Source organism: Gaetbulibacter sp. NE, assembly GCF_025548475.1.
In the GTDB taxonomy this organism is placed as follows: domain Bacteria; phylum Bacteroidota; class Bacteroidia; order Flavobacteriales; family Flavobacteriaceae; genus Gaetbulibacter_B; species Gaetbulibacter_B jejuensis.
Genome location: NZ_JAOQHY010000006.1, coordinates 115344 through 173014 on the forward strand (window position 1 = coordinate 115344; position 57671 = coordinate 173014).

The 57671-nt window shown below is 33.0% G+C and carries 48 protein-coding genes (2 of these 48 cut by a window edge); 23 read left to right on the plus strand and 25 right to left on the minus strand.

The window, feature by feature from the left end; translation table 11 throughout:
- Window positions 1-272 carry the start of a RadC family protein gene (radC, locus tag OD803_RS09115; protein ID WP_129761455.1) on the minus strand. It extends 427 nt beyond the left edge of the window, so 272 of the gene's 699 nt are visible here — the first part of the coding sequence; the start codon lies at window positions 270-272; its stop codon lies off the left edge, out of view.
- 68 nt (window positions 273-340) lie between these two features.
- Here radC and OD803_RS09120 point away from each other — a divergent pair, with 68 nt between their 5' ends.
- From OD803_RS09120 to OD803_RS09130, 3 genes are all read left to right on the plus strand, one after another.
- The gene (locus OD803_RS09120; protein WP_131508119.1) at window positions 341-790 is read left to right on the plus strand and encodes a DUF1569 domain-containing protein; all 450 of its coding nucleotides are present in this window, start codon (window positions 341-343) and stop codon (window positions 788-790) included.
- Window positions 790-1377, plus strand: a complete 588-nt coding sequence (locus OD803_RS09125) for an FMN-binding negative transcriptional regulator (protein ID WP_262733186.1) — start codon at window positions 790-792, stop codon at window positions 1375-1377. Before OD803_RS09120 ends, OD803_RS09125 begins: the two co-directional genes overlap by 1 nt.
- A 364-nt stretch (window positions 1378-1741) precedes the next feature.
- Entirely contained in the window at window positions 1742-2542 is an 801-nt protein-coding gene (locus OD803_RS09130) for a toxin-antitoxin system YwqK family antitoxin (protein ID WP_262733187.1), read from the plus strand.
- A gap of 167 nt (window positions 2543-2709) precedes the next feature.
- Here OD803_RS09130 and OD803_RS09135 read toward each other — a convergent pair whose 3' ends face one another.
- The gene (locus OD803_RS09135; RefSeq protein ID WP_262733188.1) at window positions 2710-4065 is read right to left on the minus strand and encodes a UDP-N-acetylmuramate--L-alanine ligase; all 1356 of its coding nucleotides are present in this window, start codon (window positions 4063-4065) and stop codon (window positions 2710-2712) included.
- Window positions 4066-4200: 135 nt separating this feature from the next.
- On the minus strand, window positions 4201-4941 hold the full coding sequence (locus OD803_RS09140; protein ID WP_262733189.1) for a tetratricopeptide repeat protein: 741 nt from the start codon (window positions 4939-4941) through the stop codon (window positions 4201-4203).
- A 181-nt stretch (window positions 4942-5122) separates the two neighbouring features.
- On the opposite strand from OD803_RS09140, the gene OD803_RS09145 reads away from it, so the two are divergent.
- Window positions 5123-11242, plus strand: coding sequence for an alpha-2-macroglobulin family protein (locus OD803_RS09145; protein WP_262733190.1), 6120 nt, complete (start codon window positions 5123-5125; stop codon window positions 11240-11242).
- A gap of 34 nt (window positions 11243-11276) precedes the next feature.
- On the opposite strand, the gene OD803_RS09150 is transcribed toward OD803_RS09145, so the two are convergent.
- Genes OD803_RS09150 through OD803_RS09165 form a run of 4 tightly spaced genes read right to left on the minus strand, consistent with a single transcriptional unit; the run spans window position 11277 to window position 14732 of the window.
- Window positions 11277-11996 carry an SDR family oxidoreductase gene (locus OD803_RS09150; RefSeq protein WP_262733191.1) on the minus strand — a complete coding sequence of 240 codons (720 nt, stop codon included), beginning with the start codon at window positions 11994-11996 and terminating at the stop codon, window positions 11277-11279.
- A 7-nt stretch (window positions 11997-12003) separates the two neighbouring features.
- Window positions 12004-12522: a DUF4136 domain-containing protein gene (locus tag OD803_RS09155; protein ID WP_262733192.1), complete on the minus strand. Its 519-nt coding sequence runs from the start codon at window positions 12520-12522 to the stop codon at window positions 12004-12006.
- A 29-nt stretch (window positions 12523-12551) separates the two neighbouring features.
- Entirely contained in the window at window positions 12552-13565 is a 1014-nt protein-coding gene (gene obgE / locus OD803_RS09160) for a GTPase ObgE (protein WP_262733193.1), read from the minus strand.
- Window positions 13566-13622: 57 nt separating this feature from the next.
- On the minus strand, window positions 13623-14732 hold the full coding sequence (locus OD803_RS09165) for an adenylate kinase (RefSeq protein ID WP_262733194.1): 1110 nt from the start codon (window positions 14730-14732) through the stop codon (window positions 13623-13625).
- A 126-nt stretch (window positions 14733-14858) separates the two neighbouring features.
- Between OD803_RS09165 and OD803_RS09170 the strand changes: the two genes are divergently transcribed.
- The 3 genes from OD803_RS09170 to OD803_RS09180 all read left to right on the plus strand — a co-directional run bounded on the left by OD803_RS09170 (window position 14859) and on the right by OD803_RS09180 (window position 18741).
- On the plus strand, window positions 14859-16013 hold the full coding sequence (locus OD803_RS09170) for a 5-(carboxyamino)imidazole ribonucleotide synthase (RefSeq protein ID WP_262733195.1): 1155 nt from the start codon (window positions 14859-14861) through the stop codon (window positions 16011-16013).
- Window positions 16014-16016: 3 nt separating this feature from the next.
- Window positions 16017-16496, plus strand: a complete 480-nt coding sequence (purE, locus tag OD803_RS09175) for a 5-(carboxyamino)imidazole ribonucleotide mutase (RefSeq protein WP_129761468.1) — start codon at window positions 16017-16019, stop codon at window positions 16494-16496.
- Window positions 16497-16704: 208 nt separating this feature from the next.
- Entirely contained in the window at window positions 16705-18741 is a 2037-nt protein-coding gene (locus OD803_RS09180; RefSeq protein ID WP_262733196.1) for a M3 family metallopeptidase, read from the plus strand.
- Window positions 18742-18760: 19 nt separating this feature from the next.
- Here OD803_RS09180 and OD803_RS09185 read toward each other — a convergent pair whose 3' ends face one another.
- Complete coding sequence (locus tag OD803_RS09185; RefSeq protein ID WP_262733197.1) at window positions 18761-19396, minus strand: hypothetical protein; 636 nt, start codon at window positions 19394-19396, stop codon at window positions 18761-18763.
- Window positions 19397-19547: 151 nt separating this feature from the next.
- Between OD803_RS09185 and OD803_RS09190 the strand changes: the two genes are divergently transcribed.
- The 4 genes from OD803_RS09190 (at window position 19548) to OD803_RS09205 (ending at window position 22235) form a co-directional block, all read left to right on the plus strand.
- A complete protein-coding gene (locus tag OD803_RS09190; RefSeq protein WP_262733198.1) occupies window positions 19548-20051 on the plus strand; it encodes a GbsR/MarR family transcriptional regulator in 504 nt (167 codons plus the stop codon).
- Between the two features lie 404 nt (window positions 20052-20455).
- Window positions 20456-21358: a TIGR01777 family oxidoreductase gene (locus tag OD803_RS09195; RefSeq protein ID WP_262733199.1), complete on the plus strand. Its 903-nt coding sequence runs from the start codon at window positions 20456-20458 to the stop codon at window positions 21356-21358.
- 55 nt (window positions 21359-21413) lie between these two features.
- Window positions 21414-21965, plus strand: a complete 552-nt coding sequence (locus OD803_RS09200; RefSeq protein ID WP_262733200.1) for a sigma-70 family RNA polymerase sigma factor — start codon at window positions 21414-21416, stop codon at window positions 21963-21965.
- A gap of 9 nt (window positions 21966-21974) precedes the next feature.
- On the plus strand, window positions 21975-22235 hold the full coding sequence (locus OD803_RS09205; RefSeq protein WP_262733201.1) for a hypothetical protein: 261 nt from the start codon (window positions 21975-21977) through the stop codon (window positions 22233-22235).
- Here the strand turns inward: OD803_RS09205 and OD803_RS09210 are convergent.
- Window positions 22203-23045: a hypothetical protein gene (locus OD803_RS09210; protein ID WP_262733202.1), complete on the minus strand. Its 843-nt coding sequence runs from the start codon at window positions 23043-23045 to the stop codon at window positions 22203-22205. The genes OD803_RS09205 and OD803_RS09210 overlap by 33 nt on opposite strands.
- Window positions 23046-23164: 119 nt before the next feature.
- Between OD803_RS09210 and gcvP the strand changes: the two genes are divergently transcribed.
- From gcvP to OD803_RS09230, 4 genes are all read left to right on the plus strand, one after another.
- Entirely contained in the window at window positions 23165-26014 is a 2850-nt protein-coding gene (gene gcvP / locus OD803_RS09215; RefSeq protein ID WP_262733203.1) for an aminomethyl-transferring glycine dehydrogenase, read from the plus strand.
- Between the two features lie 101 nt (window positions 26015-26115).
- Window positions 26116-27174 carry a 3-oxoacyl-ACP synthase III family protein gene (locus OD803_RS09220; protein ID WP_262733204.1) on the plus strand — a complete coding sequence of 353 codons (1059 nt, stop codon included), beginning with the start codon at window positions 26116-26118 and terminating at the stop codon, window positions 27172-27174.
- A 110-nt stretch (window positions 27175-27284) separates the two neighbouring features.
- Window positions 27285-27806 carry a methyltransferase domain-containing protein gene (locus tag OD803_RS09225; protein ID WP_131508077.1) on the plus strand — a complete coding sequence of 174 codons (522 nt, stop codon included), beginning with the start codon at window positions 27285-27287 and terminating at the stop codon, window positions 27804-27806.
- 26 nt (window positions 27807-27832) lie between these two features.
- Complete coding sequence (locus tag OD803_RS09230) at window positions 27833-28684, plus strand: glycosyltransferase (RefSeq protein ID WP_262733205.1); 852 nt, start codon at window positions 27833-27835, stop codon at window positions 28682-28684.
- A gap of 42 nt (window positions 28685-28726) precedes the next feature.
- On the opposite strand, the gene OD803_RS09235 is transcribed toward OD803_RS09230, so the two are convergent.
- From OD803_RS09235 to OD803_RS09245, 3 genes are read right to left on the minus strand one after another with little or no spacing between them, the layout of a single operon-like run.
- Entirely contained in the window at window positions 28727-29536 is an 810-nt protein-coding gene (locus OD803_RS09235; RefSeq protein ID WP_262733206.1) for a DNA/RNA non-specific endonuclease, read from the minus strand.
- The gene (locus tag OD803_RS09240; RefSeq protein ID WP_262733207.1) at window positions 29533-30330 is read right to left on the minus strand and encodes a tetratricopeptide repeat protein; all 798 of its coding nucleotides are present in this window, start codon (window positions 30328-30330) and stop codon (window positions 29533-29535) included. Before OD803_RS09240 ends, OD803_RS09235 begins: the two co-directional genes overlap by 4 nt.
- Window positions 30327-30890: an RNA polymerase sigma factor gene (locus OD803_RS09245; RefSeq protein ID WP_262733208.1), complete on the minus strand. Its 564-nt coding sequence runs from the start codon at window positions 30888-30890 to the stop codon at window positions 30327-30329. Before OD803_RS09245 ends, OD803_RS09240 begins: the two co-directional genes overlap by 4 nt.
- Before the next feature lie 172 nt (window positions 30891-31062).
- Between OD803_RS09245 and OD803_RS09250 the strand changes: the two genes are divergently transcribed.
- Complete coding sequence (locus OD803_RS09250) at window positions 31063-34182, plus strand: CHAT domain-containing protein (protein ID WP_262733209.1); 3120 nt, start codon at window positions 31063-31065, stop codon at window positions 34180-34182.
- Window positions 34183-34241: 59 nt separating this feature from the next.
- A complete protein-coding gene (locus OD803_RS09255; protein ID WP_262733210.1) occupies window positions 34242-36791 on the plus strand; it encodes a T9SS type A sorting domain-containing protein in 2550 nt (849 codons plus the stop codon).
- 82 nt (window positions 36792-36873) lie between these two features.
- On the opposite strand, the gene pafA is transcribed toward OD803_RS09255, so the two are convergent.
- Window positions 36874-38538: an alkaline phosphatase PafA gene (pafA, locus tag OD803_RS09260; protein WP_262733211.1), complete on the minus strand. Its 1665-nt coding sequence runs from the start codon at window positions 38536-38538 to the stop codon at window positions 36874-36876.
- A 111-nt stretch (window positions 38539-38649) separates the two neighbouring features.
- Here pafA and OD803_RS09265 point away from each other — a divergent pair, with 111 nt between their 5' ends.
- Together OD803_RS09265 and OD803_RS09270 are read left to right on the plus strand one after the other, a co-directional pair.
- Window positions 38650-39387, plus strand: coding sequence for an MlaE family ABC transporter permease (locus OD803_RS09265; protein WP_129761479.1), 738 nt, complete (start codon window positions 38650-38652; stop codon window positions 39385-39387).
- Entirely contained in the window at window positions 39387-40154 is a 768-nt protein-coding gene (locus OD803_RS09270; protein WP_262733212.1) for an ABC transporter ATP-binding protein, read from the plus strand. Before OD803_RS09265 ends, OD803_RS09270 begins: the two co-directional genes overlap by 1 nt.
- A gap of 5 nt (window positions 40155-40159) precedes the next feature.
- Here OD803_RS09270 and OD803_RS09275 read toward each other — a convergent pair whose 3' ends face one another.
- Genes OD803_RS09275 through OD803_RS09285 form a run of 3 tightly spaced genes read right to left on the minus strand, consistent with a single transcriptional unit; the run spans window position 40160 to window position 43377 of the window.
- On the minus strand, window positions 40160-41638 hold the full coding sequence (locus OD803_RS09275; RefSeq protein ID WP_262733213.1) for a DUF389 domain-containing protein: 1479 nt from the start codon (window positions 41636-41638) through the stop codon (window positions 40160-40162).
- A 57-nt stretch (window positions 41639-41695) separates the two neighbouring features.
- Window positions 41696-42775: a mannose-1-phosphate guanylyltransferase gene (locus OD803_RS09280; RefSeq protein ID WP_262733214.1), complete on the minus strand. Its 1080-nt coding sequence runs from the start codon at window positions 42773-42775 to the stop codon at window positions 41696-41698.
- A 5-nt stretch (window positions 42776-42780) separates the two neighbouring features.
- The gene (locus OD803_RS09285; protein WP_262733215.1) at window positions 42781-43377 is read right to left on the minus strand and encodes a SprT-like domain-containing protein; all 597 of its coding nucleotides are present in this window, start codon (window positions 43375-43377) and stop codon (window positions 42781-42783) included.
- Window positions 43378-43490: 113 nt separating this feature from the next.
- Here OD803_RS09285 and OD803_RS09290 point away from each other — a divergent pair, with 113 nt between their 5' ends.
- Window positions 43491-44048, plus strand: coding sequence for a DUF4256 domain-containing protein (locus OD803_RS09290; RefSeq protein WP_262733216.1), 558 nt, complete (start codon window positions 43491-43493; stop codon window positions 44046-44048).
- A 37-nt stretch (window positions 44049-44085) separates the two neighbouring features.
- On the opposite strand, the gene OD803_RS09295 is transcribed toward OD803_RS09290, so the two are convergent.
- The gene (locus tag OD803_RS09295) at window positions 44086-44925 is read right to left on the minus strand and encodes a DUF4349 domain-containing protein (RefSeq protein WP_262733217.1); all 840 of its coding nucleotides are present in this window, start codon (window positions 44923-44925) and stop codon (window positions 44086-44088) included.
- Between the two features lie 132 nt (window positions 44926-45057).
- Between OD803_RS09295 and OD803_RS09300 the strand changes: the two genes are divergently transcribed.
- Together OD803_RS09300 and OD803_RS09305 are read left to right on the plus strand one after the other, a co-directional pair.
- Complete coding sequence (locus OD803_RS09300; RefSeq protein WP_262733218.1) at window positions 45058-45948, plus strand: hypothetical protein; 891 nt, start codon at window positions 45058-45060, stop codon at window positions 45946-45948.
- On the plus strand, window positions 45945-46433 hold the full coding sequence (locus OD803_RS09305; RefSeq protein WP_262733219.1) for a hypothetical protein: 489 nt from the start codon (window positions 45945-45947) through the stop codon (window positions 46431-46433). The genes OD803_RS09300 and OD803_RS09305 overlap by 4 nt, the downstream gene beginning before the upstream one ends.
- Here the strand turns inward: OD803_RS09305 and OD803_RS09310 are convergent.
- The 8 genes from OD803_RS09310 to porU all read right to left on the minus strand — a co-directional run bounded on the left by OD803_RS09310 (window position 46430) and on the right by porU (window position 57289).
- On the minus strand, window positions 46430-47065 hold the full coding sequence (locus OD803_RS09310) for an HAD family hydrolase (RefSeq protein WP_262733220.1): 636 nt from the start codon (window positions 47063-47065) through the stop codon (window positions 46430-46432). The two genes, OD803_RS09305 and OD803_RS09310, sit on opposite strands and share 4 nt — an antisense overlap.
- Window positions 47066-47067: 2 nt before the next feature.
- Window positions 47068-47757, minus strand: a complete 690-nt coding sequence (locus tag OD803_RS09315) for an SDR family NAD(P)-dependent oxidoreductase (protein ID WP_262733221.1) — start codon at window positions 47755-47757, stop codon at window positions 47068-47070.
- On the minus strand, window positions 47744-48700 hold the full coding sequence (locus OD803_RS09320) for a M28 family metallopeptidase (protein ID WP_129761488.1): 957 nt from the start codon (window positions 48698-48700) through the stop codon (window positions 47744-47746). Before OD803_RS09320 ends, OD803_RS09315 begins: the two co-directional genes overlap by 14 nt.
- Window positions 48701-48804: 104 nt before the next feature.
- Window positions 48805-50424: a pyruvate dehydrogenase complex dihydrolipoamide acetyltransferase gene (locus tag OD803_RS09325; RefSeq protein WP_262733222.1), complete on the minus strand. Its 1620-nt coding sequence runs from the start codon at window positions 50422-50424 to the stop codon at window positions 48805-48807.
- 6 nt (window positions 50425-50430) lie between these two features.
- The gene (gene pdhA, locus OD803_RS09330) at window positions 50431-51429 is read right to left on the minus strand and encodes a pyruvate dehydrogenase (acetyl-transferring) E1 component subunit alpha (protein WP_129761490.1); all 999 of its coding nucleotides are present in this window, start codon (window positions 51427-51429) and stop codon (window positions 50431-50433) included.
- A 122-nt stretch (window positions 51430-51551) separates the two neighbouring features.
- Window positions 51552-52034 carry a cytidine deaminase gene (gene cdd / locus OD803_RS09335; protein ID WP_262733223.1) on the minus strand — a complete coding sequence of 161 codons (483 nt, stop codon included), beginning with the start codon at window positions 52032-52034 and terminating at the stop codon, window positions 51552-51554.
- 96 nt (window positions 52035-52130) lie between these two features.
- On the minus strand, window positions 52131-53351 hold the full coding sequence (porV, locus tag OD803_RS09340; RefSeq protein WP_129761492.1) for a type IX secretion system outer membrane channel protein PorV: 1221 nt from the start codon (window positions 53349-53351) through the stop codon (window positions 52131-52133).
- 65 nt (window positions 53352-53416) lie between these two features.
- Entirely contained in the window at window positions 53417-57289 is a 3873-nt protein-coding gene (porU, locus tag OD803_RS09345) for a type IX secretion system sortase PorU (protein WP_262733224.1), read from the minus strand.
- Window positions 57290-57541: 252 nt separating this feature from the next.
- Here porU and gldJ point away from each other — a divergent pair, with 252 nt between their 5' ends.
- On the plus strand, window positions 57542-57671 hold the beginning of the coding sequence (gene gldJ, locus OD803_RS09350) for a gliding motility lipoprotein GldJ (protein ID WP_129761494.1). Its footprint extends 1541 nt past the window's final position; the window shows 130 of its 1671 coding nt (coding positions 1-130); it begins with the start codon at window positions 57542-57544; its stop codon lies off the right edge, out of view.

The following is a 57671-nucleotide window of genomic DNA, read 5'->3' on the forward strand; positions in this document are numbered from 1 at the left end:
GCAATAGTAATGGCTTTAGCTTCGCCAATACCTTTAAAATCCATCAACTGTTTGAGTGATAGTTTTCCAAGTTCGTTTAAGTTATTGCCAACGCTAGCCAAAATACGTTTAGACAACTCTACAGCACTTTCTTCTTTATTTCCTGAACCTATCAATATAGCTACCAATTCAGCATCGCTTAACGTTGCTTTACCTTTATCGCGAAGCTTTTCTCTAGGTTGGTCGTCTTGACTCCAATGCTTTATAGAAAATGAAGTGGGTTTCTCCTGCATAGCATAAAGATAAATATTGTAACTTTCAGAAGCAATTTTTTATCCATTCAACCTTTTAAAAACTTATTATGAAATCATTGTTTTCAGAAGACGCAGTTACAGAAATAAAATCTCGTTTAGAACAACTATCACCAACTCACAAACCACAATGGGGAAAAATGAATGTCTCTCAAATGTTAACACACTGCCAGTTTCCGTTACAGGTTGCTGTAGGCGAGTTAAAACTTGAAAGACCAAATGCCTTTAAACGTGCGTTGTTTTCAATGTTTAAATCCTCATTATACAACGATAAACCTTGGAAACAAGGATTACCAACAGCTAAAGAATTTGTGGTTACGACTGATACTGAATTTGCTCCTGAAAAATCGAAGTTACTCACTGAAATTGATAAGTTTCACGCTAAAAAAACGCAAACCCAATGGCCTGAACACCCTATGTTTGGTAAGTTTAATTCAGAACAATGGGGACAAATGCAGTATAAGCATCTTGACCATCATTTAAAACAATTTGGTGTGTAATGACCTATCCTCCAAAAATACATCAGGATGACAATAAAGCACACATGATTGCTGTGATGCAACAGTATCCTTTGGCGACGCTTATTTCGGTGAAAAACAATGAACCTTTGATAACGCATTTACCTTTGATTTACAAAGACGAATCCCTTATTGGCCATTTAGATATGTTTAATCCGCAAGCCAAACTACTTAAAAATAACCAAGCTGTAACGGTTATTTTTTCTGGACCTGAATGTTACATATCGCCAAGTATTTACAGTACTGAACAACTCCCAACCTGGAATTATGTAAAAGTACATCTTAAAGGAACGGTTGCCGAAATTGATAATCCTGAAGCCATAAAGCAAAGCATGATTGCAATGACCGAGTTTCTTGAACCTGATAACACGTATGTACTAGAACCTGACAACCCTAAAATGGATGCATACCTGCCTTATGTAAAGGGTTTTAAAATTACAATTACTGCTTGGGAAGGCAAGTTTAAACTCTCCCAAAACCGAAATAAAAAAGATTTTGAATTGGCTAAAGACGAACTGATTAAACGAAGTCAGAATAACATTAAAGCGTTTTTGGATTCAATTTTTTAGTTTGAATTAAATAATAGAAATTCGTTAAAATTGGATGCAATTTACTTAAAGAACAATATTTACTGAGCATTAAAAAAAATAGACTGCAAAATTGAAAATAAAACATTTTATTATAATCTTAATAACCTTCTCTTCCTGCAAGGATGATATTCATAACGAAAAATACCGAAATGAAAACTTCGTCTTCTATCAAGAAAATGGAAAAAAAGGGGAATGGCTAAAAATTGATCCTCAATTAAAAATAAAATTACCAAAATCACACTCAACCTACTTTTTTCCTAATGGAAACAGATACGCAGAATTAGAAGTCATTGACAGTTTTCCCAACAGAATATTAAAATTCTTCAACAAAAAAGATAAATTAATGAGAACATGTAAATATCGTTCTGATTCTATCGAAAGTGAATTTTATGAAAATGGATATTACACTCAATATCATTCTAATGTAGGATTAATTCAATCTGAAGGATTAATAGAGAATAATATGTCACAAGGAAAATGGAAATTTTATAGAAAAGATGGATCTCTCAAACAAATTGTACATTATGTCAATGATACTTTAATGGGAATGAGAAAAGATTATTGGAAGAATGGAAACCTTGAAAGTTCAGTAAACATTACAAATGGAATTCATAATGGAAAAGCTCTACATTATTATGAAAATGGAAATTTGAAAGAGCTGAACACTCTTAAAAACGGAGAATTTCATGGTCCAATGATTAAATATTATCAAAATGGTAATGTGGAATCAGCTCGAACTTATTGGAAAGGGAAACTTATAGACACTTGTAAAAGTTATTATGAAAGTGGTCAATTAAAACTTTTACAGTTTTTTGATTTAGATACTGTTACTATGTCTAAAAGCGGCATAGAAATTAACTATTATCCTAATGGAAATCTAAATGCTAAAGCTTCTTTTAATGGTAATAAATCAAATATTACAATTTATCACGAAAATGGAACTATTCAAGAAGTTTCCGAAAAGATTAATGGTAAACATCATGGTAATGTAACGGTTTATCATGAAAACGGATATAAAAAACTTGAAGGAATTGCAAAAAGTGGATATTATAATGGAAGTTTTAAATTCTATAACAAATATGGAAGACTAATAAAAACAGTAAATTATGATTTAGGTCAGCCTATTGACTCCATTATTCACTAAAAAATGTATATTTTCAACCTAAACAATTTATTTACTTCTAATTTTCCTCTCGGAAAACCTTTAACCTCATAAAACCTAAAAATCTTTGTTATTCTGTCCCGAAGCTTCGAGAGATTCAAAACCCAAAGAAACAAAGAAGATTCCGCATCTCAGTACGGAATGACAAACTACCCAATCAATCCTTTAATGGCATCAAAATCCAATCCTCCATAATTCCCAGAACTCATTAACAACAAGGCCTTGTCTTTAAAATCTTGAGAGAATAAGTAGTTTTTAAAATCGTCAGGGTTGGTGTAAATAATTAAGTCATCACGCTCAAACGCTTTGGCAATTTGCTCGTGTGTTACTGCATCTAGCTTTTTAATTTCCACAGCATGCGGGCTATAAAACACCACTGCAACATCAGCAGCATCTAAAGCACCTTTGTATTCTTTTAAAAATTCAGCATTTAAACTAGAATAGGTATGCAGTTCTAAACACGCAACTAGCGTTCTGTTTTTGTACTGCTCTTTAACCGCTTTTGCTGTGGCTTCTACCTTACTTGGCGAGTGCGCAAAATCTTTGTAAGCAACACTGGTTGCGCTTTCAGCTATTTTCTCCAAACGCTTGCTAGCTCCTTTAAAAGTTGCAATAGCTTCGTAAAAATCGTCTTCGTCAATTCCCATGTGTTGGCAAACCCATTTAGCTCCTGCAAGATTGTTTAAATTGTGCTTTCCAAATACTTCAATAGGTAAAGGACCTTCAGGAGTTTCTAATAGGGTTTCGCCATCTTCAACCGTATATTCTGGTGTGTAATATGGTAGCTTACGTATGGTATTTTCACTAGCTTCTACTACTCTAGCAACTTCGGTATCTTCAGCATTATATGTCACACTTCCACCGCGAACAATACTATCAACAAAAATGCTGAACTGCTCTACATAGTTTTCATAGGTTGGAAACACATTAATATGATCCCAAGCAATACCACTTAACAAGGCAATGTTAGGTTTGTACAAGTGAAACTTTGGTCGTCTGTCTATTGGTGAACTTAAATATTCATCACCTTCTAACACGATAAAATCGTTGTCATCTGTGAGTTTTACCATAACATCAAACCCTTCAAGTTGTGCACCAACCATATAATCGACATCACGATCGTGATAATGCATCACGTGCAAAATCATAGATGTAATGGTAGTTTTACCATGGCTTCCACCAATAACAACACGTGTTTTTTCTTTTGACTGTTCGTACAAAAACTCTGGATAGCTATAAATTTTTAAGCCTAATTCTTGAGCTTTAAGCAACTCCGGATTATCAGCTTTGGCATGCATACCTAAAACGACTGCATCTAAATCTGCTGTGATTTTTTCAGGAAACCAACCAAAAGCTTCTGGTAACAAACCTTTGTTTTCCAAACGAGTTTTTGAAGGATCAAAAATAGTATCGTCGCTTCCTGTTACTTGATAACCTTTGTTATGCAATGCAATGGCCAAATTGTGCATAGCTGCACCACCTATAGCTATAAAATGTACGTTCATAGTAAAAAATAATTCGAAATGTTACTTCGAGAAATTCCTGTTAACACAGGATTAAATTAAAAAGTAAATATACTAATTGATGCTGGAAGACCGAAGTTTGAAGTCACAAGTTTTTCTATATTTTTCAAGCTTGGGTTAAGGTCGCTTGCTTTCAAGTTTAGCTTTACGAGTTAACAAACTTTCATCTTTAAGACTCGCATAGGCTTCGTCAATAGTTTTTATTACCAACTCATAATTTTCTCGCTTTTCATACAAATCAATTAAATGCGTGTAGCACTTAATAGAACCTCCTACTCTCACTGCATTTTTATAATTGCTTTCAGCTGGTCCATATTCTTTTTCGTCTTCATGCACATGACCCATTGCCAAATATCCATCAACTGGAGAAATGGCAAAGAGTTCCTTGGCATACTTCATCGCTTTTTTTGAGCTTCCACCTATAATGCCAGGAACCTCTAGATAATAATGCACCAAAGCCCAACGAGTGTCAATGTGGTTAGCGTCTAAATTTGCTGCTGTTAAAAATGCGTCTTCAACATCTCCAATTAAGCCTAACGCTCTAAACTTACTAACCGATTTAGCTTTCATACCAAGAGCACCTCCATACTTGTAATGGTAATTAGCCACATTGGGTTTAGCTTCAACCAATTTTTCATAGTTCTCTATAGCGTTGTCCCAATCTTTTTGGTAACCATAAACATCACCCAAAACTTCAATAGCTTCAAGATTGTTTGGATTTTCTTTATGATATTTAAGCGCTAAGGTTTTTGCTTGTTCAAGTTGATTATTGTCTAAAAGCGTATGAATCTGCTCTACAGTTTTTGACTGTCCAATCAGTACCAATGGAAATAAAAGAAAAGCAAAAAATAATTTCATACGTCTTTAATTACTACTACAAATCTAAACTTTCAAATTCAAATGTTATTGTTTTTATAACCTAATTCTGTTTCTTAGTCTCTTAAAAAATGGCTACTTTAACTCAACCAATACGATACTTTACTAATTCATCGTTTTTTGGAATACATTTTGAAGTTAGTTTTGAAGAAAACGCATATTTATGAAACAACTTATAGCACTTTTAATGATAATTCTTTTTGCAAACCACACACATGCACAGTCCAATAATTATGACGATCTCTGGAAAAAGGTCAGTCAGTTTGAAACCGATGGTTTACCAAAATCGGCTTTAGAAGTTGTGGAGCAAATAAGAACACTTGCCAAAAAAGACAACAACGCACCACAAAATATTAAAACACTTATCTACAAAAGTAAATATGCTTTAACGCTAGAAGAAGATGCGCAGCTCAACATTATTAACGAGTTTAAAACTGAAATTGGCACTAGCGAAACACCTGTTAAAAATGTATTGGAAAATATGCTTGCCACAATGTATTGGCAATATTTTCAACAAAACAGATACCTTTTCTACAACCGTACGCATACTGAAACTAAAGTGGATAGTACCGATTTTAGGACTTGGGATTTACAAACCTTGTTTAACGACATTCATCTGCATTATCAAAATTCTTTAAAAAACGGACTCATACTTCAGCAAACACCTTTGGTAAACTATGATGATATTTTGCTTAAAGCAACTGAATCTAAACGTTACAGACCAACACTTTTTGATCTTTTAAATCACAATGCACTAGCGTTTTATAAAACCGACGAAAACAGCATTACCAAACCTGCTTATCAATTTGAAATTGACAATGCAAACTATTTAAGTGATGCCAAAACATTTGCTAACCTAAACATTACATCAAAAGATTCTACATCGTTACAATTGCATGCGCTCAAAATTTATCAAGACCTGATACAATTTCACGTAAAAGATAAAGAACCTTATGCATTGGTAGACGCAGATATTGACCGTTTACTGTTTGTATCTCAAAAAAGCATTTTAGATAATACCGAAAGTCTTCTTCTAGATACCTTAAAAGCTTCACAAGAGCTTTGGAACACACATGAAACCTCAGCTTTATATAGTTACCACATTGCTTGGACACTTTATCAACAAGGTAACAAGTATGTACCTAAGACAAATGCTGATGTGAGATGGAAAACTAAAGAAGCCTTAGAACTTTGTAACGCAGTAATACAAAAATTTCCTGAAAGTAGAGGTGCTGAAAAATGCGAAGTTCTTAAAGGCATGATTTTGCAAAGCAACCTTCAAATTACTACTGAACGCTTTTTACAAATTCAGCAATATGGCAAAGCTTTGGTAAAGTATAAAAATATTGACCAATTGCAGTTTAATGCTTATAAAGTAACAAGTTCAGAAGCTACAGCTTATAACAAATTATATGATGCTGAAGAGCGTCTGAACTACATCAACAAACTAAAAGTTACTGAGCAATGGCAAGTAGAATTGAAAAATGAAAATGATTACCAATTGCACACTACCGAAGTGATTTTACCAAAATTAAACAATGGTCAGTATATCATAATTGCAAGTGTTGATAATGAAGACAAGACATTTGCAACCCAAATCCTTCAGGTCACTGATATGGCAGTTGTTGAAAAATCAGACAAAACCCATCATATTTATCAAATTATTGAAAGAGAAAATGGACAACCAATTGCTGGTTTGGACGTAAAAATTTCTTATAAAAAAGACTATAATCGCAGTTACATTACCGAAGAATTAACCACAAACCAAAATGGTGAATTCAAACTAAAAAAGCATAAAAATGATTTCTTCTATGACCTCAGTATTTATGCTGAACGCAAAGGCGAAATCGCTTTTTTTAACGGATTCTATTTAAGAAATTATGGTTGGAGAGATGATATCATAACCACTTATCGAGCATTTTTATTTACTGATAGAAGCATTTACAGACCAGGACAAACCGTTTATTTTAAGAGTATAGCCATGAAAGCCAAAGATGGAAAATCTGAGGTTTTAACAAATGAAAAATTAAGCGTTGTACTGTATGACACCAACTATGAAGTTGTAAAGGAATTACACCTAAAAACCAATGAGTTTGGTTCTATTTCAGGAGAGTTTATACTACCTAGCAACGGACTTACAGGTAATTACACACTTGATTTAAAAGCTAGCAGCAACGATATTCATGCTTCAAGTTCAATTTCGGTTGAAGAATACAAACGTCCTAAGTTTGAAACAAAGTTTAATCCTGTTACCGAAACCTACAAAGTTAACGACTCCGTAACTGTAAAAGGAACAGCTTTAGCTTATGCAGGAAGCAACATTACTGATGCTAAAGTGGTATATCGCGTACACCGAAAAGTGCAATATCCTGATTGGTATTACTGGTATCGTCCTTGGTTTAATAGCGAACCTCAAGAAATAACACATGGTGAAAGCATAACCAACAGCAAAGGTGAATTTGAAATTACCTTTAAAGCACTTCCTGATGAAAGTGTTGATAAAAGCAGTTTGCCTGTTTTTAATTATGAAATTACTGCTGATGTTACCGACTTAAATGGTGAAACACGCAGTGCTACAACTATTGTTAACGTAGGTTACCATGCACTAATGGCTTCCATTTTGGTTGATGACACATTAGACAAAAACAAAAAAGACCACACTATTAGTATTGACACCAAAAACCTTAATGGTGAATTTGTTGCTGCTAAAGGAACGCTTAAAATGTATAAATTAAATGCTCCTGACAGAGTTTTAAGACAGCGTACATGGGATGCACCAGATTATCAAGTTATTTCTAAAGAAGAATTTACAAGCAAGTTTCCACATGAAGCTTATGGTAACGAACATAATCCAGATAATTGGGAAAAAGGAACACTTGTGTTGACCAAATCATTTGATACCGAAACCTCAAAAGAGGTTAAACTGGGCACCATTAAAAAATGGGAATCTGGTCAATACATTATTGTTTTAGAAAGTGAAGACAAGTTTGGTCAATTGGTAAAAGACCAAGCTAAAACTACATTGTTTAGTGATAAAGACAAAACCTTGGCAGACAATCAACTATTTAGTATTACAACAGACAAATCAACTTATAGTGCCAATCAAAATGTATTAGTCACTTTAGGTTCAGCTGCTGAAGATATTATTGTAACGCTTGAAGTTGAGAAAGACCAAGACATCATCAAGACATTTATTATTCCGTTAAACAACACTAAAAAAACTGTTACTATCCCTGTAACTAGTGATGATATTGGTGGGTTTGCTATTCATTATAGCTTTGCAGCTTACAACAGTTTTGTGAGTTCAACATTGCCTATTGCTGTACCATACCCTAAAACCGATTTAGAGATAGAAACTCTAACTTTTAGAGATAAACTACAACCTGGAGCTGATGAAACTTGGAGTTTTAAAATTAAAGGTCCTAAAGGTGAAAAAGTAAGTTCTGAGCTATTGGCAAGCATGTACGATGTCTCTTTAGACCAATTTAAACCTCACAACTGGACGTTTAACCCAATACAACAACCAACCTACTACTCCAACCACAACCGAAATGCGTCTCGTAGTTTTGGCGCGCAAGGTTTTAGAGTGTTTAACCCTTCACTAATTCATAAACGTTTTGAGCAGCAACAGTATGACCAACTCAATTGGTTTGGATTGTCTTTTGGAAGTAACTATCACATGTTACGAGGACGAGTTGCTGGTTTAGAGTTACGAGAAGAATCCATGAGAACTTTTTCTGCTGAAGAGATGGAATTGGATGAAATTGTTGCATCTCCATCAGCTGACACTGTTTATTTTGTAAGAGATGGAAAATTCAGTTCCTCAGAGGGCCTAGAAAATTCTGAAGCTTATTTTCTAATGAAAAAAGCCAAAATTGTTCCTAATAAAAAAGTCGAAATAGGTGGAACAAATATGATATTAAGTGAGATTACTAAATTTGACGATGTAGTAATTAGAAAAAACCTTCAAGAAACCTCATTTTTCTTTCCGCAGTTACAAACCGACGAAAACGGAAACGTGAGTTTTAATTTCACAACACCAGAAGCCTTAACCAAATGGAAATTGCAGCTTTTAGCACATACAAAAACGCTACAAAGTGCTGTAAGCAGTTTTGAAACCGTAACTCAAAAAGAGTTAATGGTGTTACCAAATGCACCTCGCTTTTTACGTCAAGGTGATGTTATTACCATTAGCACCAAAATTGCTAATCTTACTGAACAAGCGCTTTCAGGACAAGCTAAATTAGAGTTAACAGATGCTATTTCTGGGAAAGATATCACACAAACACTTGTCAGGTCGAGCGCAGTCGAGACCTTTTCAGTAGATGCAAAAGGTAACACCCAAGTGTCATGGACGCTAAACATTCCTGATAATGTGAGTGCTATTCAATATAAAATTATAGCAAAATCTGGTGATTTTAGTGATGGTGAACAAAGTGCATTACCTGTGCTAACTAACAGAATGTTAGTCACCGAAACATTACCGATGTGGATAAAAAGTAACGAAACCAGAACATTTACTCTAGACAAGCTTAAAAACAACGCATCTACAACCTTAAAACACCATAAGCTTACTTTAGAGATGACCTCTAATCCTGCTTGGTATGCTGTTCAAGCATTGCCTTACCTTATGGAATATCCGTATGATTGTAATGAGCAAACCTTTAGTCGTTACTACGCAAATGCGTTGGCAAGTCATATCGCAAATGGCAATCCTAGAATACAAGAGGTTTTCAATCAGTGGGCTTCTCAAGATGCATTAATCAGTAATCTTGAAAAAAATGAAGAATTAAAATCTATTCTTATTCAAGAAACGCCATGGTTACGCGATGCACAAAGTGAAACCGAACAAAAGAAACGTATCGCTTTGTTGTTTGACATGAATAAAATGAACAACGAATTACAATCTGCATTACGCAAATTACAACAAAGCCAAATGAGCAATGGTGCTTGGTCTTGGTTTAAAGGCGGACGTGAAAACCGTTACATTACGCAGCATATTATTACTGGTTTTGGACATTTAAAACATCTTAATGTCACGTCGAGCGCAGTCGAGACGTCAATGATTCATCAAGCCATTCAATATCTAGATGCTGAATTTGTAAAAGAATATAAAGACCTTAAAAAATACAACAGCAAAGTAGATTTAGACAAAGACCATTTGAGCTATACTCAATTGCATTATTTGTACATGCGAAGCTTTTTCCCTGAAATTAAAACATCAAAAGAAGTTAAAGACATTACCAAATATTACCACACACAAATACAAAAATATTGGTTGTCACGTTCGTTGTATGCTAAAGGATTAATGGCTTTAATTACACACAGAATGGAAGATAATAAAACAGCTTCTAAAATCTTAAAGTCATTAAAAGAAAACAGTATTACTTCAGAAGAATTAGGTATGTACTGGAAAGAAAACACAAGCTCTTGGTATTGGTATCAAGCACCTATTGAAACACAAGCGTTGCTGATTGAAGCGTTTTCAGAAATTGAAAATGACACTAAAACTGTAGACAACCTAAAAATATGGTTACTTAAAAACAAGCAAACCAATCAGTGGAAAACCACAAAAGCAACTACCGAAGCAGTTTACGCATTACTATTACAAGGCAGCGATTGGTTAAGCGTTACCGAAATGGTTGATGTTGTTTTAGGTAATGAGCCTGTTGAACCTTCAAAATTAGAAACTGTAAAAGTTGAAGCAGGAACTGGTTATTATAAAACATCTTGGAACACTAGCGAAATTAAACCTGAAATGGCAGAAGTAAAACTCACCAAAAAAGGTAATGGCATTGCTTGGGGAAGTTTATACTGGCAATATTTTGAAGATTTAAATAAGATTACTTCTGCTGAAACACCTTTAAAACTTCAGAAGAAATTATTTAAAAAGAATAACACTGATACTGGTGAAGAGCTTACAGAAATTACTTCAGAAACTCATTTAGAAGTTGGTGATTTGGTTCGTGTACGTATAGAATTACGTAGTGATCGTGCTATGGAATTTGTTCACATGAAAGATATGCGAGCAGCAGGATTAGAACCTGTTAATGTAATGTCGCAGTACAAATGGCAAGATGGATTAGGCTATTATGAAGCGACTAAAGATGCAAGTACAAATTTCTTCTTTGATTATTTACCAAAAGGAATTTATGTGTTTGAATACGACTTACGTGTAAACAATTCTGGAGATATGAGTAATGGCATCACAACCATTCAAAGCATGTATGCACCAGAGTTTAGTAGCCATAGTGAAGGCGTGAGAATTTCAGTTAATAATTAAATAAAAAAGGCTTCAAAAATTTGAAGCCTTTTTTTTATTTACTTGGTGGCGTTGTTGGCCTAACTTCTATTTTACTAGGTAAGGTTCTTGGATTCATTTTTAATAAATCAACAACCAATTCACCTATATCTTCACTTTGAATTTTCCAAGCATCAGAAGCATCAGGTTCATTACCATTAAAATGTGTAGATACTGATCCTGGCATAATGGTACTTACTTTAATACCATACTTACGCAAATCTAACATAACCGCTTGTGTAAAACCTGTAACACCAAACTTACTGGCATTATAAGCAGAACCATTCGCAAAGAAATTGGTTCCTGCTAGACTTGAAATAGAAATATAATAGCCTTGACTATTTTTTAAAGCATCAACACTTGCCTTAATAGTATAAAATGCTCCTGTAAGGTTAGTATCAATAGTATCTTGCCATTGCTGTAACGTAATATCTTCAATACTGGCAAAATGACCAACACCTGCATTAGCAATTACAACATCTAACTGTCCAAATTGGGAGACCACGTCTTTTACAGCGTCTTGTTGGCTTTTAAAATCAGTAACATCGGCTTTGAGTCCAATAGCTTTTGCGCCTGCTTTACTTGACGCGTTTAATTTACCTGCAATTTCATGTGACCTTGCACTACTTCTACTAGTTATGGCAACATGAACACCTTGATCTATTAAACATTTAGCAATGCCATAGCCAATACCTTTTGTGCCTCCTGTAATGAGTGCAACTTTATTTTGTAACATATATAAATTATTTTTTTGGTGGATAATTTTCTAAAACCTTTACCACAATAGCTTTAAACTTAGCTTCGCGTTTATCTGGTTTAGCATTTGGGTTAAAACTGTCTTCACTTACGGCTTGCCAAAACAAACCAACTCCGTTTTCATCAACAAAATCGATAATAATTTGACGGTTGAGATTTGACTGTCCAACAGGAATTCCAATTGAAACGCCTCCTCCTACATTACGTCCTCCTCCACCTAGACCAACACCAACTGAATTTCTATTGACATCCCTAAATTCATCACTTTTAATATCTATAAAGAAATCTGGTGTTTCAGATAAAGAAAAACCTTTGTTTTGAAGTTCTTCGTCTAAAGCTTTCATTAAACGGTTAGTGTCCAACTCATTTAATCCCGATTGGATGTTAGCGTAATAATTATAGGTTTTATAAGTTGTAAAGTCGGTTGTAGTTTCGTAGTCGTAATTCACTCTAATTGGAGCGCAAGACACCAAAAACAGTACAACTATTAATGATAAATATCTCATAACTTTTTTATTTAAAGTTACGAAATTAATTACTCATCAGCAGGTTTTGCGTTAAGCATTTGCCAAAGTTTATCTTTAAGCTCTTGAAGACCTTGTTGCGCTACTGAAGACATAAACATATAGTCTACTGGGAGTTCGTTATCTAATTCTTCTTTAAGCTCTGCTTTTAACTCGTCATCTAACATATCACTTTTAGAGATAGCTATAAAACGTTCTTTATCTAAAATTTCAGGATTGTAGCGCTTTAATTCATCTAGTAAAATATCATACTGTTTTTTAATATCATCAGCATCCGCAGGAATTAAAAACAACAATACTGAGTTACGCTCAATATGACGAAGGAAATAATGTCCAAGTCCTTTTCCTTCTGCAGCACCTTCGATAATTCCAGGAATGTCAGCAATTACAAATGATTGATGATCTCTATACTCTACAATACCTAGGTTAGGTTTTAAGGTAGTAAACTCGTAATCGGCAATTTTAGGTTTAGCAGCTGTAACCACTGAAAGTAGTGTAGATTTTCCAGCATTAGGGAAACCCACTAAACCAACATCAGCTAAAATTTTAAGCTCAAGAATAATGTCACGATCTTCTCCTGGAATTCCAGGTTGCGCATATCGTGGTGTTTGGTTAGTAGAACTTTTAAAATGCCAGTTTCCACGTCCTCCCATACCACCTCTGGCAATGATTTTTTCCTCGCCATTTTCGGTAATTTCAAAAAGGATTTCGTTAGTTTCTTTGTCTCTAATTACAGTCCCTAGTGGCACATCCATGTACACATCTGCTCCATCGGCTCCTGTGCTTCTACTCTTACCTCCATGCTCACCATGTTCAGCTCTAAAGTGCCTTTTAAATTTATAGGTATACAAAGTCCATAGGTTAGCATTACCACGAATAATAACGTGACCTCCTCGTCCACCATCACCACCATCTGGACCTCCTTTTTCTATATATTTTTCACGATGTAAATGCGCAGAACCTTTACCTCCATTTCCGGAAGCAACATGTAGTTTTACGTAATCGACGAAATTACCTTCAGTCATTGTATGAGTTTAAAAGTTGAAAGTTTAAAAGTTATAAATTTTTAAACCCAAATAAAGTTATAACGAATCTATAACAGCACTTAATCGCTCAGTAATATCTTCAATACTACCAACACCATCTACACCATAATATTTGTCTTGTGCAGAATAGTAATCTTTAAGTATAGCTGTTTTTTTGTAGTATTCTTTAATTCGGTTTCTAATAATGTTTTCATCAGCATCATCAGCTCTACCACTAGTTTTACCACGCTCTAATAAACGTTGCACTAAAACTTCATCATCAACTTCAAGAGCAATCATAGCATTAATTTGAGAGTCCTTTTGATCCATTAATTTATCTAATGCTTCAGCCTGCGCATTGGTACGTGGAAAACCATCAAAAATAAACCCTTTAGCATCAGCATTTTTTTCTACTTCAGCATTAAGCATATCAATAGTTACTTGGTCAGGAACCAACTCTCCTTTGTCCATGTATGATTTTGCTAACATGCCAAGAGCAGTTTCATTTTTAATATTGAATCTAAACACATCACCTGTAGAAATGTGTACTAAACTGTATTTTTCTTTTAAAAATTCGGCTTGTGTGCCTTTTCCTGCTCCTGGAGGTCCAAATAGGACAAAATTAGTCATGTGTTGTGTGGTTTTTAATTGATATATCGCTGGTAAATCTCTACCTAATCCATCATAGTCAAGTCCGTAACCAACTATGAATTTATTAGGAATTTCCATACCAACATAATGTAGTTTAAAATCTTTCTTATAGGCTTCTGGTTTATAAAACAAGGTCGCTATTTTAAGTTCTTTTACATTTTCGTTTTTGAAAATTCTATGAACTTCAGCCAGTGTTTTACCAGAGTCGATAATGTCTTCTAAAATCACAACAGTTCTGCCTGTTAAATCTTGTGTTAAACCTACTAGACGCTGAATATCGTCAGTAGATTTTAAACCTTCATAAGACGCTAGTTTTATAAAAGTAACTTCACAAGGTTTTGGGTATTTCTTTACAAAATCGCTTACAAACATAAACGACCCATTTAAGATCCCAACAAACACTGGCACTTCATCTTGCAAATCGTTTGCAATGGCAGTAACCATGTGCTCTACAGTCGCTTGAATTTCGTCTTCAGAAATAAACGGTTTAAAATGTAAATCGTGAAGCTTTATCACTTGTTTTCAATTTTAGAAATGCAAAGATAATCATTTGATTAACGTTTTGCGAATTCTCGTTTAGATTGTTAAGATTTTAGTTTTTTCAGAGGGTTTTGATTTGTACTTTTGTGGAAAATCAACACAATGAATTTTTTCTCTTCAGAATTTAAGCTAGGTATTCTTGGTGGTGGACAACTTGGTAAAATGATGCTTTACAATACCAGAAAATTTGACATCCACACTAAAGTACTGGATGCTAGCAACGAAGCACCTTGTAAAATTGCATGCGACGAGTTTCAACTTGGTGATTTAATGGATTTTGATGCGGTTTACAATTTTGGAAAACAGGTTGACGTTTTAACCTTTGAGATTGAAAACGTAAACACAAATGCACTTGAAGCTCTAGAAAAAGAAGGCGTAAAAGTATACCCTTCTTCAAAAACTTTGAGAACCATTCAAAATAAAGCAACACAAAAACTGTTTTATAAAGACCATAACATCCCTACAGCCGATTTTACTCGATTCGCTTACACTTCTGAAATTAAAGAAGCTATTCACAATGGAGGCTTACAACTCCCTTTTGTATGGAAAAGCGCTCAGTTTGGTTATGATGGTAATGGTGTAAAAGTTGTAAGGGCTATAGAGGATTTAGAAGGTTTGCCAAATGTTGAGTGTATTGCAGAAGACATGATTCCTTTTAAAAATGAACTGGCAGTTATTGTGGCTAGAAATGTTGATGGTAATATCAAAACTTATCCAGTAGTTGAAATGGAATTTCATACTGAAGCCAACCAAGTGGAATATGTTATTTGTCCTGCACGAATTGATGACACTGTTGCGCAAAAAGCTCGTGAAGTGGCTTTAAATGTTTCAAAAGCATTTAACCATGTTGGACTTTTAGCGGTTGAAATGTTTCAGACTAAAAACGATGAGATTTTGGTTAACGAAGTAGCACCAAGACCTCACAACTCGGGTCATCAAACTATTGAAGCGAGTTACACCTCACAGTTTGAACAACACTTACGTGCTATTCTTAATTTACCATTAGGACAAACAGATAGTAAAGTTGGTGGAATTATGGTAAATTTGGTAGGAGCCGAAGGTCATACAGGAGATGTTGTTTATGAAAACATTGCTGAAATAATGAAACTAGAAGGTGTTACACCTCATATATACGGAAAAAAACAAACACGTCCGTTTAGAAAAATGGGACATGTAACCATTGTAAATGAAGATATAAACGAAGCAAGACGTGTAGCTGAACAAGTAAAGAAAACCATTAAAGTTATAAGCAAATAAACTATGAGCAAAGTAGGAATCATTATGGGAAGTAAAAGCGATTTGCCTGTTATGCAAGACGCTATTGACATACTTAAAGGATTTGATATAGATATAGAAGTTGATATTGTTTCGGCTCATCGTACACCTGAAAAACTGTTCGATTACGGTAAAAACGCACATACAAGAGGCATCTCAGTAATTATTGCTGGAGCTGGTGGTGCAGCACACTTACCTGGTATGGTAGCTTCTTTATCTCCACTACCTGTTATTGGTGTTCCTGTAAAAAGCAGCAACTCTATTGATGGTTGGGATTCTGTTTTATCTATTCTGCAAATGCCTGGTGGTGTTCCTGTTGCAACTGTGGCTTTAAATGGTGCAAAAAATGCAGGAATTTTAGCTGCTCAAATTATTGGTAGCTCTGACCAATGTGTTCTAGATAAAATAATGGTTTACAAAGAAGGTCTGAAAGCCAAGGTAATAGAATCTGCTAAAGATTTATAACAAAAAAACCTCGACAGAAAGCCGAGGTTTTTAACGCTATTAATCAATTATTTCTTTAAAGAGCTCTCTTTAAAACTCTTATGAAAAATCTGCCGCAAAGATAAAATTATATTTTAAATAAAAACCTAAAAAAAAAGTTAATATTCAGTATTTCAATTTCTTAGTAGGAAAAATATCACACGGATTTTAACAATTAATAGCACTTAAAATGAATATTTTAAACAAACCCTTTGACACTCAATTTCATACTGCTCCGTTTTCAAAAATAAAGAACGAAGATTTTCTGCCTGCAATTAAAAAAGGCATTGAAGATGCAAAAGCAGAAATTGATGCCATAACCAATAATCCGGAAGCACCAACATTTCAAAATACTATTGAAGCTTTAGATTTTTCAGGTGAACAGTTAGATAGAATCTCAAGTATTTTCTTCAATTTAAATTCTGCTGAAACCAACGACGAAATCCAAAAGATTGCTCAAGAAGTTTCACCTTTATTATCTGAATTCAGTAACGATATTACTCTAAACGAAACGTTATTTAAACGTGTTAAAGCGGTGTACGATGCCAAAGACAGTTTAGATTTAACAACCGAACAGTTAACACTTCTTAATAAAAAATATAAAGGGTTCTCTAGAAATGGAGCCAATTTACCTGAAGACAAAAAACAACAGCTTCGCGATATTGATAAAGAATTAAGTAAACTAAAACTAAAATTTGGCGAAAACGTATTGGCTGAAACCAACAAATATGAGCTTCACATTACTAATGAAGCCGATTTAGACGGTTTACCAGAAAGCGCCAAAGAAGAAGCCAAACAAACTGCTGAACAAAAAGGTAAAGACGGTTGGATGATTACCTTACAATATCCAAGCTACATACCATTTATGACCTATGCTAAAAATCGTGAGTTGCGTAAAAAACTAGCTTTAGCTTTTGGAGCAAAAGGGTTTAACAATGATGCATTAGACAATCAAGACATTGTTTTAAAAATTGCCAAACTACGCCATCAACGTGCTAACTTATTAGGATATAAAACGCATGCGCATTTTGTTTTAGAAGAGCGTATGGCAAAAAATCCTGAAACTGTAAACACCTTTTTAAACGATTTATTAGAAAAGGCTAAACCAGCTGCCGAACGTGAATTTAAAACTTTAAGCGATTTTGCCAAAGAACTAGATGGTATTGAGCAATTACAAAAATGGGATGGTGGTTATTATTCTGAAAAATTAAAACAAAAGCTATTCGATTTAGATGACGAAAAGCTAAAACCATATTTCAAACTTGAAAATGTTATTAATGGTGTGTTTACCATTGCCGAAAAATTATACGGTTTACAGTTTGAAGAAATCAACACGATTGATAAATACCACGACGATGTGCTTACTTACAAAGTAACTGATAGCGACGGTAATTACATTTCGATTTTTTATGCTGACTTTTTCCCAAGAGCAGGAAAACGTAATGGTGCGTGGATGACTGTTTACAAACCACAGTATGTGAAAAATGGCGAAAATAGCAGACCTCACATTTCTATAGTTTGCAACTTTACCAAACCTACAAAAACCAAACCTTCACTTCTAACCTTTAATGAAGTTACTACGCTTTTTCACGAGTTTGGTCACGCTTTACATGGTATGTTAGCCAACACTACCTACCCAAGTATATCTGGCACAAGTGTGTTTTGGGACTTTGTAGAATTACCAAGTCAGGTATTAGAAAACTGGTGTTACGAGAAAGAAGCTTTAGAGCTGTTTGCAACACATTATGAAACTGGAGAAGTGATCCCAATGGATTTAATTGAAAAAATAAAAGCTTCAGCTACGTTTCATGAAGGTATGCAAACTTTACGTCAATTAAGTTTTGGGTTACTGGATATGAGTTGGCATGCTAACGAAGCACCAGAAACAATAAATTCAGTAAAAGCGCACGAACAAAAAGCATTTGAGAACACTAAACTTTATCCTGATGTTGCTGAAAATTGTATGAGCACCTCATTCTCACACATTTTCCAAGGTGGATATTCATCTGGTTATTACAGTTACAAATGGGCTGAAGTATTAGATGCTGATGCTTTTGAGTTTTTTAAGGAAGAAGGCATTTTTAGTAAAAATGTTGCACAGAAGTTTAAGGACAATGTGCTTTCACAAGGAGGTACTGAAGACCCTATGACGCTTTACAAACGATTTAGAGGGAAAGAACCTCAACCTGAAGCACTACTAAAACGTGCAGGTTTGATTGAGAAGTAAAAATTATGAAGAGCCAAAGTTAATCTTTGGCTCTTTTTTTATGTTTAAATGCTTGTTCTATATACTTTTTGTCTCTTTCTTCCTTTGACTTCTTAACCAAGTTCATTACTTCTTTTAAAGAATCGACAGATTCATCATAAGATGGGTTACCTCCTCTTATATCTTTCTGTAATAATTTAAAAATCTCAACAGCAGTATCAGTTAATTTTTCTAATATCTCAAACTTGTCTTTGGAATATACCTTGTATAATTCTCCGGTACTAGTATCTATATGCACCAATGAAGTATCTCTTTCTTCAATTAACCATTCAACTTCTTTCTTCACCGAGTCTAACAATAAGTTAACTTGTTGATAACAAATATCAAAATCACCTAAATACTTATTTAACACATAATAAAAATTATTATTCTCTTTATAATGTTTATACTTTTTCTTAAGCCCTTTACCTTTATAATTGGGTATAATATATAATTTACTTAAATCTATAACAATATTGGTTCTTATAGCACTCATCGCATTTAACAAAAAGTTATTCGCAACACTATAATTACTTATGAAAAATCTCAAATAAGAAACTCGTTTCACTATAATATCAATAATTACTCTTTGAGTTGACAAGTGTTCATTTAATGTTCTTTCTTGTTCTGAAATCATAACCTTTTAAAAATTAACATTTAAACTTAATGATTTTTTAGTTGTCATTTCTCAAATCACTTATAAAACAAAACTTTTTTTACTGCTTACATTTAAACAAATTAAATTTCAATAATTTTTGAAAGTTTAAAATATTTTATATATTTGCTCTATGGAATATCAAGAAGCAAAAGAAAAATTTATTAGCACTTGGGGAAGTTTAGGTTCGCTTTGGGGAATAAATAAAGCCATGGCGCAAATTCAAGCACTGCTTTTTATTTCCACAAGACCCTTGTCTATGGAAGACATCATGGAAGAACTTAAGATTTCTAGAGGCAACACTAGCATGAACTTAAGACAACTGATGGATTGGGGAATTGTAACCAAAGAAATTATTCCTGGAGAGCGTAAAGAATATTTCACTACCGAAAAAGACGTACAAGAATTAGCACGAATTGTCGCTAAAGAACGTAGCAGACGTGAAATTAAACCAGTCGTTAAAATACTAAAAGATGTATCATCTATAAAAGATGATGGCACTGAAAAAACTAAAGAACTTATAAAACAAACAAAAGCATTACATGAACTAACCGACACAATGGATACTATGATAAACAAAGTGGTAAACCAGCAACAAAATTGGTTAACAAAGTCGTTACTTAAACTCTTTAAATAAAAAAAATTTAAATCATACTTTCAAAAATTATTGAAAGTTTAAAATACTCAAAACATGAAAATATTATACTCAGTTAACAAAGCGGTTTTAATAATAACCATTCCACTATATCTAACTATATACTTAGGGCTTTACGCTCAAATAGTTCTTGGTGTAGTACAAGTACTTAGCTCATTTTTACTTCTCTTTTTTTGGAAGAGCATTTCAAAGAACAATAAAAACAAACTATACATGTATTGGATAATAATAATCTTATATGGATTAGGGTGGTTTATAGACTGGGAGAGTTTAAAAAGTCTTTTCTTTTTCATATTTACAGTTATAATAATCCCTGTAGGTATTGCTATTGCTTTTGTCATATTATTAAATAGAATAAAAAACGATTATTCACTAAATAAATTAAAATGAAAACAATAATAATAGCAGGTGGAAGTGGGTTTCTAGGTAAAGTGCTTGAAGATTACCTTGCCCAAAAAGGGTATTCTGTTAAAATACTGACTCGAAAACCAAAAAAAGAAAATGACATTTACTGGAATGCAAAAGATATTGGAAAATGGGTAGACGTTTTAGAACATGCTGATGCACTAATCAATCTTACAGGAAAATCAGTTGATTGTAGGTATACAGAAAAAAACAAGAAACTAATTTACGACTCTAGAATAGACTCAACTTATGTTTTAGGCTTAGCTATAAACTTATGCGAAAACCCTCCAAAAGTATGGATGAATTCATCTACAGCTACAATTTACAAGCATTCATTGCATAAAGAAATGACAGAAGAAAATGGAGAAATTGGTAATGATTTTTCAATGAACATTGCAAAGTCTTGGGAAAAGACATTCTTTTCAGTTATCAACCCAAAAACAAGAAAAATAGCATTGCGTACTTCAATTGTATTAGGAAAAAATGGAGGCGCTTTAGTTCCTCTAAAACGTTTAACAAAATTTGGTTTAGGAGGCAAACAAGGTAATGGAAACCAAAAAGTAAGTTGGATACATGAATTTGATTTTGCTAATGCAGTTGAATTTATATTAAACACTGAAACTTTACAAGGCAAATTCAACTTAAGCGTACCTCATCCTACAACAAACTCTGTTTTAATGAAATCTTTAAGGAAAATATTAAAAGTCCCTTTTGGATTATCTCACCCAAAACCCATATTAGAATTTGGAGCAAAATTAATTGGTACTGAAACCGAGCTTGTCTTAAAAAGCAGGAATGTTATTCCAAAACGGTTAATCGATAATGGTTTTAAGTTTAAACACCCAAAAATCGAGAATGCTTTACACGACTTATTGACTAACTAATTTACATTAATTAATATTATTTAGCTATTTTTGACTAAATACTTGAAAAAGAAACATGCCTAACCATACACTAAATCCTGATAATTGGATTGACAACTATTCCGATTATCTTTTTAACTATACCATATCGCGTGTAAACGACCGTGAAATGGCTAAGGATTTGGTTCAAGACACTTTTTTTGCCGCATTAAAATCAATGAAAAACTTTAAAGGCGATGCCAACGAACGTACTTGGTTAATTGCTATTTTGAAGCGAAAAATTATTGACCATTACCGCAAGACAAACTCTAAAAAAGGACAAGCCGAAGTACGTATGTCTTACAACTCCGATGAAGCTGAAGGCGATTGGCTTGAAGAACGCGTTTCGGACCCATTTGATAAAACTGCGGAAGACAAACTTGAAAACGAGGAGTTAGGCGATGCCATTTACAACTGTTTAGGCAAGCTACCTGAAAAACAAGCTAATGTTTTTAAAATGAAAACCATAGAAGGATTAGATACTGAAACTATTTGTAATGAATTAAACATTACTGCGTCTAACCTTTGGGTAATTATCCATAGAGCCAGAAATGCTATGGCTGAATGTTTAGAAGAAAATTGGTTATAATAACAACAAATGAAAAAAAGTGTACTGTTTATATCGTGCGAAGAAGCAAAACAAATTTGTGATAAATCACAATATGGAGATGCTACTTTTTGGGAAAGAATAAAGCTTACAATACGCTTATCTTGGTGTAGAGTAACAAGAGCTTATACAAAACGAAATAAATCGCTTACAAAAACCATAAAGTTTTCGGATGTGGAATGCTTAAAAAAAGAAGAACGTCAAGCGCTTAAAGATCAATTAAGTCAACAGTTGAAAAACCAAAACCAATAGCAACCACAAAACAGGAATGCCTTCTACAAAAAAGGCACTGTAATATTTTGATTGTTCTTTTTTAGCCAACACAACACTTAGCAAAGTAATTGCAGTAACTACCAATAAAACCAGTAGATTCATTAACTGTATATCATCTTTTAAATAGTCCAAAAAGAAGAACACCATAAGTAACAACACACCTATCACTTTAGTTTTTTTAACTCCTATTTGCTGCGGAATTGTTGCTAGCTTTACACTATCATACTGTAAATCTCTTATTTCAAATGGTAACATCAACACGAGGACAAATACAAAACGCTGAATTGCTGTAATACTCACATCCCAATTCATTAAAAAATCTGCATTCGCAAGCGGCAAAAACACAGTAACACCACACCAAACTAAAGCTATCACATACACCTTAAGACCACTTAAACTTCTTAAATTTTGTTTCTCATCAAGAAAAATCTTTTTGGGTAAAAATGGGATTGCATATAAAAATGTAACAACTCCAAAAACTGAGATATATACTAATGTTGTTTGCTCCAACTGAAGAACATAATAACACATCAATAAAAAACAAACCAACGAGAATAATTGAATATATTTCAACCACTTTGCCAAACTTCTATGATGAAACTTTGCTAAGCCAAAAAACTTCACAAAATTATATCCTGTAATTGAAGCAAAGAAGATGAAAAAAAGGACATTTTTATCATAAGGCAATTCAAACTCTAAAAGTGTAATCCACGCTAACGAAAACACTGATAAAGCCACATGAATACTGCTATTGATATAAAAATCAAAAATACGCTTCAAAACCTTCATATAACAAAAATAGTCAAAGTGTTAATAACAGTTGTATTTGGTTAAAAACTTTCATTTTCATTAACAAAAAAACATGAATAATTCCGTAATTTTGCGCTTCAAAACACAACATAATTTTAATGAATACAAACGCTTTCGCACTTCGTCATATTGGTCCTAGAGAAGACGACCAAAAAGAGATGCTAAAAACCCTTGGTGTTGACTCTTTAGAACAACTAATTTATGAAACCATTCCTGATGATATTCGCTTAAAAAAAGAATTGAATCTAGATGAACCAATGACTGAACATGAATACAATATTCATATTCACGAATTATCAAAAAAGAATAAGGTTTATAAAACATACATAGGTTTAGGATACCATCCAACTATTTTACCTGCAGTTATTCAGCGTAATATTTTAGAAAATCCAGGTTGGTATACTGCTTATACGCCTTACCAAGCCGAAATTGCTCAAGGTCGTCTAGAGGCTTTATTAAATTTCCAAACTATGGTTACTGACCTTACAGGTATGGAAATTGCAAATGCATCTTTACTTGACGAAAGTACTGCTGCTGCTGAAGCTATGAGTTTGTTATTTGCAGTAAGAGAACGCGACCAAAAGAAACAAGGCGTTAACAAGTTTTTTGTTTCTGAAAATATTTTACCGCAAACACTATCGTTACTAGAAACAAGATCCACTCCTATTGGTGTAGAAATTGTAGTAGGCAATGAAGATGAGTTTGATTTTTCTTCGGAATTTTTTGGAGCTATCCTTCAATATCCTGGAAAAAACGGAGAGGTTACTGACATAAAATCTTTCATTTCAAAAGCTAACGAAAACCAAATTAAAGTAGCTGTAGCTGCTGATATTTTAAGTTTAGTTAAACTGGAAGCTCCAGGGCAATTTGGAGCTGATGTTGTTGTAGGTACTACCCAACGTTTTGGAATCCCAATGGGTTATGGTGGACCACACGCAGCATTCTTTGCAACTAAAGAAGCCTACAAACGTGATATTCCTGGTCGTATTATTGGTGTAACAAAAGACACTAATGGCAACAGAGCTTTACGTATGGCGTTACAAACACGTGAGCAACACATTAAGCGTGACAAGGCAACATCAAACATTTGTACTGCTCAAGTATTATTAGCTGTTATGGCTGGAATGTACGCAGTATATCATGGTCCTAAAGGGCTTAAATTTATCGCTAACAAAGTTCACAATTCAGCTTCAACACTAGAAAAGGCATTAAAAAAATTAGGTTATAAGCAAGCTAATACTTCTTACTTTGATACGCTTCAAATAAAAACTGATGCTAAAAAACTAAGAAAGATTGCTAAAGAGAAAAAAGTAAATTTCTTCTATCCTGATGATAACACAGTAACTATTGCGTTAAACGAAACAACATCAGTAAGAGATTTAAATTATATTATTGCTGTTTTTGCAAAAGCTGCTAAAAAAGAGGCTTTCGAAATTTCTTCAATTTCTGAAGACGTTAATATTGCTGAAGATTTACAAAGACAATCAGAATTTTTAACGTTAGATGTTTTTAACACTTACCACTCAGAAACTGAGTTGATGCGTTATATAAAATCTTTAGAGCGTAAAGACTTATCATTAAACCACTCGATGATTTCTTTAGGTTCTTGTACCATGAAACTTAATGCAGCTGCAGAAATGCTGCCTTTAAGTATTTTTAAATGGGCAAATATTCATCCTTTTGTTCCTAAAAAACAAGCTGAAGGTTATCTTACGGTTTTAAAAGAACTAGAAGATCAACTTACTGAAATTACTGGTTTTGCAGCCACTTCCTTACAACCAAACTCTGGTGCTCAAGGTGAGTTTGCTGGACTTATGGTTATAAAAGCATATCACGAATCTCGTGGAGATCATCATAGAAACATTTGTTTAATTCCGTCGTCTGCACATGGTACCAATCCTGCAAGTGCAGTAATGGCAGGAATGAAAGTTGTAGTTACTAAGTCTACTGACGAAGGTAATATTGACGTTGATGATTTACGTGAAAAAGCTGAATTACACAAAGACAATTTGTCTTGTTTAATGGTTACTTACCCTTCAACACATGGTGTTTACGAATCTGCGATAAAAGAAATTACTAAAATTATCCATGATAATGGCGGACAAGTTTATATGGATGGAGCAAACATGAACGCTCAAGTAGGGTTAACAAACCCTGGAAACATTGGTGCAGATGTATGTCATCTTAACCTTCATAAAACGTTTGCTATTCCTCATGGTGGTGGAGGTCCAGGAGTTGGACCAATTTGTGTTGCTAAACAACTTGTACCTTTCTTACCAGGAAATCCAATAGTAAAAACTGGTGGTAAAAAAGCTATTACAGCTATTTCAGCTGCACCTTTTGGTTCTGCGTTAGCATGCTTAATTTCTTATGGATATATTAAAATGCTTGGTGCAGAAGGTTTAACTCAAGCTACCAAAATTGCCATTTTAAATGCCAATTATATCAAACACCGTTTACAAGGAAGTTTTGATACACTGTATTCTGGTGAACGTGGTAGAGCAGCTCATGAAATGATTGTAGACTGTAGAGCGTTTAAAGCCAATGGAATTGAAGTGGTTGATATTGCAAAACGCTTAATGGATTATGGATTCCATGCACCAACAGTATCTTTTCCTGTGGCAGGAACAATGATGATTGAACCTACTGAAAGTGAAAGCAAAGCTGAAATGGACCGCTTTTGTGACGCTATGATTTCTATTAGAAAAGAAATTAGCGAAGTTTCTAAAGAAGACGACAATAATGTCTTAAAAAATGCACCACACACTTTAGAGTTAGTTACCTCAGACGAGTGGTTACTACCTTACTCTAGAGAGAAAGCTGCTTTTCCTTTGGACTATGTAAAAGACAATAAATTTTGGCCTTCAGTAAGACGTGTTGACGATGCTTATGGAGACCGTAATTTAATATGTACTTGCGCTCCAATTGAAGAATATATGGATGCATAATACGATGTTGAACATCGTAAAATAATCAGATAATAAAGACGCCTTTAATTTACAGCTAGTATATTTGTTATATTAGTAAAAATTAAAGGCTTTTTTCTTTTATGAATATAAAAATTACAGGTACTGGAAGCTATATTCCTGATACCATTGAAAAAAATGAAAACTTTCACCAACACCAGTTTTTAAACACTGATGGCTCAGAAATTAATCATCCTAACGAAGTTATTGTTGATAAATTTAAAGCCATAACTGGTATTGCTGAACGTAGATATGCAAAACACCATTTAACAGCATCTGACCTTGGGTTCTTTGCTGCCGAAAAAGCTATTGCTAACGCAAACATAGACCCTGAAACTCTAGATTATATCATAGTATCACACAATTTTGGCGATGTTAAACACAACACCATTCAAAGTGACATTTTACCATGTTTAGCAGCAAGAATAAAACACAGCTTGCGTATTAAAAACCCAAAATGCGTTGCCTATGACATTCTTTTTGGTTGTCCTGGTTGGGTAGAAGGTGTTATACAAGCTAATGCATTTATTAAGGCTGGTATTGCAAAACGTTGCTTAGTTATAGGAGCTGAAACTTTATCGAGAGTGGTTGATAAGCACGATAGAGACTCTATGATTTACAGTGATGGAGCTGGCGCAACAATTATAGAAGCTACTAATGATGAAGGCGGAATTTTAGCACACGAAAGTGCTAGTTTTACTTATGATGAAGCTTACTATTTATTCTTCGGAAACTCAAACAATCAAGACCTTTGTAGAGACACACGTTACATTAAAATGGATGGTCGTAAAATTTACGAATTTGCTTTAAGCAATGTTCCAAGTGCAATGAAAGCCTGTTTAGACAAAAGCGGTATAGATATTAAAGAGGTTAAAAAAATATTCATCCATCAAGCCAATGAAAAAATGGACGAAGCCATACTAAAACGTCTTTACAGATTGTACAAAACTGAAATTCCTGAAAACATTATGCCAATGAGCATTCACAAACTTGGAAACAGCTCAGTTGCAACCGTACCTACACTTTTTGACTTGGTAAAGAACAATAAATTAGAAAATCATAGTCTTACAAAAGGAGATATTATTATGTTTGCAAGTGTTGGTGCAGGAATGCACATTAACGCTATTGTTTACAAATATTAATACAACGCACTAAGCACATATTTAAAATGAACTTTAGAGTGTTATAATCTTTGTAAGTTTTTTAAATTATTGTTTCATCAAATGAGATTCCCACTTTCGTGGGAAATATTATGTACGAAGGAAAATTTCCACACAAGAGATATAAAATAACTTTAGAGTTCTTAAAAAAGCATATTAAAACACCTGCCTCTGTTTTGGATTTAGGTGTAGAAAACCCATTTACAGAAATTATGAAAGCAAATGGGTTTTCTGTTGAAAACACTTCTGGTATTGATTTAGACGAAGACACTTCTGAAATTGAAAACGCCAATACTGATGTGGTAACTGCTTTTGAAATTTTTGAACATTTGCTTTCACCTTACACTGTTTTAAAGTCTATAAAATCAGATAAATTAGTAGCTAGCATTCCTTTAAAATTATGGTTTGCTTCTGCTTACAGAAGTAAAACAGATATGAGAGATCGTCATTACCATGAGTTTGAAGATTGGCAGTTTGATTGGTTATTAGAAAAAACAGGTTGGAAAATTATAGACTCTAAAAAATGGACCAATCCAACAAAAAAAATAGGGATTAGACCCATATTACGTTGGTTTACACCAAGATATTACATTGTTTATGCTGAAAGAGTTTAACTTTGAATACTTAATATTTCAAATTTTTGAACTTTTATATCGTCATACCAGCTCATAATGAAGAAGATTGCATTGCGCAAACTTTGGAGTCGTTAGTAAATCAATCAGTTTTACCTAAAAAAGTGGTTGTAGTTAACGATAACTCTACAGACAAGACTGAAGCTATAGTCTCTTCCTTTTGCTCAAAACACTCCTGGATAACCCTTGTAAATTACAAATCTTCTAACACTCATCTTCCGGGTTCAAAAGTAATAAACGCCTTTTACCAAGGCTACAACACGCTAGACGATAACTACGATGTAATTTGTAAGTTTGATGCAGATATTATTCTTCCTACCAATTATTTAGAGTGTATAAAAATGGTTTTTGAAAGTGATAAATCTGTTGGAATTGCTGGAGGTTTAGCCTATATAAAAAAAGAGCATGAATGGGTTTATGAAAACATTGCCAACAAAACGCATGTTCGAGGACCATTTAAAGCTTACCGAAAAGCTTGCTTTAAAGCTATTGGTGGTTTAAAACCATCGATTGGTTGGGACACTGTAGATACTTTACTCGCTAAATACCATAATTGGAAAGTGGTTGTAGACGAGTCGCTTTGTGTAAAGCATTTAAAACCTACAGGAAATAGTTACAATAAAGCCTCTAAATACTTACAAGGTGAAGCCATGTATAAAATGCGTTATGGTTTTGTAATTACATTAATTTCGGCATTAAAACTATCTTATAAAAAAAGAAGTTTTGCTCTATTTAAAAATTACTTAGTAGGCTATTTTAAAGCAAAAAAAGCACGCAAAGCGTTCTTAGTTTCTAAAGATGAAGGGAAATTTATACGACAACTACGTTGGAAAGGAATAATAGGCAAACTCAAACAATAAACTTAGAAAAAGTAGGTATTACAACAATACAAAAGACAATTTTTAATCAAAACTCCACGCTTTGTAACTACTTGAAGCCTCTAACCTATTTTCAATAGCGTCATCTAGTTCTGGAAAAAAATCAATTCCTGTTAACGCTTCTAAAGAATCTACCGAAACCACAAACTCATACAATGGTTTATTAGAGTTTTCATGAGGCATCAAAAACGCTATCATTTTTGTATTACCAGTATTATTATCAATAAGTACTTTGTAAAACTGATTAGGAACTGCTACGCGCTCTTCTCCTATAGTTTTTAAATTACCTTTTAGCACACCTCCAGAAACCACATATACACCATCATACTTACTAGCCCAATAACGCACTTTTTGCTCTAAAGTATTCCAAATACCAGAATTAAACGCATGTTCTTGCGGACTAATATTACTGGTTAAAAATGTTTCATCATGAGCATACTTACTGTATTTTCTATCTCCTGCAGGACATAAATGCCCTCGATCATACCCTGACTTTTTATAATTGCGCCAATGTGCTGCTCCAGTTTTTACAGCTTTATCAATTTCAAAATATGGTCGTTTAAAATTAGTGTTTGATAAATGCGATTTTTTCAACTCATAAGCCACCCATTCAGCTTGCTCGTGAGGTTCACTGTAAGATAGCGAGTAACCTTCATGATGTACTATTTGTCCTGTTGTGCTTGTTGGCAAAAAGTATTCGTTAGTATCTGTTTTTACAGTTTCTCCTTCAGATACTATTTCGGCTACTTCTTGTTCTTTTAAAAAGTGCTCGTAGCCTAAAACTCCAAAAATGATGATTATTGCAATTACAGAAGAAACTATTTTTTTATTCATTCTATTTCGTTTAACAAGTCCTGTGCTTTTTCGTGATTGTAATATGAATTAGAAATAATGATATTCAAAACCTCTTTAACCTCATCTATTCTCTCCTGTTTGAGATACAGTAAAGCAGTATACCAATAGCTTATACTATCATAAGTAGATTCATTATTTTTGAGCTGATCAAAAGTTACCTTTGCCTCTTGATACAAACCTAATTCTGTTTGTGCTATCCCAATATAAATATACAATAATGCATTATTGGTTTCAGACTCTAAAAAAGGTTTAAAAACAGCTAATGAAGCTTCATACTCTCCCTTTTCAAATAAATGCTGAGCTTGCACAAGCTGATGTTCAGTTTCATTTGTAGAACCTCTAGTAACAAAGGAAGGCAAGCTATCATAACCGATATAGTTATTGTACAATTCTTGATTAGAAACATTTTGACTGAAGAAAAATTGAAACCCTAAAAAAACCACTACCAAAGCCGCTACTATATAGTAATACAGATTTTTATTGATTCCCTTATGTGCTTGTTTTTGATTAGAATATAGCCTATCAATAGTAAGTTTCAACTCTTGTATGTCATTATCCTGCAATGCTTCTTTATACTCTTGCACCTCTGAAGAAGAATTATCTATAAAACTCCATTGATCTTCACTTAATGTATTAAAAGCTTGCTGCTCTAACTTAAATTCAGCTTCAAATTGAGCATCAGAATCTAACCGTTCTAAAAAAGAATCTTCCTCTTCTTTTGACAAAGTACCTTTAAGGTAGTTTTCAATTAAAATAAAATCTTCTTCTTTCATAACTTATGCAAAGCCTTAAAACGCTTATCTTTTTTAATTATCTCTTTTAATTTAGTTTTACATTTAAAAACACGCTGTCTCGCAACTGTTTCTGAATTATACTTTAGCTTTTCCACAATATCACTATAAGATGATTTAGAAAAGTATAGTTTTAAAACGAGTCTACAGTTTTCAGATAAAAGTTTTAGGCTTTCAGAAAACAATTCCCAACGCTTTTGTTCTAAAATTGCCATAGCAATATCTTCATTTTCATCTCTTAGTTCCATTACTCCATCTTTTGTTACCTTAATTTTTGATTTATTTAATTCTCTACGCCATAAATTTTTACAAACTGTAAAAAAATAAATATCAAAACTTGAGTTTATGACAAACTTTTCTTTTTTGTATCTCACAGCCAATTGAAGTAAAGCTTTTTGAAAAACATCTTCTGCATCAACCTCTTGCCCTTTATTATTTAAAACAAAAGATTTTACTTTATAAAAATTATTTTTATAGATAGCTAAGATAACTTTAGTATCGTTTTTTAATAGAGCCTCTAAATACTGGGAATTACTTATCACGCCATTATTAAGTTATGGTAACAAAAATAAACTTTTATAAACTATGAGCAGAAAAGTTTTTTAAAGTCTAAACTGTAATGTCAAGCTGAAAACTTCTACACCTAAATAACTTTAGGAGATTAAAGTTTTTTAATATAATTTGTAAAAGATCTACCAACTAAACTAACCTTCTATGATCTTATCTTTTCATCATCGTGTTTTATGTATTTTTTTATGTTTTGCCTTTGGTATAATTGACTCTTCTGCACAACAAAATGACAGTTTAGCCTTTTTTAATTTAGAAAAAGGAAAAAATGCATTATTCTATGCAAAAAACGACAAAGCAATTACTCATTTAAAACTAGCACTAAAAACCTTTAAGGCTTCAAAAAAACACTTAAAAACAGCTGAATCTTATAATTTACTTTCTCGAGCATACATCTCTAAAAATAATATTGAAGAAGCTTTAGTAACTGCTACAAAGGCTCTAAAAATTAGTAGGCAAAATACCATTAAAAACAAATTGGAAGAAGTAATTGCTCTAAATAACATTGGAACTATTGAGCGCGTTAAGGGTAATTTTGACCAATCAAAAAAAGACCTCAAACTGGCTTTAAGCATTAGCCTAGAGTTTATAAAAGACAACAACTACAACCTCTCATACTGCTATTATAATTTAGCAAGAACATATCACAGAAGTGGTAATTATAAAGCCGCGATAGAGCATTTAAACTTAGCTTTAAATTCTTTACAAGATGAATCCTCTAAGGGTAAAGCTTTAAAAGCTAACATAAGTGAGACCTTTGGACAAATTAACTATGATCAAGGAGATTTTGAAGCAGCTTTTATAAATTTTAAAAACACTTATGAGTTTTCAAAAGAAGCATACCATGACGAAACTAATCACCCATACTTTATAGAAATATATAACCAATTAGGGCTTATTTATAATCAAAATAAAGAGTTTAATGAGGGTGAAAAGTATTTTCAAAAAGCTTTAAGCTTAAGTGTTTTACACTATGGATTAGACACACATCAAAGCCAATTGAGGATTCATTTCAATCTCGGTATGTCTTACTTAGACAGAGGTTTTAAAGAAGAGAGCTTATTTCACACTAAAAAAGCGCTTGAAATGGCTACTAAAATGTACGGAAAAGACCATTTTACACTTCACTTTCCATACAGTCAATTAGGAAGAATCTATGGTGATGAACGCGGTATTCCATATATTGAAAAAGCAATAACACTCCTCAACAAAGCTAATAATCAAAGAAGTAAAATAATAGCTTCGTTTTCATATGCTCACCTAGCTTCGATTTATTATGATATTGAAGACTATTCAAAAGCACTAGAGAACATTCAAGAATCTCTAAAAATTAGGATAAAATATTTTGGCAAAAATAACATCAACACTATTGAGTCTCTAAACAACATAGCAAAAGTTTATCTAAAACTCAATAATTACGAAAAAGCACTAGACTATAATAATGAAGCTATTAGAGCTAATTATTTAGGGAGTCTTAATCAACAAAACAAACCTGAGTTCTTTCAGTCAATTAGCTACTTAAACAATAAGCTACAACTCGACGCTACAAAGACCAAAGCTGACATATTACTAGAGTTATATCAAGTTTCTGATAATAAAGAGTACTTAATAGAGAGCAATAAATTTTATAAAAAGGCAGAGTCTTTAATTAATTGGCTACGCAACACTAAAAGAAACTACAATGACAAAATCAAATTTTCGAGCACAACAAAAACTATCTATGGAAAAATCATAGAAACTGGACTATTAATGCATAGTCTAGACGAAAATATTGTATCAAAAGATAGTATTTTCTATTACTCAGAAAAAAGCAGAGCTAATGTATTAAGAGAGCTTGCTAAAAACTCAAAAGTAAAAGAAGTTTCAAATGTGAATACTGAAATTATAACGTTAGAAAACCACTTAAACAATGAAATTTCTAAACTAACCTCTCAAATTATTAAAGAGATTTCTAATAAAGCTATCGATACTACAAAACTATACACCTTAGAAGGTAGATTGTTTGACATCAACAAAAGCAAAGACTCTCTAGAACATCAAATTGAAAAAGATTTTCCAAAATATTATGGTTTGAAATACGAAAAACCAATAGTAAGTATTTCAGAAATTCAAAGCCATTTAGATGAAGAAACAACGTTTATTGAGTTTTTTAAATCTCAAACACACATTACGGTTTACATAATTGCTAAAAGTACTATTAACATTAAAACCCTTGATGTTAAAAACTTAGATGAGACCATTCAAGTTTTTAATACTAATATCATAAATAAAGACGAAAATGCTTTTACAAAAACAGCATCAGATTTATATCAACAATTAATAAAACCTATCAAAGAAAACTTTAAAGGCAATAAATTAATTATAGTCCCAGATGAGTCTCTATGGTATTTGCAATTTGACCTTCTAATTAATTCTAACTATACCAGACCAAACCATAAGCCAAACTATTTACTCTACGACTATGCGATTAGTTATGCTAATTCAGCAAGCATGCTCTATGAAAGTAACTTAAAACATAGTTCTAAAGACATACTTAATGAATGTATGGCTTTTTCATATACCATTAATGATTCGATATTAAATAACAACGAGATTGATTTACCAGGTTCAAGAAAGGAAATCACGGAACTCTCTCATGTGTTTAAAGGCAAATACTTTTTTGATGACGATGCCAATGAGACAAATTTTAAAACCTATGTTAACAAATACAAATTAATTCACCTTGCATTACATGCTGAAATAGATAGCTTAAATCCCGAAATCATTAAAATACATTTTTCAGAATCTTTAAAAAACAACAAAGAAGATAACATACTTTATGGTCATGAATTATACACTGTTAATATTCCTGCTGACTTAGTTGTGTTAAGCGCTTGTAATACTGGAGTAGGCAAAATAAATAAAGGAGAAGGTATTTTAAGCTTAGGCAATGCTTTTCAGTATGCAGGAGCTAAAAGCCTAATGCTAAGTAGATGGAAAATATCAGATGAAACCACTCCAGAAATAATGAAGCTTTTTTATAAAAACTTAAAAAAAGGAATAACTAAAAGCAAAGCACTTCAGCAAGCTAAGATTGACTATTTAAATACTACAAATGTTTTCACTTCTCATCCATATTATTGGGGTAGCTTCTATATTTTAGGTGATACTAACACTGTGGAACTTAGTAGTACCTCTTCTAATATTTACTATTATATTGGTGGTTTTATCACTCTTTGCTTTGGAATTTTTATGTTTCGTAGAAAAAAAACAAAAAAAATCGGGTAACAAATTTGAAACTATTGAACAAGATTATACAATCAATTGTTTAATTAAATTCAAATTTTATGAAACTAAACTTTTACAAATTAACTCTCCTTATCTTTTTGTGTTTTAACATGATTAGTTTTGGGCAACAAGAAAATGCTAATTGGTATTTTGGAAATGGAGCTGGTCTTAATTTTAATGGTGCTGCTACTCCTATTTTCGATGGACAAACTACTAACCTTCATTATCAGTCAGCAACAGTAAGTGATGATGACGGCAACCTATTATTTTATACAGATGGCAGTACTGTGTGGAACGGTAACCACCAAGTTATTGGTTCTGGATTAAACGGAGGGTCAAGAACTGTTTCAATTGTACCAATGCCAGGGGATTGCAATAAATATTATGTATTTACAATATTAATTGATCATCCAACCATAGGAGATGACTATTTTTATTCAATTGTAGATATAGAGAACAATACTATTACTAACCTCAACACTAATTTAAATTTATTGCCAATTGCAGAAAAGGATGAAATCCGTAGAGAAAATCATATGACTGTAGCAACTCATGCCGATGGAGAATCATATTGGTTGATATTAAACCCTTTTGATGAATTGCTCTCTATATTAATAACCTCTAATGGTATTTCAAACACACCTGTAATAACACCAGAAGATCAATTTTCAGAATACCATTTTGGTTTTAAAGGTACATCTGGAATTAGTATTTCACCTAATATGCAACGTATAGCTTATGCCAAAATACTAATTGACAACGACCCTCCACCATATGGTTTTACAAGAGTAAATAGAGCATATGTATTTACTTTTGACAACTTAACAGGAACATTTACTTATGAAAAAGGAAATTCTAGTTATGTTAATCCTAGCAATCCAAACCCTAGTCCTTATGAACCTTTTCAAGCTTTTGAATTTTCGCAAAACAGTCAAGTACTATACTCAATACTTGCTGATGAAACTAATAACTCCTATAATATAGGACAAATGAACCTACAAACATCTTCACCTTACTTATCAGGAATTATATTAAATTCTTTTCAAGGTGGAAATGGTTTATCTAATTCACCTACCCTAGTACGTGGTATTGACAATAAAATTTATGTTCCTAAGAGCGGAACGAAATTAGATGTTATTAATTCTCCAAACACCCTTGGACTTGGTTGCAACTATCAATCAAACCAAATCGATTTAGGAAGAGTTACTAGAAAACTACCTCAACAGGTCCAAATTCAGAACAATACGAATAACTGTGACACAGACCCATGTGAAGGCACAAGTATTACTATAGAAAATAAAATCCCTAATTGTGAAAGTTTAGAGGAATTTTGGTATTTTAATTTAAACACTAAAATTATTACACCTGCAGGCTATGATTTAAACCAAGCAAATGCAGATTATTACAGTAACAATTTTAGTTTAGATATTATTGACTTAGATAATAACCAAATTTTCGCGACCCTTCCCACTTCTGCTATTGACAGTGGTCTATTTCAAAACGGAATACTCTATATTAACTATGTTATTGATTGGCAAATAATGGCTAACGCCAACAATAGTGGAAATTATGCTTTTCGAATTAATGCTAATTTAACAACTAGTAATGGAATTTGCGAATTAAGCTATACTGCTTATAAGCTTTCTTTTGATGCATGCGAAGCACCAAATCCATGTGATGAAAATCCAATACAGGTTTCTTCTGAAATACCTAAATGTGATGATTTAGATCTTATTAATGGTTTTAGCTTTGAAATATGTGGGACATATTGTTATGATGATGTAACTGGTCCTTACTTGTTTAATATGGAACTTGACATTATAGATATAGACAATAACAATCAAGTTATTTATAGTCTTCCAGGAAATCCATCTATTATCAATGGTAACTTTTGTTTCGAAATCTTAGATTCATATTTTATAAATGGTCTTGTAGGGAATTATAACTTTAGAATTACGACATCATATCAAGATTTCAATGGCAGTATGTATGAGGTTTTAAAAACTATTGAAGGCATATCATTTGAACCATGCCCAATTGAGTGTAATGAAATAAAAGAAGTTAAACTAGAAGAAGATGGACTTCTTTTAACATGGGATCCTGAGGAACAAGCTGAACAATACACCATACTTTTTACCGAAAACCCTAAGTGTGATATTGATTATGATCCTTCAGAGAATGGTGTTAATACTCATGTTACCTCTTACAACTATTTTGACCTGAAAAATTTGATTGGAAAATATAAAGAATGCCTATCTTTTAAAATCATATCAAATTGTGGCTCTGAAACACCATGGTGTACCCTTAAATGGGTTGATGATCATTTTGAATTTCTTAATGGAAGTTGTTCAGCATTATCAAGAAAATCTCAAGACAATATAAATGTTTTCCCTAATCCAGCTACCAATAAGCTATCTGTTTCAAGTGAAAACTCAAAGATAGCTGTAATTGAAATTTACAACATCCATGGAAAACCAATTCAAATTCATAACTCTGTAAATTCACTTTCACAGCAAATTGATGTAAACCGATTACCTAGAGGATATTACATAATGAAGGTTACACTAGAAAACGGAACATCTCAACATAAAAATATATTACTAAAATAATACAACCTTTAATATAGTTACTAAAAAAGCTGATTAGATAATCTAATCAGCTTTTTTTTATAGATGTTAAGACACACAAAGACTAATCTAAAACAAACCCTAAAGGTTGTCCTGTTGCACCATTAGGAAAACTAATACCTAAAAATGCCGAAATTGTTGGTGCAATATCTGGTATTACGGTTTTTTGAAATGTTTCTCCATGCTTAATTCCTTTTCCGAAGAATAATAAAGGCACATGTGTATCATAATTTAACCCACTACCATGAGTTGAACCTGTTTTACTGTATGAAATATGTGCTGGATTTGGCACTACCAAAATATCTCCAGAACGTCTTTGATTATACCCTTTTTGAAGTAATTGCTCTACTCCTGAGTCAAACGACATTGTACTCATTGTTTTAGATGAATACACTTTATATACATTTTCATAAGTAATTAACTCATCAACAATAGCTTCTTGTACATCATCTAAGTCTAAATCTAGAGTTTTTAGTTTTTCTCTATTTAAAAATATTTGGTCGTTGCTTACATTTTCAACTAAATCAGACGCTCCAAACGTAGCAGTCATAAACTCATTAAAATCAGCTTTAGTTTTTGAGTTATTTAAATACCCAGCAGGAATTTTAACCGATTGTAAATATGAAGGCACATCAACAGCTCCATGATCTGCTGTTAAAAACACAGTGTATTCTCCTTTACCAACTGTCGCATCTAAATGATTAAATAATCGCTCTAAGTCTTTATCTAGTCTAAGGTATGTATCTTGAACTTCTTTAGAATTCACACCAAAATTGTGCCCAACATAATCAGTACTTGAGTAGCTTAAAGCCAAAACATCAGTGATATTATCTTTACCCAATTGCTCTCCATCAATTGCAGCTAAAGCAAAATCTGTAGTAAGGTCGTTTCCATAAGCAGTTGCTTTAAGGATATCAAAACCTCCATTAGAGTCTTTTAAAGCAGCCAAATCATAAGGAAAAGTTGCTGTTTCCTTACCTTTAAACCCTCCTTCAAAATTGTTTAAATCGCTACCGCTTTCAACATAAGTATTGATATCGTATAAGGTATTCCAAACTTTAAAATAAGATTGCGCAACATTTGAATTATTAAAATCCTTAACCCATTGCGGAAGATCGTTCATGTAAAAAGTACTCGATATCCATTTTCCTTCATTTTTACCATGAAACCAATATGCTCCATTAGCAGTATGTCCTGCAGGTAAAATTGCTCCTCTATCTTTCATAGAAATACCAATGGTCTTTCCTCGCATTTGAGTAAACAATCTATTTTCATCAGCAAAACTGGTTGTTAACATGCGTTGTGGTGACATTTTGCCTGAAGAACTTATTGTCCCTACTGATTCTACCGAGTCATCTCCTGCACAGTACACCATTTGTTTAGCATCTTTATCATACCAATCATTAGCAATTATACCATGATATTTTGGTGTAGTTCCTGTATAAACCGATGCATGTCCTGGTCCTGTTTTTGTTGGGATATAGTTGAAATGGTTGTTCTTGCAGTTAAACCCTTCGTTTATCATTCGTTTAAATCCACCTTCTCTAAAACGGTTATAAAAACGTGTTAAATAGTCGTATCTCATTTGGTCAACTACAATACCTACAACCAATTTTGGTCTTGAAGTTAAATCATGCTCATACTGAGTTTCTATCTCTGTAATTTCATGTTGGGCTTTACATGATATGGTAATTGCCAATAATACTAATAGTGTTAAATGTCTTTTCATTGTTGTGATTTGTAAACGAAGCCCAAAAATACAGATTTTAAAACATCATAATTTAAAATTAAGGTTAAATACCTGTAAGTTTTTTTTACTTTAGCAGTAACAAATTATACTATGACGTACCTTCATAATATTGGTAAATATTTTTTGATGATTGCTGAAATGTTCCGCAAGCCTACGAAGTGGAGCGTAATGAAGCAGTTGATATTAAAAGACATTGACGATTTAGTTATTGGCTCTTTAGGCATTGTTGCATTTATAGCCTTTTTTGTTGGAGGCGTTGTTGCAATACAAACGTCATTAAACATCAACAACCCTTTAATACCAAAATACCTTGTTGGTTTTGCTACTCGACAATCGATAGTGCTAGAATTTGCTCCAACGTTTATCTCTATTATTATGGCTGGTAAAGTGGGTTCTTTTATTACCTCAAGCATAGGAACTATGCGAGTAACCGAGCAAATTGATGCTCTAGAAGTTATGGGAATTAACTCGTTAAACTATCTTGTTTTCCCTAAATTCATTTCGCTTATGCTTTATCCTTTTGTGATTTCCATTGCAATGTTTTTAGGCGTTCTTGGTGGTATGGCTGCATGTGTGTATGGTGGTTATGGTACTTTAGAAGATTACGTTATAGGTATTCAAACAGATTTTATTCCTTTCCATATTACATATGCGTTTATAAAGACAATAGTTTTTGCTTTTATTTTAGCAACCATACCTTCATTTTATGGATATTACATGAAAGGTGGCGCTCTTGAAGTAGGTAAAGCTAGTACAACCTCATTTGTTTGGACCAGTGTTGTAATTATTCTCTTAAACTTTTTACTAACCAGTTTGTTATTAGGCTAATGATAGAAGTTAAAAATTTACATAAATCGTTTGGAGAAGCTCATATTTTAAAAGGAATTACAACCTCTTTTGAAAAAGGCAAAACCAATCTTATTATTGGGCAAAGTGGTTCTGGTAAAACAGTTTTTTTAAAATGCTTGTTGGGTTTATTTGATTATGAAGAAGGCTCTATTGCTTACGAAGGAAAAATATTTAACAAGCTAAGTCCTGATGAAAAACGAAATTTAAGAGCCGAAATAGGCATGGTATTTCAAGGGAGTGCACTTTTTGATTCTATGACGATTGCCGAAAACGTAATGTTCCCATTACGTATGTTTACTAAACAAAGTAAAAGTGAAATGCAAGATCGTGTAGATTTTGTGCTTAAGCGTGTTAATCTTGACGATGCTCACAATAAAATGCCAAGTGAAGCTAGTGGTGGAATGCAAAAGCGTGTTGCCATTGCTCGAGCTATTGTAAACAATCCTAAGTATTTATTTTGTGATGAACCTAACTCTGGTTTAGATCCTAAAACTGCAATTGTTATTGACAACTTAATACAGGAAATTACTGACGAGTACAACATTACTACTGTAATCAATTCTCACGACATGAACTCAGTGATGGAAATAGGCGAAAAAATCGTATTTCTTAAAAACGGACTAAAAGAATGGGAAGGCTCTAAAGACACAATTTTTAAAACCGATAACGAAGCAGTAACAAACTTTGTATATTCTTCTGAATTATTTAAAAAAGTACGAAGAATGTACTTAGAAGAGAATAGCTAAAAAAACTATTCTCTCTTTACACTTATTTTTTCAGTTTTAAGAGTTTGCTTTAACCAAGCTAGCAACTCACCTTCTTTTACTAAAGCAATACTATCACTAACGTTAGTTTTCCATTTAATATTAGCAATTGTTACTGTATCTACTTTTATAAAGTCTTTAGACTCCAGTCTTTTTGAATATCCAAAATAGTCTAAATCAGAAAACTTAATTTTAGCATCTTTCGCTAAACTAGAAAATGCAATCGCATTTGAAGTGTTATTAGTTTCTAACTGACCATTTAACCCAGAAATGGTTTGTTGTAATTCTCTTATCTCTTGTTCTAGACCAGAAATAATCATGTCTTTTCTATCTAGTTCATTAATAGCTCTATCGTAAGCATCAGATAATTTATCAAAGCTTCTGTTTTTGTTTCCAAAGAACTCAAGTGTAAAATCACTAATGTTATTATATTGTTTCAACTCGTTTCTTAAGTCAGTTTCAGTAGCTTCAGAAATTTCACCATTAAAGTATAGTGTTATTTTTTTATCAGTATAATGAGGTATTCCTTTTTGATACCAAAGGTCGTTATTAGATTTTACCTCATTTTCAATAAAACTCTCATAATCTCCTTTTAACCTTGTCTCTGTAATAAAATCTATAAAACTTAATGTTGGCCAAATCATTACTACTACAGCAATTAACGACGCTAACTGAGCAATACGTTTTCTCTTTTTAGAGTTTGCATATCTAAGCATAGGAAAACGCAACACTTTTAATACTATAAAAGTGGCAAGAGCAATAAATATAGTATTAATGGTAAACAGGTTCATTGCTCCTAAGAAGAACTCCCAGTTATGCGCTAGTCCATAACCTGCTGTACATAAAGGAGGCATTAAAGCTGTTGCAATAGCAACACCAAAAATAACTGATGCTATAGTTCCTTTTTTAGTCCTAGCTATAATTAAAGCTGCTCCACCAAAAAAAGCGATTAACACATCTCTAATATCTGGTTTGGTACGTCCAAAAATCTCATTGGTTTGTATATCAGCAGTTGGAAAGAATTTAAAAAACAAAAAGGCTGTGAGTAAACTTAACACAATCATTATCGCTAAGTTTATCAATGATTTCTTAAGTGTATCAATATCATTGAGCGCAATAGACATACCAATACCTAAAATAGGACCCATTAATGGAGAAATTAACATGGCTCCAATAACAACTGCAGGAGAATCAGCATTTAGTCCTACTGAAGCTACCATTATTGAACACACTAAAATCCAAGCCGTAGCGCCTTTAAAAGGAATATCGGCTTTTATAGCAGCAATAGTTGCATCTCTATCTGTATCATCTCTAAAGTCTAGAAGCTCACTTAAAAAGTTAGATATACTAGCAAAAAGACCTTTTGCATCTTTTCTAACAGCTTCTTTTTTCTCTTCTACAGCTTTGTCTTTATCTTTTTGTATTTGCTCGTCTTCAGAGAAGTTAAATTTACTTTCGTTGCTCATATCTTTAAAATTCCAACCTTGTAATAATTTGATCTAAAATAATTACTTTATGAACAATTAACCATAGGTCTCTCCAAATTTTTCTTTCACATTTTGAAGTACCTTTTTGATGTCTTGTTCTTTTGCTTTAGGGAAGATAAGCAAAACTTCGTCTTTATCAACAATTATGTAATCTTTTAAACCGTCAACAACTACAATTTTATCTTTTTTACTTCTAATCATATTTCCCGAAGCATCTTCAGTCAAAGTTTTAGCATTCACAACTGCATTATTATCAGAATCTTTATCTAGTTTATCATAAAGACTTCCCCAAGTACCAAGGTCGTTCCAATCAAAAGTAGCTGGCAGCACAAACACATTTTCGCTTTTTTCCATTATGGCATAATCCACTGAAATATTCTCTGCCTTGGCATAACTTTCTTGAATAAAACCATCTTCCAAATCGGTATTATAAGCCTCAATTCCTGTTTCAAACAAACTATACAATTCTGGTTGATTGCTTTTAAAGGCTTTAATCACACTTTTTGCACTCCACATAAAAATACCTGCATTCCATAGGAAATTTCCTTGTGCAATGAATGATTTGGCAGTTTCATAATCTGGTTTTTCTCTAAACTGATTTACTGGTTTTATATCTTGATTAGACGATTTATCAAACTCAATATAACCATATCCTGTATTTGGAAAAGTAGGTTGAATACCTAAAGTCATTAAGGCATCGTTTTGTTCACAAAACTCAAAGGTTTGTTTTACATTTTGTGTAAATGCGTTTTCGTCTTCTATCCAATGGTCACTTGGTGCAACAATCATTACTGCATCAGGATTTTCCTTTTGAATTTTTAAAGACGCATATAAAATACAAGGTGCTGTATTTCGCATTGCAGGTTCTAAAACTACTTGTCGTTTTGTAACATCTGGCAACTGCTGAAACACTAAATCGTTGTAACGCTCATTAGTAAGAATAAAAATATTTTCTTTTGGAATAAGCTCAGACAATCTATTAAAAGTTTTTTGTATAAGTGTATCACCAGTACCTAACATATCATGAAATTGCTTTGGATACTCTTGAGTACTTACAGGCCAAAATCTGGAACCAACTCCACCTGCCATTAATATTGCATAATAATTCTTATTCATTGTTATTAGTTTAGTAATTCTACTTCTGCGTTTGGATTAAAAAGATATACTTTTCCTGATTTTACCTCAACACACTCAAAACGCTTTCTGCGCTTTTCTCCTTTTAAAAACATCCTGCCATTGTAAAGCTTAAATGTTTTACCCAAAGGTACTTCAAAAACAAATGTTTTATCATTAGGTTCGTCAAATTGCTTTAATGCTAAGGCCAATGGTGCATCTGTATCGCTAGATGCCTTTGGGTTTTTAAAGTGTTTTGCTAATAGAGGTAAAAGCTCATTTGGGAAAACGTTAGGGTTTAAAAACGGTAGCATCAATTTCTGAAAGGTGTGCTTCCACTCTACTCCATGAGGTTTTATAAAGCGTCCAAATTCTTTGTATGCTTCAAAATGTGCTATTTCATGAATAAGTGTAATTAAAAACCTAAACCTATTCAAATTAGAGTTTACAGTAATTTGATGTGCTCCATTTGGTAAACGTTTATAATCTCCATGTCTGGTTTTACGTTCATTTTTCACCTTTACAGTTAAATGGTCATGGTCTAAAAGCTCTAAAACTTTTGGAAGTGCACTTTCTGGAATATAATTTTGAAGTGTATTTTGCATCGCAACAAAAATAAAGGTTTTGTATTTAGTTTTTTAAAAAAATAAAGACATAAATTCGTCATTATCTGATAAAACCATTAATTTTCTTGTTCTGATTTAAAAGCTGCTTTTATATGAAAAAACAATTGACAAAGAACGACAGCGATCAACTACTTAAAATTCTCAAACTACGTTTTGAAAAAAATATGCACAGACATAATAGTATTGAATGGGACAGTGTACAAAAACGACTTGAAGAAAACCCTGAAAAACTATGGTCCATACAGCAAATGGAACAAACAGGTGGCGAACCTGATGTTGTAGATTTTGACTCCAAAACAAATGAATATTTGTTTTTTGACTGCTCAACTGAAAGCCCTAATGAACGTAGAAGCTATTGCTACGACTTTGAAGCTCAAGAATCTCGCAAGAAATTTAAACCAGAAAACAATGCCATTGATGTAGCCAAAGCAATGGGAATTGAGTTATTAACCGAAACACAATATAGAGCTTTACAAGAGTTAGGAAATTTTGACACCAAAACATCTAGTTGGATACAAACTCCTGAAAACATAAGAAAACTTGGAGGTGCTCTTTTTGCTGATTTTCGTTATGATACTGTTTTTGTTTATCACAATGGAGCACAATCTTATTATGCAGCAAGAGGATTTCGTGGTTGTTTAAAAGTATAGAAAAGTCCTCTAGGTATTTTCTAGAGGACCAACCTTTTTATTTTTTTATTCTTTTTTTAATCACAAAGAATAATAAACTACCTAAAATAATAAACGGCCAAATATGAATGATTCCTAACACAATGGTTTCTATAAAATTCCAACCAAAAACTAAGCCTTCTTTAGTTTTGCTCCAAAATGATTTTTTATAACTCGTTGGCTCTTCTTTGTAATCAACCGTTTCATATAAATCTATTTGTATGGTACTGTAAGCTACTTTGTTGGTTAAGTATTTAAGTCGTCCTTGTTCGCTTTCAATCTCTTCTTGTATCACACGAAGTTTTTCTTCAGTTGCTAAAATTTCTTCAACTGTTTTGGCTTTTTGTCGTAATATGGTTTCATACCTCTGTTTTACTTCTAGTTTAGTTTTTAATCTGGTTTCAATATCAATATATTCTTCAGTGACATCTTGTGTGGTAATATTCTCATACTCTACAAATTCAACAATTGCACTTATAGAGTCCATCATAGCATCAAAATGCTGCTGAGGCACTTTTACAGTAAACCTGTTTTCGATTCTGTATAAATCGTTTTGAAATCTTAAGTCGGAAATATAAGCGTCAAAGTTTAAAGCAATTTGCTTTATTTTCTTCGTTGCAGCCTTTACATGTTTTACCTTATATCTGGCATTTGCCGACTTAATAATTTTTAAGTTGTTGGGAATTGTATTTGTTGATGGTTCGGTTTTTGAAGTTACTGCCTCATACTCTTCTGACACAGCAGTATCTGCTACTGATACATTTTCTTTATAACTTTCATTTTGACATGCTGAAAGCAGCATAACAAATAAACTTATAGTTATAATTTTAAATACTGATTTTAATGGATTTGCGTTCATAATTTTATATTTTTAAAATTTACATAGCAAACCTATTACGCAATACTAATTATATATTGTAAAGCTCCAGAAATGCTTTTGTAAACTATTTTACAATTAAAAACAACACTGAAAAACAGCAGTTTATACTATTTGAATCCAGAACATTCATATCATTTTAATCTTTTAAAACAGACTGTTGCAACTACTTTTTTGCAGCATTATAGTGCACCTAATGCTATTGAAGAATGGAAAGGAGAAGACATTGTTGCCTTTCAAGAAGATTTATTTAGTAAGGTAAAAGCAAAGGTTAGCGAAAAATGGTTTTATACCTATTTTAAAAACGAACCTGAAAAGCTACCTCGAATAGACATGCTTAATCTCTTAAGTCTGTATGTTGGTTTTAACAATTGGCACGCTTTTAAAGAAGCGCATGTATTCTCAAATTCAACAAAAAAGAAAAACAAAAAACAGCTATATTGGCTTACAGCACTACCTATAATTATGCTTATTTTTTATAGTAAGAGTTTGAAAAATGAATTTCACTTTTGTTTTGTTGATGAAATTAAAAATGAAGCCATCACAAGAATACCTTTGGATATTAAAGTACTACAAAACGGAGAATCTCCTTTACATTTCAAAACCGATAGTCTTGGGTGTTTTGAATTTACCACAAAAGAAAAAACCATCACTTTTGTTGTACAATCTCCATATCATAAAACTGATACCATTGTAAGGTCAATTGACTCAAATAAAAACCAAACTGTCAAATTAGCTCCTGATGATTATGCGTTAATGCTGCACTACTATACCAATGGCAATATTAAAGATTGGTCTACGCATAAAACACAGCTTAATAATTTAATAGCTGACAATGCAAAAATATACCAATTGTTTGCAAACAACATTGGTATAGAGCTTTATACCAAGGACAAGTTTATAAGAACATTAACCATACCTACTAGCAGTTTGAAATCTATTGAAATTCTAGACAAGCGACTGGTTAATGGTAAAATTGTAATGCTTAAATTTATTGTAAAATGAAAAGGATATTAATAGGTTTTTGGGTATTACTTTTTGTTTCATGCGCTAATGAAACAAAAACTTTTAATGAGGACAATGCCGCTGCTGAATCAGTAATTGATGATCTTGATAATTATTTGAGCACACAAGAAGACTTTGAATATCAAACTGTGGCTTCTCAAAAACTTCAAGAGCTTTATGATTTGTCTTTACTATTAAAACATCATCCTGAATTTGAAGTGGACATCGCTAAGCAAATTGAAAACCTTTCTAACAACTCTGTTAGCTTACCCAACACTACAAGACAAGTACATATTGAAAACGTAACTAAAGTGAATACTGAAACACTTTCTGATTCTGTTTCTAAACTACACCTTGCTTTTGATATTATTACTGATAGAGGCTCACAAAAAGACTCAATAACTGCAATTATACGTTCAGAAAAAATAACTATTGACAACGCTGAGCTTACGGCTACAAAAGTAAAGTTCGAAAAAAACAATTAGATTAATTCCAATAGTTTTTCCATTGAATTAAAGGTAGTAGTTGCTTCTGCTTCTAATTCGTTATTGTAATCATGAGCAGTAAATCCAAAAACATCAAAACCACCTGCTTTAGCAGCTTGTATTCCTGTTAAGCTATCTTCAATCACTACGCAGTCTTCAGGTTTAAAACCCATAGTTTTTGCAGCCCAAATAAACACATCTGGTTCTGGCTTCCATTTTTCGATAGTGTAACAACTAAAGATGTTGTCTTCAAAGTAAGGCAGCAAACCAGTAAGTTCTAAGTTAAGGCGTATTTTTTCAATTGGCCCACTTGAAGCTATACAAAAAGGAATAGACAATGACTCAATCACCTCTTTTACACCTTCTACTGGTTGAATTTGTTCTTTAAACGCATTGTAACTTCGTCTTCTATATTCTGCTATAAAATCTTGAGATAGTGGTTGATTTACCAACGCTTGAATTTTATCTCTACAAGTATATATTGAACCTCCTTTAAAATGCTTAAACGCATAATCTAAATCTATATCAGCTCCATAACTATTAGCCATATCAACCAACACCTGATTACCAATTGGCTCGCTATCGACCAACACACCATCACAGTCAAAAATAATACACTTGTATTTAGACATCATTAAGGAGTAGAATTAGATACTTGCAATGCTTTTCCGTTGTAATATTTATTTCCGTTAAGCGAAAAGTCTGCAATATACTCAGCCATTTGCAAAGCTGTAGTTGGAGCCTCATAACCTGGAAAAGCTTCGGCAAGCATTTCGGTTTGTACTGCTCCTAAAGCTAACACGTTGAATTGCGGACCAGAATTTTTGTATTCTTCAGCCAACAATTCGGTTAATGTAATAACTGCTCCTTTGCTAGAACTATATGCAGCTAGTCCTGGAAATTTCATACTTCCTTGAATCCCTCCCATAGAGCTTATGGTTACAACGTGTCCATCGCTTTTCATAAATGGTAGAACCACTCTAGTCATTTCAGCTACACCAAAAACATTAGTTTTATAAACATGCTCAAAATCACCCATTGTAGTTTCTGAAAAAGGCTTGTTAAGCAATGCTCCAGCGTTGTTGATTAGAATATCGACATGGTTCCATTCATTTTTTATGAATTGCTCTACTTTTTGATAATCATCATCATTACATAAATCAAAAGAAAAGGATGTAATATTATCAAAATGAAGGTTATTTACTGGTTGTGCATTTCTTGATAGTGCCAACACATTGTGTCCTTGATTAGCAAAAAGATGAACCAACTCAAAACCAATACCTCTACTAGTTCCTGTAATAATAATATTTTTACTCTGCTTCATGCATTACAATCTCTTTAGTTGGCGTATTACTCATAGTTTCAATAACAGGAATTGTAGAGTTGATAAGGTTTGCCATGAAATTAAAATCCATAAGTTCAATTTCATCATCAACATGATGATAAAAATCAAAATTAGTTAAATCACAACTTGACAATGTTTGACAAGGTGCCTTAAACTGATTGTAAAACGGGTAATTATCTGAACGCATAAAAAGTCTGTATTTTTTAGAAACTTCAGAAAAACCTATCAGTTTACTTCCTGCGTAAGCATTCATTTTCTCAGCCATATTAGATAACTCGTAGCCTGTTAAAAAAGCTTGATAATCTCTATCCTTAAAAGGTACACCTATCATTTCAAGATTAACCATTGTATATACATTTAAGCTATCACTCTTTAAACGTTCAGCAAGATGCTTTGAACCTAACAACCCTCTTTCTTCAGCAGTAAAAAGTGCAAATAAAATGCTACGCTTATTGTTTTTTCTAGTTGCAAAATATTTAGCCATTGCCATTACACCAGCTGTTCCAGTAGCATTGTCATTAGCCCCATTAGCAATTGAGTCATTTTCAACAGGTTTTCCATAACCTATGTGATCATAATGAGCACCTATAACTATATATTCATTTTTTAACGTTTCATCCACACCTTCAATAACTCCAACCACATTAAAAGCATCTAAACTATCAAGCTTAAAATTATCCCTAAAAGTTTCAAAATAAGGTTTTACACCATAGCTTTCAAATTGTTTTTCAATATATGTTGCTGCATCATCTATACCTTGCGTACCAGTATCTCGACCTAATAGTTCATCTGAAGACAAATAAGTCACAGCTTCTTTTAACTCATCACTTGTAATAGTAATTTTAGGTCCTACTTCTACTTTAGGTTCATTTTTACAGCTAAACGCTAAAACAACAATGATAAGTGCTAATAGTTTTTTCATAATTTTTGATTGATTGTATTAAAGCTTAAAGATAAAAAAATCCTGATTGGAAAAAATCAAATCAGGATTATATTATAATGTATGTTCTGCTTATGCAGAAGTTTCTATACTAACATTGTAACTGGGTTTTCTATATATCCTTTTAATGTTTGAAGGAATTGTGCTCCTGTTGCTCCATCTACAGTTCTGTGGTCACAAGCTAAACATAACTTCATGGTATGTCCTACTACTATTTGACCATTTTTAACTACAGGTTTTTCAACAATATTTCCTACAGAAAGAATTGCAGAGTTAGGTTGGTTGATGATAGATGTAAAACTATCAATACCAAACATTCCTAAATTAGATACAGTAAACGTACTACCTTCCATTTCTTGAGGCGTTAATTTCTTGTTTCTAGCTTTACCTGCAAGTTCTTTAACCTCAGCACCTATTTGCGGTAATGATTGCTCATTAGCAAAACGTACTACAGGAACTACCAATCCGTCAGGAACTGCAACTGCTACACCAATATGCACATGATGATTTAAACGCATTTTATCTGCAAACCACTGTGAGTTTACTTGCGGATGTTGTTTTAACGCTAAAGCACATGCTTTAACAATCATATCATTGTATGATATTTTAGTATCAGGAATAGAGTTAAACTGCGCACGGAAAGCTATAGCATTTTCCATATCAAACTCTACATTTAAGTAATAATGAGGTGCTGTAAATTTAGATTCTGCTAAACGCTTTGCAATCACTTTACGCATTTGCGAATTGTTTACTTCTTCAAAATCTTCTTGACCTGTTGGTACAAATTTACCTACTGCAGCGGCAGATGTTCCTGGTGTGAAGTTTTCTATATCGCGTTTTATAATACGACCATTCTCACCTGAACCTGTTACTTGAGATAAGTTGATACCTTTTTCATCAGCCATTTTTTTAGCTAATGGTGATACAAATACTCTATCTGAAGATGATGTTGATGCTGGAGCAGAAACTTTAGGCGTTTCTTTTTTAGAAGCTTCAGCTTTTGGCTCTGGTTTAGAGGCTGCTTTTGGTGCTTCTTCTTTTGGAGCTTCTGCTTTTTCTCCTGATGATGCTTTGAAATTCTTTGCAATATTTTCAACATCAGTTCCTTTAGGACCTAAAATAGCTAAAAGTGCATCTACTTTTGCAGACTCTCCTTCTTGCAGTCCTACATGTAATAATGTACCTGATTGAAAAGACTCAAACTCCATAGTAGCTTTATCTGTTTCAATTTCAGCTAAAATATCACCTTCTTCAACGTCATCGCCAACTTTTTTCAACCATGTTGCAACAGTTCCTTCTTCCATAGTATCACTTAAACGTGGCATTGTTACCACTGTAACACCTTCAGGAATATCTACAGCTTCTGTTGCTGGCTGGTTAGTTGTTTCTTCTTTTTCTTCTTTTGGTGCCTCTTCTTCTTTTGAATCTTGAGTAGCACTTCCATTTAATAAACCAGAAATATCTTCTCCTTCTTCTCCTATAATAGCTAAAAGTTCATCTACTTTTGTAGTTTCACCTTCTTGAACACCTATATGTAATAGTGTACCTTCATAGAAAGACTCAAACTCCATAGTTGCCTTGTCTGTTTCTATTTCGGCTAGGATATCTCCTTCTTCTACTTTATCACCAACTTTTTTCAACCAAGTTGCGACAGTACCTTCTTCCATAGTGTCGCTCAAACGAGGCATGTTTATTACTTCTGCCATATCTTATTATAGTTTGTGTTGTATAAATGGATAATCTTGTTGCTCGTAAACCGCATCGTACATAACATTCTTTTCTGGGAATGGAGATTCTTCAGCAAATTTTTCGCATTCGCTTACTAAATCTTTTACGCGCTTGTCAATAACTTTTATATCAGCTTCAGTTGCATATTTGTTTTCCAAGATAATGTCTTTTACTTGTGTAATAGGATCTATTTTCTTGTACTCTTCAACTTCTTCTTTTGTTCTGTAGTGTTGTGCATCAGACATTGAATGTCCTCTGTAACGGTATGTTTTTAATTCTAAAAATGTTGGTCCATCACCACGTCTAGCTCTTTGAATTGCTTCATCAAAGGCTTCAGCAACTTTTACAGGATTCATACCATCAACAGGTCCAGAAGGCATTTCGTACCCTAAACCTAGTTTCCAGATATCTGTATGGTTTGCAGTACGCTCTACAGATGTTCCCATAGCATAACCGTTGTTTTCACATACAAATACTACTGGTAATTTCCATAACATTGCCAAGTTGAACGTTTCGTGAAGTGAACCTTGTCTTGCAGCACCATCACCAAAGCAGCAAAGCGTTACAGCATCACTACCATGGTATTTATCACCAAATGCAATACCAGCACCTAGAGGAATTTGACCACCTACAATACCATGACCACCATAAAAACGGTGTTCTTTAGAAAAAATATGCATTGAACCACCAAGACCTTGAGAGGTACCTGTTGCTTTACCATATAATTCTGCCATAACACGTTTTGGGTCTACACCCATACCAATTGGTTGTACGTGGTTACGATATGCGGTTATCATTTTATCTTTAGTCAAGTCCATAGCGTGTAGCGCTCCAGCTAACACTGCTTCTTGACCATTGTACAAGTGAAGAAATCCTCTTACTTTTTGTTGGATATAAACTGCAGCTAGTTTGTCTTCAAACTTTCTCCAGAATAACATGTCTTCATACCATTTAAGGTAAACTTCTTTTGTTACTTTTTGCATTTAACTTAATTTATAAAAGAAAAACAATGCGTGTCCTAATAAAATTGACACAAGCGAATAACAAAAGTAACACTTTACATATTAATGAAAAAACAGTAATTCGTAAATTTTTACCGAAAACGTTATAGAAATGATTTATCAAAAACTAAAGGCAGAAGATTTGCCAATGAATTTGACTTTACAACCTTTCCTGCCTCTCCCATAAAATAGATTTCAATAGGTGCATCTTGTTTTACTTCATACTCAGCTATTGCCTGTCTACACGCACCACAAGGCGGAATTGGAGACATTGTTTGTTTTATTGTAGAACCTGCTATTATTGCCATTTGAACAATTTTAGCTTTGGGATATTTTGCACCTGCATAATAAATGGCTGTTCGTTCTGCACAAAGCCCAGAAGGATAAGATGCATTTTCTTGGTTACTGCCTGTAACAACTTCTCCATTATCTAGAAGTAAAGCAGCACCAACATTGAACTTTGAATAAGGAGCGTAAGCATTTTGTCTTGCTTCCATAGCTTTTTCCATTAAGCTTATCACATCTTTGGAAAGCTCTTCTATATTATCGTAAACCGTCAAAACGGATTCTATCTTTACTTCTTTCACTTTTATATTTTACTTAATAAAGGTATAAAACTATTTTAGACAAAAAAACTATTGCTGTTAACAATAGTTTTTAGTTTGTTTATTAAAAATAAATGTCTAATATTCATCATATTCACCATCTCCAAAGTTAAACGTTAATGAGAAACGCAACGTGTTCTCTAACGGACTTTGTACTTTTGATGCTGAAAACAGATATGACATGTCAATATCTATTGCAGAGTATTTAAATCCTGCTCCTAAAGCAAAAAACTTTCTTGCTCCTTTATCTTCGCTTTCATTAAAGTAACCTGCTCTAAACGCAAATGAGTCTTGGTATTTATACTCAGCTCCTAAAGCCCAAGTAAACTCTTTTAACTCTTCGCTAAATCCTCCTGGTGCATCACTAAAAGATTGAAAAATACCTTTTACAAAACTTACGTCGTTATCTTTACCTTCAACAATTATTGTTGGTTCATTAGCATCTTGCTGCCCATTAGGCTCTGTATCTCCTTCTTGAACAGTATCAACAAAACCTAAGACTGGAGGTGTTGGCACTAATAACTTGTTAACTTCTGCAGTAACTGACAGTTTATTATAATCGTCAAAAATAAAATCGAATCCACCACCAAGTTTTAGGTTGGTAGGAATAAAGTTTTCTCTTCCAGCATCGTCATATTTAATTTTTGGACCAAGGTTTTGAATTGCAAATCCTGCTCTCCAACGACCGTTAAAATCGTTATAGGCTTCTTCTTCACTTTGATAATATCCTGCAATATCAACTCCTATTGAGCTTGCAGCACTTGCATTAGCATCAACTGCTTGAATTCTTAAATCTGAACGTAAATATCTTAAAGCCACTGCCATTGAAAACTGATCTGCTAAACGTAAAGAGTAAGACACATCTACAGTAAGTTCGTTTGGTTTTTCTATTAAAGCTTCAGAAAATTCATCTTGCACAATTTCAATTTCACCAAGGCTAAAGTATTTAAAACTTGCAGCGAAAGCACTTCCTTCGTTAATTCGGTTGAAATACGTGATGTTCCCTAAAAAGATATCATTTACAAGTTTACTTAAGTATGGTGTATAACTTACTCCAATACCTGATTTGGTTTCAGAAAATGCATATTTTGCTGGATTCCATTGTTGTGAATACGCATCGGCTGATGTTGCTACTCCCATATCTCCCATACCTGCTGCACGAGCATCAGATGCTATAAGTAAAAAAGGAACGCCTGTTGTAATTACTGATGATTGATTATCAAAAACAACAGTTTCTTCCTGTGCATTTGAAATGTTAAAAACTAATAAAGTAATTAGGGCAATTGTGTATTTTTTCATGTGTTATTAAGTATTCAACTTAGTGATTATAAACCACTAAAATATTTAGCAAATATAAATCTTTATTATAGTATTACAAGTTTTTGAATTTTTTCTACCTGTTTGTTTAATTGGTTTGATCGTACTTTTAGCTTATAAATATAAACCCCTTTTCCTATTTTATCTCCAAAATCGTCTCTTCCATCCCAAACAATGCTTCTAGACAACGAAGATGTTCCATTATTACAGCATCCTTCGGAATTGGTTTGACCGTTTAAAGTTCTTACCAGTTTCCCTGAAACCGTAAATATCTGTATAGAAACGTCTAAATTATCTGAACTATTGTGATTGAACCAAAATTCAGTGTAGTTTACAAACGGATTTGGATAGTTAAGTACGTTAGTAATAACTAGTTTTTCATCTTTATCATGTACTACAAACTGTATTTCAGAAGTTGATGAATTGTTGTAAACATCCCAAGCTTTTAAGGTTAATGTATGCAAACCTGGTTCTAAATCTCTAAATGGATAAGTCACCTCTCCATTTTGGTAATCATCAACGTTAGCTTGATAATAATCGTTTAAAATATAAGGGTTTGCTTCATCTCCATCAATAATAGCAACAATATCATGTCCTACTCCACTAGATGTATTAATACCATTATCATCTTGAAGTTTTGCTAAAAGTGTAGGAGCTTCGTTAGTTATACCACCTGAAACAAAGTTTTCATCATTCATATAAAGGTTTATAACTGGTCCAATATTATCTTCTTCAGCATTTTCATTAATACCTCCAACTTGAATATCAAAACTTGCTCCTGTTTGGTCTTGTGCAGGATTTTCAGTTTGAGCATAAAAACTAACCTTACCGTTACCTACAGGAATACTAATATCTCTAGGCACCACAAACTCAAAGTCAAACTGACCGTTTTCTACCGTTGCTTGTCCTTTAAAAATAATTTCTCCTAATGTTTCAAAATCCATGATAATGAGTTGACCGTTTTCAGTAGTACCATCATTACCTAATGTTTGTCTTTCTATATTTTTATCAAAAACTGTTGCTGTTAATACACCATTATAATTTGGAATAAGGTTACCTGATTCATCAACTACTTCTCCTGATAATTTAACTTTATCCAACGCTTTTAAAACGTCTGTTTCTTGATCAATTGAAACATCATTAACTGCAGTTAATCTAATATCTGATTTTGGTAGTGCTAATTTCATTGCTGGGTCTCCTATAAAAAACACCAATCGTTTTTGTGATATTCCTGAAATTGCAGGATCGGTTTTTGTTAATCGTAAGGCTTCTGCAATTGAAGTATATTCATTAGAATCAAACGCAAACATCTTTTCTGTTAACTTTATATTAAACGATACACCCACACTAACAAAAATTTGCCTAGTAGTAGTTATTAAAGCTATAGCTCCACCTTCTTTATTCCAGTAAGTATACTCTCCTGCTGTAGGTCTTAAAGGATCATCAAACCTTGTATATTCACATGTAACAGTTACAAAACAATTATATTTACAAGTATTATTAACTTCTTGCGAGTCATTTTTATCAAAAATCCTTTCTCCTGACAAACCATCTTCTCCTCCATGACCAAAGTAATTCACAACTAAAGCTCCTACATCTATTGCGTCTCTAATAGCTCTATTAACAGATGGATTACTATCACCACTTGATGTAGATTCTTGTTGATAAGAATCTGAATGAATTTTTATAGCGTTAATAAATGGTTTTTCTTCAGTAATTAAATCTGCTATATCATCTGTTGTTTCTTGTAAAGTTCTTTCCCAAGCTTCATCGACATCATCTGAAATAAAGATGTAATTATTTCTCCAACTACCAAAAGACGCTGTTTTATAATAGGAATCAATTTTATCTACTAACTCAGTCGCACTTTGTAGATCTTGAGCTAAAATTCTTCCTACTGCGATATCTAATAAGTTATTGGCAGCCATATTACCTTCATTTTCGTCCATCAACCCATAGTAATCATCAGACACAAAAGAATCAGTCAAACTAAAGCTGGCATAAGAATGCCATGATGGAACTACATCTGTTTTAGGCGCTATACGTTCTTTGTGGTCATAAGATGCATCACCAAACAAACATAAATACTTGAGTCTTTTATCTGGAGCACTAGCATTATGATACACATATCTAACAAGATTTCTTATTGCAGTAACATCAACATTACCTGAACTAAATTCGTTATAAATTTCATTTAAGGTCACAACTTTAACAGTTAACCCATATTGATCTCTATTGATTTGCGCTAGTCTTTCAGCTTGGGACGCTAGTGCATTTGGTGAAATTATTAAATAGTCTATATCTTCAAACTCTCCTGAACTATTCTTAAATATTGTTCCTTTTATATTTTGGTTCGCAATTGTAGTAACACTTTCTCTTAGTGGTTGAAAATAATCTGAAGGCGTAACTGCCAAATATATTTTTGAAGTACCTGCTGTAGTTTTAAAACTAAAGTTTGAACTTTGATCAGAATTTGTATAGCCTACTACATTATACTTATCTGTTATATCCCATACCTCTGAAACGTTAGCTGCATTAGCTAAATTGTATTGAGCTATTCCAGCAGAGGTTGCCACATTAGCATTTTTAAAAGTAAACTGACCTCCTTCAAAACTCAGCTCTCTGGTAGCCTCTACAGAAATATAATCTAAGTACCCTAAAGAAGCAGGATTATTATTGTTATTATACTTTAAGTTAAATACAACATCAGGAGAGTTAAGCATTAAATCACTATTAAAAAACCCTCCAGAAGCTAGGGTAGGACTATCAATTGCTGCAAAAGTAAAATTTGAGATTGTATTTCCATTAAGCTTTACTTCCATTGATGTTCCAATTTCAGAAACTGCAGCAGCATAAACCCTCACTCTAGCAGGTTCAGAAGTCACTAAGTTTGGAAATGTAAAAGTAAACTCTTTTTCATTTTCGATATCAAACCTATCTCCAAACCAACGCCTACCTACTTTCACCAAATTATATTGGTCTATTTCATGAAATTGATAATCCTGAAATGTGTTTACTTCAAAATCTGCATCATCGTTTGGCTGAGTAGCTTCCTGAATTCTTTTTCCCATTCCACTACTAATATTAATATAGTAATAAGATTTATCTGTATATGCGTTTATATTGGTATTACTCTCTTCATTATAGCCTCTTGGTCCTTCTGCATAAAACAATATATAATCGTCATTATCAAAATCACCATCTTCTTCACCAACAAACTTAATAGCATTCTCGGTTAAGTCAATTGGATAAAAAACTGAGTTTTCTTTAGGTAACATTGCTCCTCCATTTCCATAGACTTTAATATTTCTAGGATCCACCGAGTTTGTATTAACACCTAACTGATTTAAAAAACTTTTAGTTAGTCTAAAAACACCTGTAGTATCTACATAAAACCTATACCAACTCCCAGAAGCCAACACAGAGTTTGTAACTGCATTTGTTTGCAACATAGAGCTAGAAGATCTTCCTAAAGCACTAGAACTATTAGTTGTGCTGTAGCTTACAGTAAATGAAGTAATTTTTTTATACACACCATTTTGTTTAACAATAGGTTTCAACTCTAAATAAGCAGACACATCATCTCTTGCTATTGCATTTGATAGTTTTAATTCAGGTGAATTAGAAATGGTATTAACTGGAACTCCTTTTAAATCTGTTGCACTAATAGTTGAGTATGAAACATTAGCTAATTGAACAGAGCTTTCATTGATATAGTTGTTGGTTTTCCAATGCGCAAAAAACTTCAACCCATCAGTATTACTAAAATTAAAGTTGTCCTTATTAAAATATGGAACAGTAACAATTGAAGAATCAGCTCTTAATGTTTTTTCTCCTTCCCAATTAATTTGAAATGTTTTTTGTTGAGAAAACCCTATAAAAGGCAGTAATACAAAAAGTAAGAGTAAGTGTTTTTTCATAGTATAATAAACGTTAGTACAGATATGTTATTATAGCTTTTCAATTTTTTATTCAAAATTACAACAATATTTAATTTATTTGTTCGTTAATTGGTAACAAATTACATCGATAAAAAGAGCAAAAATCCGATATCGTGTACAAAAAAAAGGATGAAATGCACTTTTTTTTTGATATAAATTACAAAAAAACGTTGTTATTTTTTCTTTAATTACTATATTGCGTCACTAAAATAAACTAGCTTACTTAAAAGTATGTATATGAAAAATGTATTTAACCTACGGATAATTTTAGCCCTAATGCTATCTTTAGCCATGTTTAGTTGTAAGAAATCTTCTTCGTCAAAGAACAGTTCTAGAGCCACTGGCTGGAACATCAACGACA

Coding starts and splice junctions, on each gene's coding strand:
- OD803_RS09120 (WP_131508119.1), top strand. CDS start 341: ATGAAATCATTGTTTTCAGAAGACGCAGTTACAGAAATAAAATCTCGT.
- OD803_RS09125 (WP_262733186.1), top strand. CDS start 790: ATGACCTATCCTCCAAAAATACATCAGGATGACAATAAAGCACACATG.
- OD803_RS09130 (WP_262733187.1), top strand. CDS start 1,742: ATGAGAACATGTAAATATCGTTCTGATTCTATCGAAAGTGAATTTTAT.
- OD803_RS09135 (WP_262733188.1), bottom strand. CDS start 4,065: ATGAACGTACATTTTATAGCTATAGGTGGTGCAGCTATGCACAATTTG.
- OD803_RS09140 (WP_262733189.1), bottom strand. CDS start 4,941: ATGAAATTATTTTTTGCTTTTCTTTTATTTCCATTGGTACTGATTGGA.
- OD803_RS09145 (WP_262733190.1), top strand. CDS start 5,123: ATGAAACAACTTATAGCACTTTTAATGATAATTCTTTTTGCAAACCAC.
- OD803_RS09150 (WP_262733191.1), bottom strand. CDS start 11,996: ATGTTACAAAATAAAGTTGCACTCATTACAGGAGGCACAAAAGGTATT.
- OD803_RS09155 (WP_262733192.1), bottom strand. CDS start 12,522: ATGAGATATTTATCATTAATAGTTGTACTGTTTTTGGTGTCTTGCGCT.
- obgE (WP_262733193.1), bottom strand. CDS start 13,565: ATGACTGAAGGTAATTTCGTCGATTACGTAAAACTACATGTTGCTTCC.
- OD803_RS09170 (WP_262733195.1), top strand. CDS start 14,859: ATGAATTTTTTCTCTTCAGAATTTAAGCTAGGTATTCTTGGTGGTGGA.
- purE (WP_129761468.1), top strand. CDS start 16,017: ATGAGCAAAGTAGGAATCATTATGGGAAGTAAAAGCGATTTGCCTGTT.
- OD803_RS09180 (WP_262733196.1), top strand. CDS start 16,705: ATGAATATTTTAAACAAACCCTTTGACACTCAATTTCATACTGCTCCG.
- OD803_RS09185 (WP_262733197.1), bottom strand. CDS start 19,396: ATGATTTCAGAACAAGAAAGAACATTAAATGAACACTTGTCAACTCAA.
- OD803_RS09190 (WP_262733198.1), top strand. CDS start 19,548: ATGGAATATCAAGAAGCAAAAGAAAAATTTATTAGCACTTGGGGAAGT.
- OD803_RS09195 (WP_262733199.1), top strand. CDS start 20,456: ATGAAAACAATAATAATAGCAGGTGGAAGTGGGTTTCTAGGTAAAGTG.
- OD803_RS09200 (WP_262733200.1), top strand. CDS start 21,414: ATGCCTAACCATACACTAAATCCTGATAATTGGATTGACAACTATTCC.
- OD803_RS09205 (WP_262733201.1), top strand. CDS start 21,975: ATGAAAAAAAGTGTACTGTTTATATCGTGCGAAGAAGCAAAACAAATT.
- OD803_RS09210 (WP_262733202.1), bottom strand. CDS start 23,045: ATGAAGGTTTTGAAGCGTATTTTTGATTTTTATATCAATAGCAGTATT.
- gcvP (WP_262733203.1), top strand. CDS start 23,165: ATGAATACAAACGCTTTCGCACTTCGTCATATTGGTCCTAGAGAAGAC.
- OD803_RS09220 (WP_262733204.1), top strand. CDS start 26,116: ATGAATATAAAAATTACAGGTACTGGAAGCTATATTCCTGATACCATT.
- OD803_RS09225 (WP_131508077.1), top strand. CDS start 27,285: ATGTACGAAGGAAAATTTCCACACAAGAGATATAAAATAACTTTAGAG.
- OD803_RS09235 (WP_262733206.1), bottom strand. CDS start 29,536: ATGAATAAAAAAATAGTTTCTTCTGTAATTGCAATAATCATCATTTTT.
- OD803_RS09240 (WP_262733207.1), bottom strand. CDS start 30,330: ATGAAAGAAGAAGATTTTATTTTAATTGAAAACTACCTTAAAGGTACT.
- OD803_RS09250 (WP_262733209.1), top strand. CDS start 31,063: ATGATCTTATCTTTTCATCATCGTGTTTTATGTATTTTTTTATGTTTT.
- OD803_RS09255 (WP_262733210.1), top strand. CDS start 34,242: ATGAAACTAAACTTTTACAAATTAACTCTCCTTATCTTTTTGTGTTTT.
- pafA (WP_262733211.1), bottom strand. CDS start 38,538: ATGAAAAGACATTTAACACTATTAGTATTATTGGCAATTACCATATCA.
- OD803_RS09265 (WP_129761479.1), top strand. CDS start 38,650: ATGACGTACCTTCATAATATTGGTAAATATTTTTTGATGATTGCTGAA.
- OD803_RS09270 (WP_262733212.1), top strand. CDS start 39,387: ATGATAGAAGTTAAAAATTTACATAAATCGTTTGGAGAAGCTCATATT.
- OD803_RS09275 (WP_262733213.1), bottom strand. CDS start 41,638: ATGAGCAACGAAAGTAAATTTAACTTCTCTGAAGACGAGCAAATACAA.
- OD803_RS09280 (WP_262733214.1), bottom strand. CDS start 42,775: ATGAATAAGAATTATTATGCAATATTAATGGCAGGTGGAGTTGGTTCC.
- OD803_RS09285 (WP_262733215.1), bottom strand. CDS start 43,377: ATGCAAAATACACTTCAAAATTATATTCCAGAAAGTGCACTTCCAAAA.
- OD803_RS09290 (WP_262733216.1), top strand. CDS start 43,491: ATGAAAAAACAATTGACAAAGAACGACAGCGATCAACTACTTAAAATT.
- OD803_RS09295 (WP_262733217.1), bottom strand. CDS start 44,925: ATGAACGCAAATCCATTAAAATCAGTATTTAAAATTATAACTATAAGT.
- OD803_RS09305 (WP_262733219.1), top strand. CDS start 45,945: ATGAAAAGGATATTAATAGGTTTTTGGGTATTACTTTTTGTTTCATGC.
- OD803_RS09310 (WP_262733220.1), bottom strand. CDS start 47,065: ATGTCTAAATACAAGTGTATTATTTTTGACTGTGATGGTGTGTTGGTC.
- OD803_RS09315 (WP_262733221.1), bottom strand. CDS start 47,757: ATGAAGCAGAGTAAAAATATTATTATTACAGGAACTAGTAGAGGTATT.
- OD803_RS09320 (WP_129761488.1), bottom strand. CDS start 48,700: ATGAAAAAACTATTAGCACTTATCATTGTTGTTTTAGCGTTTAGCTGT.
- OD803_RS09325 (WP_262733222.1), bottom strand. CDS start 50,424: ATGGCAGAAGTAATAAACATGCCTCGTTTGAGCGACACTATGGAAGAA.
- pdhA (WP_129761490.1), bottom strand. CDS start 51,429: ATGCAAAAAGTAACAAAAGAAGTTTACCTTAAATGGTATGAAGACATG.
- porV (WP_129761492.1), bottom strand. CDS start 53,351: ATGAAAAAATACACAATTGCCCTAATTACTTTATTAGTTTTTAACATT.
- porU (WP_262733224.1), bottom strand. CDS start 57,289: ATGAAAAAACACTTACTCTTACTTTTTGTATTACTGCCTTTTATAGGG.